This window comes from Salmonella sp. NW722, assembly GCF_051702785.1.
In the GTDB taxonomy this organism is placed as follows: Bacteria; Pseudomonadota; Gammaproteobacteria; order Enterobacterales; family Enterobacteriaceae; genus Salmonella; species Salmonella enterica.
On sequence record NZ_JAMMIN010000006.1, the window covers coordinates 57,672 to 114,800 of the forward strand.

Consider the following 57,129-nt stretch of genomic DNA (forward strand, 5'->3'; position numbering starts at 1 on the left):
CCTACCGGGTTCCGTGGGCCTATGACGACGAGTCCTGTGACGTGGTGCGCTTCTTCACCGAACAGAAGTGCCGGATGATGCCGTATCTGTATCGGGAAGCGGCGCGCGCCAACGAAGCCGGTACGCCAATGATGCGGGCGATGATGCTGGAGTTCCCGGACGATCCGGCGTGTGATTATCTTGATCGCCAGTACATGCTGGGAGATGCGGTCATGGTAGCGCCGGTATTTAGTGAAGCGGGCGACGTGGAGTTCTACCTGCCAGAAGGCCGCTGGACGCACCTGTGGCGCAACGATGAAGTGCAGGGCAGCCGCTGGCATAAACAGCAGCATGACTTCCTGAGTCTGCCAGTGTACGTGCGTGACAATACACTACTGGCGCTGGGCAACAATAGCCAGAAGCCCGATTACGCCTGGCATGAGGGTACGGCCTTCCAGTTATTCCATCTGGATGACGGCTGCGAAGCGGTCTGCGAAGTCCCTGCTACGGATGGTTCGACAATCTTTACGCTGCAGGCGAAACGCACAGGCAATACCATTACGGTGAGCGGCGAAGGCGAGGCGCGCAACTGGACGCTGTGTCTGCGTAATATTACGCAGATTAGCGGTACCAAATGCGGCTCATATGCGGGAAGTGAACTGGGCGTAGTGGTCACCCCGCAGGGAAATGAAGTGGTGATTACGCTTTAAATCTGAATCGCCGGATGGCGCCGTGAGCTGCGCTTATCCGGCCTACAAATGAGCAAGAACCGTAAGCCCGGTAAGCGTCAGCGCCACCGGGCAAGCCCTCAATTACAGCGCTGGCTCCGTTGACGTAACTTCCCCGCCGGACACCACGCCCGCTTGCATCGTTTGCGTTATCTGCTGCTTTTGTGCGTTGACCGCGTGTAATTGCCCGTTTACCGTCGGTTTCAACGGCGCATCGGCCTGAATATTGCCGCTGGCCGTGAGCTGAATATTGCCATCGCCAGCAATCGGTAATGCCGGCCAGCCCCACTGTTGTAGCACATCCATTGGTACGCCGCGTCCGTTCAGGCTGATTTGCGCCTGACGCTGCGGCAGTTGCGATACGCTGGCAGTGGCTTCCAGTATCCCTTTTCCAGTAAACGCGCTCAGATCGCTGATGTTGACCGTGCTGGCATTAGCCGTCAACGACAGCGACGGGCGGCGCACATCCACACGGTTAAAGGTTGCCGCTGCGGCGTTGAGGGTCGCATTGCCGCTCCAGACGCCCCATTGATGATGTTGTACCAGCTCTAGGTTTGCGCCGTAGCCGTCCAGGGCGGTGATTTGCCACGGGAAGGCCGGGTCGATATCGATCACCAGATTGCGGCTGGCGCTGAATTTTTTCAGCGTCAGGCTGTTCAGCCAGTCGGGCAACGGCTTCATCCATAACTGCTTCCAGTTTTCCGGCAGCGTATACTCCAGCCCGGCGATAGCGGTATCGTCCAGAATCAGCGCTTTGCCTTCGCGTAACCAGGCACCGGAAGTTCTGACCATACCGCCTTCCCAGCGGGTGGTGAACTGGCGTAGCGCAACGCCCTGTGGTGAAAATTCGGCGTTCAGGATTGGATCGAGCAAGTGCAGCGAGCCGTAAATAAACTCGCTGGCGTTCATCGATAATTTACCTTCCTGACTTTGCCAGTCTTCTTTGCGCAGAGTCAGATTGCGCAAACTCAGGTCAAGATCGGTGACTGCCCAGTCTGGTCCTTGCAGGCTGGAGTCCGTCACTTCAAGACGACCAATCTGCAAAGATGGAACCGTAGTAAGCGGCGCGAAAAACTCGCTCAGGGATTTATCGCTTTGTAACCGAATATCATTCAGCCGCAGATTTTCAACGATCCAACTACCGTCAGCGTTACGCCGGGCGACGCCGGTTAACGCTCCGCGCGCCATATCGGCGCCGACGGTGTTTAACATCACCTGATTATGGTCGATACTGCCTTCAATAAGCACATTCGTGGCGGGAACGTCGTTTAACGTCAGCGAACCGGCGCTCAGTTGGATCTGGGCTTTATTGCCCAATACCCGACCGGCTTCGGGGCGCCAGGGCATAACGCCGCCGTTAACGCGCTGGGCGCTCAACCGCCATTCGCTACCGGGACTATTGAGCGCCATATTGCGAAGTTGCAGGCGGTCGGCCTCAAACGGGAAAGGGGCGGTTTGCACTGAAATATTCAGCGTGCCGTCCTGTAACAGAATCGTGTCGACATGCAGCGGCGCGGTTAACTGGCGAATGCTCAGACCGATATCTACGGTTTTCGCGACCAGGGTAGCAGGCTGACCATCACGACCAAAGGTCACATTCTCCAGTAAAAGATGGGATGGGGCGGAAAAACGATGATCCATCACGTCGAATGTAAGGTGATAACCGCTGTTCTCTGATATCCAGTTGCTGACATGATCTGCGCCCCAGCGCGTTTGCAGCAGAAAATAAAAGCCGAAAATCACCACTAAACAGGCGATCAGCACGTAGAGAAGCAACCTCCCAATCAATTTCATGGTCTTCCATCCCGTGAAATGCACATAGGGGATTTATGCACGATTTGCGTGCAATCCTCAAGACAGGAATGGTGAAAGAGCGTTACAGCAGCGGCGAATCGTGTCGCCGCCGCAGGGTTTTTACGGTTTTTCCGGCGGGAGAATCAGGTTCAGCACGATAGCCGTGATGCCGCCAGCGGCAATTCCGGATGAGAGCAGATTTTTCACCCATTCCGGCGCGAACTGCAGGATCTGCGGCTGTTGCGAAACGCCAAGACCCACGGCCAGCGACAGGGCGATAATCAGAATCGCGCGGCGGTTCAGCGGCTCACGCGAGACAATACGTACCCCGGAGGCGGCAATGGTACCGAACATCACTAACGTGGCGCCGCCGAGCACCGGTTCCGGGATATGCTGCACAAAACCGCTTACCGCCGGGAACAGGCCGAGCACAATCAGCATCAGCGCGACGACAAATCCCACATAGCGGCTGGCGACGCCGGTCAACTGAATTACGCCGTTGTTCTGACCGAAACAGGAATTCGGGAACGTATTAAATACCGCTGAAACAAATGAGTTCAGGCCGTTAGCCAGTACGCCGCCCTTTAGCCGTTTCATGTACAAGGGGCCGGATACCGGCTGCTCGGAGACATCAGAGGTGGCGGTGATGTCGCCGATGGTCTCCAGCGACGTAATCATAAAGACCAGCATCAACGGCAGTAACAGGTTCCAGTCAATGCCCAGACCATAATACAGCGGGGTCGGCACCATCAGGATGTCCTGTGAGACCGGCGCGTTATTCTCAGGCAACATGCCCATAAACCAGGCCAAAAGATAGCCTGCCGCCATGGCAATAACCAAAGAAGCCACGCGCAGGTAGGGATTACGCTGCCGATTCAGCAGGATAATAATGGCCAGGACGACGCCGGCCAGCAGCAGGTTTTTCGGTGCGCCAAAGGTGTTGTCGCTCATGGCGGCATAGCCGCCGCCGATGGAAGTTAGCCCCACCTGAATCAGCGACAGGCCAATAATCATCACCACGACGCCGGAGACTAACGGCGTGATAATCCGGCGCGCCAGATGTAGAATGCGAGAAAGCACCATCTCGGTGCAGCTTGCCAGCATCAGCGTGCCGAACAGCGCCGCCATCATCGTCGGGACATCCGCGCCGCCGGTTTTCAGCGCGGTACCGCCCATAATCAGCGGGGCGACAAAGTTAAAACTGGTTCCCTGGATGGATAACAGCCCCGATCCTACCGGCCCCCATGCTTTGATTTGAATAATAGAGGCTACGCCGGAGGCGAACAGCGACATGCTGATAATGTGCTGCGTATCCTGCGCCGGTAAACCCAACGCCTGGCAGATTAACAGCGCTGGCGTGATTACCGCGACAAACATGGCCAGCAGATGCTGACAAGCGGCAAAAAGGGTTTGAGGGAGCGGCGGGCGATCTTCAAGACGGTAAATTAATTCGCTGTTTTGCGTCTGCGCAACCGGTTGCGCATCTGCCGGCTCGATGGCGTTAACGGACATCAGGGACATTCTCGTGGTGGAAAAGCGGTGATTTTATCTGACCAGATGGTAAAAGCAAACGATTGCGAGCGAATATTCTTAATATTTAAAAAAGATAAATGCACCTTTTTATATAACTTTTTGCCTTTTTCTGCTTAAAATCCATGCCGAAGACTCGCAAAGAGCTAAAAAACTGACTCAGGAAATGATTTGTGCGCACATGTCACAGCGCACTACAGGAGCTTTAAATGTTTGAACTCGATACCTTATCGACCCTTGTCGCCGCCACGCTGGTGCTGCTACTGGGTCGCAAGCTGGTCCAGTCTGTCTCCTTACTGAAGAAATATACGATTCCGGAGCCGGTGGCGGGGGGGTTACTGGTCGCGGTTGCGCTGCTGGTGCTGAAAAAAAGCGTCGGTTGGGAGGTCAACTTTGATATGACCCTGCGCGATCCGTTGATGCTGGCGTTTTTCGCGACGATCGGCCTTAACGCTAACCTTGCCAGCCTGCGCAAGGGGGGGCGTGTTGTTGGCGTCTTCCTGGTAGTCGTGGTCGGATTACTGCTGATGCAGAATGCCATCGGTATCGGCATGGCGAGTCTGTTGGGGCTGGACCCGTTAATGGGGCTGATTGCAGGGTCAATTACGCTGTCCGGCGGACACGGTACCGGCGCGGCGTGGAGTAAACTGTTTGTCGAACGTTATGGTTTTGCCAATGCCACCGAAGTTGCGATGGCATGTGCAACCTTTGGCCTGGTGCTGGGCGGGTTGATTGGCGGCCCGGTAGCGCGTTATCTGGTGAAACACTCCACCACGCCGGATGGAATGCCTGACGATCAGGCCGTGCCGACAGCCTTTGAAAAGCCGGATGTGGGCCGTATGATCACCTCTCTGGTGCTAATCGAAACTATCGCCCTGATTGCTATCTGTCTGACCGTGGGCAAAATCGTAGCGCAGCTACTGGCGGGAACGGTGCTTGAACTGCCGGTCTTCGTTTGTGTGCTATTTGTTGGGGTGATCCTCAGCAATGGCCTGGCGCTGGTGGGTTTTTATCGCGTATTTGAGCGTGCTGTTTCGGTGCTGGGGAACGTGAGTTTGTCACTGTTCCTGGCAATGGCGCTGATGAGCCTGAAGCTGTGGGAACTGGCGTCGCTGGCGCTGCCGATGCTGGCGATTCTGGTGGTACAGACCATCTTCATGGCGCTGTACGCGATCTTCGTCACCTGGCGCATGATGGGGAAAAACTACGATGCGGCGGTGCTGGCGGCGGGTCACTGCGGTTTTGGCCTTGGCGCAACGCCGACCGCCATTGCTAATATGCAGGCGATTACCGACCGTTTTGGCCCCTCGCATATGGCGTTCCTGGTGGTGCCGATGGTCGGCGCGTTCTTTATCGATATCGTCAATGCGTTGGTGATCAAGCTGTACCTGATGCTGCCAATGTTTGCCGGATAAAGATGAAAAAACGTTGCCGTCAACCTGAAACCCTGCGTGAACGCTGTCGTCATATTTTTGGCGATGAGCCGCCGGTTCTTAACGTATGGGAAGCGGAGTTTGACTATGCCGATGCTGAGTTGCAGGCGCTGGCGGCGACGGACTGGCGGCAGATTACCGATTGGCATCTGAGCGTTTATTATGTGCTGAATCTGGTTTACCACGAGCCGATGCAGCCGGAATTGTTTCGTTATCTGTTTCCGCTGTGCCTTGCCTGTTGGCGCGAAACGCTATTAACCCATGGCTATGGCGATCACTTCGAGGAGTCTTTCCTGCGCGCGTTACGGCGGCCTTATCTCTGGCGGGAAATGATGGATGCCGCTCAGCGCCAGCAGGTACGGCATTTTTTGCTGGAGACCATGCTGACGCGAATCAATCACGAGCGCGGTTTCAATTCTCCGCTGACCTGGCTGGATACCTTCAATGTTCTCGGCGGCATTGCGCCGTTTATCTGTTCGCTCTGGAATCAGTGGTGGTTACTGGATACGCCGGGTAAAGCGGTATGCGCGTTGCAGTACGCCGCGCATTTAATTTATCCGGTAGAGGTTAACCCGCTTTGGCCAGAAGGCTCGTGGCAGTGGCAACCGCCATTAGGTGCGACGGAAGAACCGTGGTTGGAAAATAATCTGGCGTTTTTAACCCGGCAGTTAACGCCGGAGATGATCCTCGACGGGGTGCAGAAGGCGGCGGAAATGCTGCGGGACGAGCCGGAGAGTGCGATGGCAACGCGTATCTCGCGCGATGCTCTGGCAGCCCAGGACGTTATCGCTATCCAGATTGAGGATCTTCTGTCGGCTCTGTCGCGCGGCGAATAGGATTAGGCGTTGGAATAACGTTCGGTTTCCGGCATCCAGCGCTCAATCAGCGCTTGTGCCTGCTGCGGATAACGTTCGTGAATATGACGGGCAATACGCTGAACTTCGGGGATCATGGCTTGATCGCGCAGCAAATCAGCTACTTTAAATTCGGCGTTACCCGTCTGGCGCGTGCCCAGTAATTCCCCCGGGCCGCGAATCTCTAAATCTTTTTGTGCAATCACAAAGCCGTCGTTGCTGTCGCGCAATACCTGTAAACGCTTCTGCGCCGTTTTCGACAACGGCGATTTATAGAGCAGCACGCAGTGCGACGCGACCGCGCCACGGCCAACGCGCCCTCTGAGCTGGTGTAACTGCGCCAGGCCCAGTCGCTCCGGGTTTTCAATAATCATCAGGCTGGCGTTAGGAACATCGACCCCCACCTCAATCACCGTAGTGGCGACCAGCAGATGCAGTTCACCCTGCTTAAAGGCCTGCATCACCGCCTGTTTTTCGGCGGGCTTCATGCGGCCGTGTACCAGGCCAATATTCAACTCCGGCAGCGCCAGCTTGAGCTCCTCCCAGGTGGCTTCCGCCGCCTGCGCTTCCAGCAGGTCAGACTCTTCAATCAGCGTACAGACCCAGTAGGCCTGACGGCCTTCGGTTGTGCAGGCGTTGCGCACACGATCAATGATTTCATGGCGACGGGTATCCGGAATCGCAACGGTAGTGACAGGGGTACGGCCCGGCGGTAGCTCGTCAATCACCGAGGTATCGAGATCGGCGTAGGCAGTCATCGCCAGGGTGCGCGGAATGGGCGTTGCGGTCATAATCAACTGATGTGGGTGAAAGCCCTGCTGCTGGCCTTTTTCCCACAGCGCCAGACGCTGGTGGACGCCAAAGCGGTGCTGTTCGTCGATGATCACCAGCGCCAGCCCGTTAAACTGCACCTGTTCCTGAAAGATAGCGTGGGTGCCGACAATCATCTGCACCTGACCGCTGGCAATAGCCTCTTGCTGCGCCTGACGCGCTTTACCTTTTTGCTTGCCCGCCAGCCAACCCACTTCAACGCCCAACGGTTCGAACCAGTTGCGGAAATTATTTGCGTGCTGTTCAGCCAGCAATTCGGTCGGCGCCATCAGCGCCACCTGCTTACCATGAGCGATGGCGCGTAGCGCCGCCAGGGCGGCAACCAGCGTTTTCCCTGAACCGACGTCGCCCTGAACCAGACGCATCATCGGCACATCCAGCGCCATATCACGTTCGATCTCTGCCACCACCCGCGCCTGCGCGCTGGTGGGTTTAAACGGCAACGACGCCAGCAGCTTGTCTTTCAATATGTTGTTGGTACTTAGCGGCTGAGCGTGATAGCGCTGCGCGCCTGCGCGAAGCGCCAGCATACTGAGATTATGCGCCAGTAGCTCTTCAAGAATAAGCCGCCGCTGCGCCGGGTGTTTGCCGGTTTCTAAATCGGCGAGCTGGAGTGTCGGCGGCGGGCGATGCAAGGTACGTAGCGCCTCCGGCAGGCTCATCATACCCTGCGCCAGTTCCGGCGGTAGTAGTTCGGCAATGGCGCAGGTGTCGAGCAACTCCAGCGCCTGATCGGTAAGCTTGCGCAGTGTCGCTTGCTTCACGCCCTCGGTGGTCGGATAGATGGGGGTGAGCGTTTCCTGAAGTTCCGGCGTGCTGAGATCGCCCTGCAGGCGATATTCCGGATGGATCATCTCTGCGCCATACTTGCCGCGCTTCGCTTCCCCGTAGGCCAGCACACGTCGTCCCGTCGCCAGGCTGTTTTTCATCGCCGCGTTAAAATTGAAAAAGCGCATGGTAAGAATGCCGGAACCGTCGCTAATCTGGCAGGTCATCATCCGACGACCGCCGAAAGTGATATTGCAGTTCAGCACTTCACCTTCAACGGTGGCGTAGATGCCAGGCAGCAGTTCGCCAATAGGGTAGAGATGGGTACGGTCTTCGTAACGCAGAGGGAGGTGGAGCAGGAGGTCCTGCACGGTGTGCAGGCCAATTTTCGCCAGTTTACTGCTTTGCGCTGCGCCGACGCCTGTCAGGGAATTGAGCGGAACAGCGTCTAACAAGCGGCCTGACATGGTGATTACCCTGCCGCCTGCATCGTCGCCCACCAGTCAGCATCGGCGTCTATTTCGCCCTGCTGATTGACGCGAGGATAAGGCAGACCTTTACGTTTAGCGACTTTCGCCAGCACCGGATAACCACCCTCAAACAGCAGGCGCTGCTGTTCATCTTCCGGCAACATGCTATTTTCACGCAGATACATGCCCGCGTTCTGACGCTGGCGCTGGGCTTCATAAAGAATGAGCGCGGAGGCGACGGAAACGTTCAGCGACTGTACCATGCCGATCATCGGAATGATGATGTCCCGATTCGCCAGGGCTAATGCTTCCTGAGTAATACCGGTTTTCTCCTGACCCATCAGAATACAGGTCGGGCGCGTGTAATCAATCTCGCGAAAGTCTACGGCTTTATCAGAAAGATGGGTTGCCAGAATCTGCATTCCCCGTCCTTTCAAATGGGCTACCGCATCGCCAATGGTACGGTGAGTTTTCACCTGTACCCAACTGTTGCTGCCCGCCGCCGCGGAAGCCATGGTGCGCATCCGGCTACCTGGCCAGATAGCATGGACTTCATGGACGCCAACGGCATCTGCGGTACGAATGATTGCAGAAACGTTATGAGGTTTGTGGACTTGCTCCATGCAGACCGTGAGATCAGGCTGACGCCTGGCGAGCATTTCGCATATACGCGCATAACGTTTTGGATTCATAGCGCTAGTTTCGGTTACGGGTGACTTTAATAACGTCTGGCATCACGCGGATTTTGCGCATGATATTCGCCAGATGTACGCGATCGCGTGCGGTAAGGCGAATAAAGGTACTATAGACGCGACCATCTTTCTCTTCAGTATTCAGGCTTTGAATATTGGAGGTGGTGGTATTAATCGCCGCCGTCAGGTTAGCCAGCGCGCCCTGATGGTTAAACATTTCCACCTTGATTTCGGTAATGAATTCCTGCTCCGTCTCTTTGTCCCATTCGACCGCCATAAATTTCTCTGGCTCTTTCTGGTATCCACGGATATTACGGCAGGATTCATGGTGGATCACCAGTCCTTTACCTGGGCTGACGTGAGCGATGATCGGGTCGCCTGGGATCGGACGACAACACTTCGCAAAGGTGATAAGCACGCCATCCGCGCCTTTAATCGGCAGGTGGCCGTGATTCGATTGCGCAACGGTCGGCACCACGGCTTCGCCTTGCTGCAGATTTTTCGCGACCACTACGCTCATCGCGTTGCCGAGACCGATTTCCGCCAGCAGATCGTCAAGCGTTGCCAGCTTCATACGATCCAATTCGCGCTGAATATTTTCCTGCGGAATTTCCGCCAGCTTACGACTACCGCCTAAGGCATGGTTAAGCAGACGACGGCCCAGGCTTACGGAGTCATCACGTTTGAGGTTTTTCAGCAACTGACGAATTTTAGCGCGCGCTTTAGAGCTGACGACAAAGTTCAGCCAGGCGGCGTTGGGACGCGCGCCCGGCGCGGTAATAATTTCGACGGTCTGACCGCTGCTAAGCGGCTGCGACAGCGGATAAGGCTGGCGGTCAACACGCGCGCCGACGCAGGCGTGGCCGATGTCGGTATGCACTGCATAGGCAAAATCCACCGGCGTAGCGCCAGCGGGCAGTTCGACAATGCGTCCTTCCGGGGTGAAAACGTAAATCTCATCCGGGAAGAGATCGGATTTTACGCTTTCGATAAATTCAAACGAACTACCGGCGCTCTGTTGTAGCTCCAGCAGGCTCTGCATCCAGCGCTGGGCGCGGATCTGCGCCGTGGTGCTGGTCTCACCGTGTTCTTTATACGCCCAGTGCGCCGCGACCCCCATTTCCGCCATCTGATCCATATCTTCGGTACGGATCTGGACTTCAACAGGAACGCCGTGCGGGCCGATCATCGAGGTGTGCAAAGACTGATAGCCGTTCGCTTTGGGAATGGCAATATAGTCTTTCACCCGTCCCGGACGCGGCTTATAGAGACTGTGCATCTGGCCGAGTACGCGATAGCAGGTATCGGAGTCATGAACGATCACGCGAAACGCGTAAATGTCCATGATCGAGTGAAAACGCTGCTCTTTGAGCACCATTTTGCAGTAGATCGAGTAAAGATGTTTTTCACGACCGCTAACGCGACACGGAATGCCCGCCTCTTGCAAACGTCCTTCGATTTCAGAGAGGATTTTTTGGATCATCTCTTTACGGTTGCCGCGCGCCGCTTTTACCACTTCTTTAATGACGCGGTAACGATTGGGATACAGCGCTTCAAAACCCAGCTCTTCCAGCTCGGTTTTAATGTGATGAATACCTAAACGGTGCGCCAGAGGACTGTAGATTTCCAGCGTTTCACGGGCAATACGACGACGTTTATCCGGGCGTAACGAGCCCAGCGTGCGCATGTTATGGGTACGGTCAGCAAGCTTAATGAGAATGACGCGGATATCCTGCACCATCGCCATAATCATTTTGCGAAAGTTTTCGGCCTGCGCCTCTTTCTTATCGCGGAACTTGAGCTTATCAAGTTTCGACACCCCCTCTACCAGCTCGGCAACGCTTTTACCGAAAAGCTGTTCCATGTCCTGATAGGTGGCGGGGGTATCTTCAATCACGTCATGCAGCAGAGCGGCCATCAGCGTTTCGTAGTCGAGTTTCATCTCGGCCAGAATACAGGCCACCGCTACCGGGTGCGTGATATAGGGTTCACCGCTTGAACGTGTCTGGCCCTCGTGAGCGTCACGTGCAACGAGATACGCCTGCCGAAGACGCTTAATCTGGTCTTCCGGCAGGTAGGTTTGAATCAGTTGATTCAGGCTTTCAAACAGATACAAGGGCGACCCGCTTTGTGATTAACGACGACCTTCAGCAATAGCGGTAACGGCTTGTAATTCAGCGGCTTCCTGCTCTTGCTGTTCCTGGCGCTCGCGGACGTCAAGGATCTGGTTGTTAATCAGACCTTCTTCGATTTCGCGCAGCGCGATAACGGTAGTTTTATCGTTTTCTTCCGGTACCAGCGGATCCTTTCCGCCTACCTGCATCTGACGAGCGCGACGCGCGGCGACCAGTACCAGGTCAAAACGGTTACCAATTTTCTCTACAGCGTCCTGAACAGTTACGCGTGCCATACTTAAAATGCTCCACAGGTGAAGAAATGACTGGGCATGATACTGAAAGTGGGTTCAGTCTGCCAACAATTTGCTGATTAAAGCGTCATGACGCTGCTTTTGGCGGCTCATACGCAGACGTTCAGCGCGAATGATGGTTTTCAAGTCGCTTAACGCGGTATCAAAGTCGTCATTCACAATAAGATAATCATATTCGGCGTAATGGCTCATTTCTGCAACCGCTTGCGCCATTCGTTTGGCAATGACTTCTTCGCTATCTTGCCCGCGGCCGCGTAAACGGCGATCCAATTCGATCTTTGACGGCGGCAAAATAAAAATGCTGCGTGCTTGCGGCATCTTTTCGCGAATTTGCTGGGCGCCCTGCCAGTCGATATCGAGAAAAACATCAACGCCGGTTGCCAGCACTTGCTCAATGGTTTCGCGCGAAGTGCCGTAGTAATTGCCAAACACTTCCGCGTGCTCCAGAAACGCCTCCCTGCCAATCATGGTTTTAAACTCATCATGATTTACAAAGAAATAGTGCTCACCGTGCACTTCACCCGGACGCGGCGCGCGCGTGGTATGTGAAACGGAAACCTGAGTGTCATACAACGGTTGGGTTTTTAATAAAGCCTGAATCAGGCTGGATTTACCCGCGCCACTGGGGGCAGAAACAATATAAAGCGTACCTTGAGCCATGAGTATCTTACGTCTGTGATTATCGAAATAGAGCCTTGATACGGGCTTATTATACACATCGCCGTTATGCGACGTAGTCTTTGTCACACTTTTTGCGCCAGATTATTGCATTTTGCGTCCCTTTTTCCGCTTTTATCGCGTCGTTGCAGCAACCCACCAAAAAATCTGGAAAGCGGCTCGGATGATGCATTTTTACCTGTCGGTTTTTATTCACTAAAGCGCTATACCTGCCGGGCAATGTGCGCAGGAGGTCGTGATGAGATTATGGAAAAGTATGGCGTGGGGAATTTTATTGTGGCATTCGCAGAGTGGGGCGCTTTGCCCGGCCTGGCCGCCAGCAAGGGCCGCTGAAGAAATCGCCCGTTTACAGCAACAGCTCGCTGACTGGAATGACATCTACTGGAAACAAGGTGTTAGCGCGGTTGACGATAGTGTGTACGACCAACTCAGCGCAAGGCTGGTTCAGTGGCAACGCTGTGTTGGTCAGGATGTTTCATCTACTCCGGTTTCACCGCCGTTAAACGGTACAACAATGCATCCTGTTGCGCATACGGGCGTACGCAAACTCGCGGACCGGCAGGCGGTAGAACAGTGGATGCGCGGGCGCAGCGAGCTTTGGGTACAGCCAAAAGTGGATGGCGTAGCGGTAACACTGGTTTATCAAAACGGTAAACTGGCCAGGGCTATCAGCCGGGGTAACGGACTACAAGGCGAGGACTGGACGCCAAAAATTCGCCTGATCCCCTCTATACCGCAGTCAACACAAGGCGCGCTTGCTAACGCGGTGTTGCAGGGCGAAATCTTTCTACAGCGCGAGGGACATATCCAGCAACGGATGGGCGGGATGAATGCGCGCTCGAAAGTCGCAGGAATGTTAATGCGCCAGGATAACGCCTCCGCGCTAAATTCGTTGGGTATTTTTATTTGGGCGTGGCCGGACGGTCCGGCAAATATGCCCGAAAGATTAAGCCAACTTGCTAAGGCTGGATTCAGTCTGACGAAGAAATATTCCCTGGTGGTAAAAGATGCCAGCGAGGTCGAGCGGGCGCGCCAATCATGGCTGACGTCAGCGTTGCCCTTTGTGACGGATGGCGTAGTGATACGCATGGCTAAAGAGCCCGCGTCACAATACTGGCGACCCGGGCAGGGCGACTGGCTGGCAGCATGGAAATATCCGCCAGTAGCGCAGGTCGCGCAAGTGAGCGCTATTCAGTTCTCGGTGGGGAAAAGCGGCAAAATTACCGTAGTAGCGTCGCTTGTCCCCGTTATATTGGATGATAAGCGGGTTCAGCGGGTCAATATCGGTTCTGTGAAACGTTGGGAAGCGTGGGATATCGCGCCGGGCGATCAGATCCTGGTGAGTCTGGCGGGGCAAGGCATTCCCCGGCTTGATGAGGTCGTCTGGCGGAGTCGTGAACGGAGTAAGCCTGTGCCGCCTGATAGCCATTTCAACTCGCTGACCTGCTTTTACGCGTCGGCAACGTGTCAGGAACAGTTTATCTCCAGACTGGTATGGCTGGGGTCACGGTCGGCGTTGGGTCTGGACGGAATGGGTGAAGCCAGCTGGCGGGCCTTGCATCAGACGCATCGCTTTGAGCATATCTTCTCCTGGCTTACCCTGACGTCAGCGCAAATAGCCAACACGCCAGGCTTTGCTAAAGGAAAAAGCGAGCAGATATGGCGGCAATTTAACCTGGCTCGCCGGCAGCCGTTTACCCGCTGGATCATGGCGATGGATATCCCCTTAACGCAGGCTGCATTACAGGCCAGCGGCGATCGTTCATGGGAGCAGTTATTAATGCGAACAGAGCAACACTGGCGGCAGTTGCCAGCGACGGGCGAGCGTCGTGCCGGGAGAGTCATCGACTGGCGGAATAATCCGCAGATCAAAACGCTGAGCAGATGGCTGGCTGCTCAGCATATTCCCGGATTTGGGTCTTAGTGCCCTTCATGGCGGTAATAAAATACCGGCAGGCCAAGTTTAAGACGTAGCGCTAATAACCTTGCTGTAAAGCCAAACAGTAGTGTAGAGATAACGACGACATCCGGATTCATGACGTAATGTTGCAGCGCAATATAGAGCACCGCCGAGGCGAACGAAATGCCGGCATATAGCTCTTTTTGAAACACCAGTGGAATGCGTTTGCAGAACATATCGCGGAGCACGCCGCCAAAGACGCCGGTAGTGACGGCGGCTACCACGGCGATAATTGGCCCTTCGCCCATATCAAGGGCTATCTGAGCGCCAATAATAGAGAAAACCACCAACCCCAGCGCGTCAAGTACCAGGAAAAGCTTGCGTAAATAGGGCATGACGGGGGCAACAATGGTGGTCAATACAGCGGCAGTCGCCACAATAATGACATATTCGGGATGCTTCACCCAACCCAGCGGATAGTGACCGAGCAGAATGTCGCGAACCGATCCTCCACCAATGGCGGTGGCGGTAGCAATAATAATTACGCCGAATGTATCCATGCGACGACGACCCGCAGCGAGTGCGCCCGTCATGGCCTCGGCAGTGATGCCAATTAAATAAAGAACGTGCAACAGCATGATTTCCCCCTAATTTACTGGGGGCGAAGATTAACGATTTGTGCGCTGTATCACGATTGAGATTTTCTAAGGCATTACACGATTAATAAATTTTAGTAATGATTTTAAATTTATGATTAATAATTATTTATTATAAATATCAATAAATTGAACATCATTTTTGTGGTTTATTGTATGCGAGGTTTTTCTGTTTTGACTTAGATAATTTAAAAGAACGGCACCCTGGACGCGCCGCCGGTGAATCATTTCATTATGGCTGCTGTGCGGTAAGTTGTGTGATGAAGCGCTGGCGCGAGCGTTCCACATACTGTTGCAAGCCATTGGAATCAAAGAAAGCCTGTGTATCGCCGTTGCGAAGTTGCTGTCGTTTCTCCAGTAGCCCGAAGCGGTCACCTTTGTTGGCAATAAAGATATCAACATGCTGGGCGGCCAGTGTCTTAAAGCTGCTCTGAATATCAGTAACCAGGTCAGGGTAATTTTTGTTGTTAATCAGCAGATAGTCAGGTGTGGCGAGACTATCTGCGTAAATTAGCGTCTTGCCGTTGCGAAGCGTTACGCGCCAGGAAGTTGAGCCGGGCAGATGTCCAGGCGTGAATAGTGCTGTCACGGTTATCCCTCCGAGGCTGATGCTTTCCTGGTTGTGGATAATTTTATCAGTGGTGACGGGCGGGAAGGGGAGCGCATCGCCAAGCGCAAAATCCTCTCGTCCACCCCTCGCCATCTGATCGGCGTTGGGTTGGCTGGCGACCAATTGTGCGCCGCTCCACGCTTTCAAACGTGCCATGCCCCCCGCTTGATCCAGCCGCGCATGGCTGTTCAACAGATAGCGCACGTCTGTGAGGCGGAATCCTGCCGCTTCAATATTCGCTTTAATTTGCGGTGCGCTTTCATCCAACCCCGCATCAATAAGAATATGCCCTGCCGGGGTGGTCAGCAGAATAGAAGAGAGATTTTCCGTGCCGACATACCACACGCCTTCAGTGATTTGAAACGGCTTCATAGGCTTAGCCCACGCTTTAAACAGTGATAACGGAGGCGCGGGTGATAACGGTTGTGAAGGATCTAATGCCGCCATGGCAGGAAGTGCTGATGTTGAAAATATACATACAAAGAATAATGCATAGCGATTCATAATGTTCTCCTGATTGAAGCGCCCGCAGTATACCTGGCAGTAATTTAGCCAGGTTCAATAAGAGAGACGTTTAATGAACTTGCTGCAAATGGATATGAACCTGTTAAAAGTACTGTATGTGCTGCTGGAGACGAGCTCTACGGGGAAAACGGCGCAAAAGCTGGCTTTGTCGCCTTCTGCGGTAAGTCATGCGTTAATGAGATTGCGCGATGCGCTAAACGATCCGTTGTTTCGACGGGAAGGGAACCGCCAGATTCCTACGCCTTATGCGCAGGCGCTGCGTGACAAATTGGCGCCTGTGTTTGTTTCGCTTAATGAGGAGCTGTTTGGCGATAAAGAGAACGGCTCCCGTTGTTTTCGGGTGGTACTTCCTCCCGCATTGAACGCGCTGCTTACGCCCGTTCTCGCAGAGAAAGGTCATCTTCATCAGGCGGTGATCGAGTGCCTTCCTTTTGCCCGCCGACCCTGGCGTGATGAACTGTTGGATAGCTCGGTTGATTTGGTGCTGGCAATTGGCGACCATCAAAAGCAGGTAAGCGCTCTGCATTACGAGCGGGTGGGGACGACGCGTTTGATCGCGGTTTATGGCGCGCCATTGCGTTCACGTCTGGAGAATGCCACAGCGTTGAATTTTGCTGATCTACAGCATTATCAACACATTTACTGTTTGCCGTGGACAAAAGAGAACAACGAACTGGACAGGCAGCAGGCTCGTGCCGGGTTTGAACGTCCGCTGGCGTTTGTTTGTCATGATTACAGTCAACTGGCGCCTGCTGTCCAGTCGGCGCCGCTAATGGCGATTGTACCGCGCCCCTGGTATGAAAATTTATCCGATAAGCGCGGTCTTTTTGTCCTGCCGCTTGCCGGGGAGCAGGCGGAAGGCGCTATTTTTATGCAGTATCGGGCTTCAACGGTAGAGTGGAAGCGGCGCCTTATCGACGCTATTCGCCGGAAATTAAAAATGTACTACCGATAAACGCGAGAGCCCGCATAAGGCGGGCTCTGTGACATATTGAGCGCCAGAATTATTCAATATTCTGGATTTGCTCGCGCATTTGCTCGATCAACACTTTTAATTCAATAGCGGAGTTAGTTACATCAGCGTTGATGGATTTGGAGGCCAGGGTGTTCGACTCACGGTTAAATTCTTGCATCATGAAGTCCAGACGGCGACCTACCGCCTCTTTTTTCTTCAGAATGTTGTAAGTCTCTTTGACGTGCGCTTCCAGACGATCCAGCTCTTCCGCCACATCAATGCGCTGCGCCATCATCACCAGCTCTTGCTCCAGACGGTTGTTTTCCAACTGGACCTGAGCATCTTCCAGCTTCGCGACCAGGCGTTCACGCTGCCATTGCAGGATTTCCGGCATATGCGCGCGGACTTTCGCTACTTCGGCGCTGACGCCTTCCAGCCGTTGTTCAATCAGCGCTTTCAGCGCCTGGCCTTCCGTTTCGCGCGCGACGATAAAGTCATCCAGCGTACCGTCCAGCGCGGCTAAAATTTCTGCGGCAATCGCGTCCAGATCCTGCTCTTGCGCCGCCATGACACCTGGCCAGCGCAAAATATCAACCGGATTGATTTCCCCTTCGTCGCTCTGCATTTTGACCCAGTTTGCGGCGCTAACTAATTGTTTCGCGAGCTTTTCATTCAGAATAAGCTCGCCTTGCGCGCTGGCATCGGGTTCAAAACGCAGCATACATTCGACTTTGCCACGCGTCAGGCGTGTACGAATGCGTTCGCGCACGACGGGTTCAAGACTACGGAACTGTTCCGGCAGACGAAAGTAAGTTTCCAGATAACGCTGGTTTACCGAGCGCATTTCCCAGGTCGCGCTACCCCATTCACCCTTGATTTCACGCCGGGCGTAGGCGGTCATACTGCGGATCATAGATGTTCCCGTTTTTAAAGGAGAGATGAGGGGATTATAGCTATCCAGGCCTTGTCAGGATAGGAATAACCATCGGAAGTCCGTATAATGCGCAGCCACATTCGTTTTAAGCCGGAGATCTCAATATGCGTCCAGCAGGCCGTAGCGCTAATCAGGTGCGTCCCGTAACCCTGACCCGTAACTATACAAAACACGCTGAAGGCTCGGTACTGGTCGAATTTGGAGATACCAAAGTGTTGTGCACCGCCTCCATTGAAGAAGGCGTCCCACGTTTTCTGAAAGGACAAGGCCAGGGGTGGATCACCGCAGAGTATGGCATGTTGCCTCGCGCTACCCATACCCGTAACGCGCGTGAAGCAGCAAAGGGTAAGCAGGGCGGTCGTACTATGGAAATTCAGCGTTTGATCGCGCGTGCGCTGCGTGCGGCGGTCGATCTGAAAACGCTCGGCGAATTTACCATTACGCTGGACTGCGATGTAATCCAGGCCGATGGCGGTACGCGTACAGCGTCTATTACCGGTGCCTGCGTGGCGTTGGCGGATGCGCTGAATAAATTGGTTGCCAACGGTAAGCTGAAAACCAATCCGATGAAAGGCATGGTGGCGGCGGTTTCCGTAGGCATCGTTAACGGCGAAGCGATCTGCGATCTGGAATATGTTGAAGATTCCGCCGCAGAAACCGACATGAACGTCGTGATGACTGAAGACGGCCGCATTATTGAAGTACAGGGTACCGCGGAAGGCGAGCCGTTCAGCCATGAAGAACTTCTCACTTTGTTGGCGCTGGCCCGAGGGGGAATTGAATCCATTGTGGCGACGCAGAAGGCGGCGTTAGAAAATTGATTTTAAGGCGACTGAAAAGTCGCCTTTTTTTTGTCCGTAAATTTCGTAAATGATGAAAGTAAGAAAAGGAGCGAATCCATGAAACCGTATCAGCGCCAGTTTATTGAGTTTGCGCTTAACAAGCAGGTACTAAAGTTTGGCGAGTTTACGCTGAAATCCGGGCGCAAAAGCCCCTATTTCTTCAACGCCGGGCTGTTTAATACCGGGCGCGACCTGGCGTTGTTAGGCCGTTTTTATGCCGAAGCGCTGGTGGATTCCGGTATTGAATTTGATCTGCTGTTTGGCCCCGCGTACAAAGGTATTCCGATCGCGACGACGACGGCGGTTGCGCTGGCGGAACATCACGATAAAGACCTGCCGTACTGCTTTAACCGCAAAGAGGCAAAAGATCATGGCGAAGGCGGGAGTCTGGTGGGCAGCGCGCTACAGGGCCGCGTGATGCTGGTGGATGACGTGATTACCGCAGGTACGGCGATTCGTGAGTCGATGGAGATTATTCAGGCGCACGGGGCTACACTGGCTGGCGTACTGATTTCGCTGGATCGTCAGGAACGTGGCCGCGGCGAGATTTCCGCGATTCAGGAAGTGGAGCGCGACTATGGCTGTAAGGTTATCTCCATCATTACGCTGAAAGACCTGATTGCCTATCTGGAAGAAAAACCTGATATGGCTGAGCATCTGGCGGCTGTGCGAGCATACCGGGAAGAATTTGGCGTGTAAGCGAATTGCCCGGTGGCGCTTTACCGGGCTTATGTTTCTGTCGCCTGGATAAGGCGTGAGCCTCTATCCAGCCAGCGTTACTGTAGCTGAGCGGCAATGAGCGGCCAGCGGGCGTCGAAATCGTCCGTTGGGCGGTATTTAAATTCGCTACGCACGAACCGTGAAAGCATACCTTCACAGAAGGCTAACAGTTGGCTTGCCAGCAGATTTTCATCCGTCGTGTAGCCTTCGCCTTCACGCATTCTTTTTTCTCGTAGCACCTGACGGAGCTGCGCTTCGATGCGTTCAAAAAGCTGATTAATGCGCCCCTGCAGGCGATCCTGTTCAAACATCAGCGCGTGCCCGGTAAGAATGCGCGTCAGGCCAGGGTTGCGTTCGCCAAAACCCAGAATCAGCAACACAATCAGGCGCAAACGCGTGCTAGTGTTTTTTTCATCTTTTAAAATCAGATTGATACGGGTAATCAGACTATCTTCGATAAACTCAATCAGGCTATCGAACATGCGGGTCTTGCTGGGAAAATGGCGGTATAGCGCCGCTTCGGAAACGCCGACCGAGGCCGCCAGTTTTGCCGTCGTGATGCGTTGGCTTCCATCGCTGGATTCAAGCATCAGCGCCAGTGACTGAAGTATTTCTTCGCGACGATTCCTTTTCGCAGTTTGTTTTTCTGCCATGTTACAAAATACCCCTGAAAATAAGCACTTGCCAGGCGAGCACCCACGCTATAACCGCAAACTCAGCGCTTGCGGCAGTATTATGACGTTATGGGGATGCGTAAAATTTACTTACGGCCAGAATGACCGAAGCCGCCCTCGCCACGTTCGGTGGCGTCAAATGCTTCCACCAGATTAAATTCGGCCTGAACGACCGGAACAAACACCATTTGCGCGATACGTTCGCCCGGTTCAATGGTAAAACTGTCCTGACCACGGTTCCAGATCGAAACCATCAGTTGCCCCTGATAATCGGAATCAATCAGCCCGACCAGGTTGCCCAGCACGATACCATGTTTATGGCCCAGGCCCGAACGCGGCAACATGACTGCCGCCAGTGATGGATCGGCGATATGAATGGCCAGTCCGGTAGGTACCAACGTCGTTGCGCCAGGCGCCAGTTCTACGGCGTCGTCGAGACAGGCGCGCAGGTCAAGCCCGGCAGAACCAGAAGTAGCATAAGTCGGTAGCGGAAACTGCTGACCAACACGCGGGTCCAGAATCTTAACGTCGATTTTTTTCATCATAACGGGTCACGATCTCGTCGAGTAATAATTGGCCCAGGAGTTCTTTCCGCTCAAGCGGTAAGACTTTATCTCCATCCTGCCAGAAAAGGTGTAAAGCGTTTTTATCGCTATTAAATCCCTGATTTGAAAGAGAAACATCATTTGCACAAATCAGGTCAAGGTTTTTACGGATACGTTTTTGCCGGGCGTATTCTTCCACATTATTCGTTTCCGCGGCAAACCCAACAACATAGGGGCGATTGTCACTGAGTGCGGCCACCCCGGCGACAATGTCCGGGTTTTTGACCATTTTTATTAGTAATTCATCACCTTGCGCCGCCTGTTTTTTGATTTTTTCACTGGCGATAGTCTCTGCGCGATAGTCAGCCACGGCGGCGCAGCTAATGAAAATGTGCTGCTGTTGAACGGCGGCCTGAACAGCGGCTTCCATGTCCAGCGCGGTTATGACATCAACCCGTTTTACAAAAGGCGGCGTCGGTAACGAAACGGGACCGGAGACCAGCGTGACATTTGCGCCGCGACGCGCGGCGGCCGCCGCAATAGCGAAGCCCATTTTACCGGAGCTGTGGTTGGAAATATAACGCACCGGGTCGAGCGGTTCGCGCGTCGGGCCTGCCGTAATCATGATATTAAGATGTCGCAGATCGTTGACGGCGGCGAAATGCGCGGCGGCCTTATCAACGATAACTAATGGGTCCAGCATTCGGCCTGGGCCTACGTCGCCGCACGCCTGACTGCCGCTATCCGGCCCCCAAATGAACAGGCCGCGAGAGGCGAGCACCTCCAGATTATGTTGCGTGGCGGCAGCGCGGTACATCTGTTGGTTCATGGCCGGAAGAACGGCCACCGGGGCTGGCGTCGCCAGGCAGATGGTGGAGACTAAATCATTAGCCATACCCGATGCTACACGGGCGATCAGGTCGGCGGTCGCGGGGGCAAGAATCACCAGGTCGGCCCATTTCCCCAACTCGATATGCCCCATCGCGGCTTCGGCGGCAGGGTCAAGCAGACTGTCGGATACGGGATAGCCCGACACTGCCTGTAAGCTCAGGGGGGTAATAAAGGCTTTTGCCGCCTCGGTCATTGCTACGCGCACGTCAGCGCCGCGCTCACGTAAACGGCGCACCAGCTCCGGCGTTTTATACGCAGCAATACCGCCGCTAACGCCGAGAACAATTTTTTTACCGGCCAGGCTCATCATGTCTTTCCTGTTGGGTGACTTTGAAAGGCGGCTATTTTATCACAATCTCTACGGCGTCGTGTCTTTGCCTGCGCTCCACTTTGCGAGGCGCTACGCAAGAACAAAATCGGGGCGTCGATCTCTCCCAAAGGCTATGCCACTATGCCGCTTCCTTAAAAAAGGAGGTGCGCGTATGGATACGTTGGACGAATTATTACCGCGTGAAAAAATGCTCAGATCCGGCATTGCTTCCCTCAGCGACGTGGAACTGCTGGCGCTTTTTTTACGTACCGGCACGCCGGGAAAAGATGTTATGACGTTGGCAAAAGAGATATTGCAGCACTTTGGGTCGCTGTATGGCCTGTTGTCGGCGGACTTTGCGCAGTTTCGCGGCGTAAACGGCATCGGCCTGGCGAAATTCGCGCAGTTGAAAGGCATTGCTGAGCTGGCAAGGCGCTATTACAGCGTGCGCATGAATGAGGAAAGTGCGTTGCTGAGTCCGGAAATGACGCGGGAATTTCTGCAAAGCCAACTGACGGGCGAAGAGCGTGAGATCTTTCTGGTGATCTTCCTCGATGCCCAGCACCGGGTGCTTCAGCACAGCCGCCTGTTTTCCGGCACGCTTAACCACGTAGAGGTGCATCCGCGTGAGATTGTTCGGGAAGCGATTAAACTCAATGCTTCAGCGGTCATTCTGGCGCATAATCACCCTTCAGGCTGCGCAGAGCCAAGTAAAGCAGATAAACTTATCACTGAGCGCGTGATAAAGTGTTGCCAGTTTATGGATATCCGGGTGCTCGATCACCTGATAATTGGGCGCGGAGAGTACGTTTCTTTTGCCGAACGCGGCTGGATTTAAGATTCTTTGCGCGATCCATCGGGATCTTTGTCTGTTCGGGACTTGAGCATATCGCCGGGTCAGCGTATACTACGCCACCTTTGAGAATCTCGGGTTTGGCATTTGGGCCTGGCAATCGAGAGTTCAATAGAACTGCGCGATGACCAGGCTGTAAAGCCTGACGAGGCGCCGATACCCCATACGAAGCTCGAGCTAATTTGATTTTTGGAGAATAGACATGTCCCGAGTCTGCCAAGTTACTGGCAAGCGTCCGGTGACCGGTAACAACCGTTCCCACGCACTGAACGCGACTAAACGCCGTTTCCTGCCTAACCTGCACTCTCACCGTTTCTGGGTTGAGAGCGAGAAGCGTTTTGTCACCCTGCGTGTATCTGCTAAAGGTATGCGTATCATCGATAAAAAAGGCATCGAAACAGTTCTGTCTGAACTGCGTGCCCGTGGCGAAAAGTACTAAGTACTAAGAGGAAATAAGTCATGGCTAAAGGTATTCGTGAGAAAATCAAGCTGGTTTCTTCTGCTGGTACTGGTCACTTCTATACCACTACGAAGAACAAACGTACTAAACCGGAAAAACTGGAACTGAAAAAATTCGATCCAGTTGTCCGTCAGCACGTGATCTACAAAGAAGCGAAAATCAAATAATTCTCGCTTTGATGTAACAAAAACCTCGCTTCGGCGGGGTTTTTTGTTTTCTGGCCGTCCCCATATTAATGAGACCTGCCACACAGCCGGAGACGTTATGCCTGAATTACCCGAAGTTGAAACCAGCCGCCGGGGTATTGAACCCCATTTAGTTGGCGCTACTATCCTGCACGCCCATATCCGTAACGGTCGTCTGCGCTGGCCGGTTTCAGACGAAATTTATCGTCTGAGCGATACACCCGTCCTTAGCGTTCAGCGTCGTGCTAAATATTTACTGCTGGAGCTGCCTGACGGCTGGATAATTATTCACCTGGGGATGTCGGGAAGCTTGCGGATACTGTCGGAAGCGCTGCCGGCGGAAAAGCACGACCATGTCGATTTGGTGATGAGCAATGGCAAAATTCTACGTTATACCGATCCTCGCCGCTTTGGCGCCTGGTTATGGACCAAAGAGCTGGAAGGGCATAACGTACTGGCGCATCTGGGACCGGAGCCGCTAAGCGATGAGTTTAATGGCGAATATTTGCGGCAGAAATGCGCGAAGAAGAAGACGGCGATTAAACCCTGGCTGATGGATAACAAGCTGGTGGTCGGCGTGGGGAATATCTACGCCAGCGAGTCGCTGTTTGCCGCTGGTATTCACCCTGACCGCCTGGCGTCGTCACTCTCGACAGAGGAGTGCGACCTGCTGGCACGGGTGATTAAAGCCGTTTTGCTGCGCTCTATTGAACAAGGCGGAACAACGCTGAAGGATTTTCTGCAAAGCGATGGGAAACCGGGCTATTTTGCGCAGGAGTTGCAGGTGTACGGGCGCAAAGGCGAGCCGTGTCGGGTATGCGGTACGCCGATAGTCGCAACGAAACACGCACAGCGTGCGACGTTCTATTGCCGTCACTGTCAGAAGTAAAACGCCAGGCCCGGCAAGGAAGGAAACTTATTTCAACTTATCCATTAGCGCCTGATGCACATTGTCCGGCAGAAAGTGGGTCACGTCGCCCTGATGGCGCGCCACTTCTTTGACCAGCGACGATGAAATAAACGACCACTCTTTGGACGGCATCAGGAAAACGCTTTCCAGTTGCGGCATCAGATGGCGATTCATATGCGCCAACTGCATTTCATATTCAAAATCCGCCACCGCGCGCAGACCACGAATCAGGATATTCGCCTGTCTGTCGCGGGCGAAATTGGCCATCAGGTCGCTAAAGCCCACCACCTCTACGTTACCCAGGTGTGCGGTCGCTTTTTGCGCCAGCGCCACACGTTCGTCCAGGGTGAACATGGGTTTCTTACCGGGGCTGGCGGCGATGGCCAGAATGACATGGTCGAACATCTGCGTTGCGCGCGTCACAATATCGAGATGACCGTTAGTAATCGGATCAAACGTGCCTGGATAAATCGCCCGTTTTTGCATGACAGTCCTCAATGCGTTTTCGGTGGCAGATAAGGTTCCAGCAGTTGCAGCAGACGCTGGAGCGCGCCCTGATTTTGATACAGCACTTCAACTGCGTGACGTCCGTAGAAATTACGATAATCAGCGTCGGTCAGTAAAGAGGAAACTTCTTTTGCCAGCGTAGCCGCATCGGTAATCGTGATAAGTCCGCTCGCCTGATCCAGACGGGCGCAAATATCTTTAAAGTTAAAGGTATGCGGACCCATCAGTACCGGAATCGCATGAGCGGCGGCCTCCAGCGGGTTATGACCGCCGCGTTCAACCAGCGAACCACCAACAAAGGCGAGATCGGCAATGCCATAGAGCAACATTAATTCGCCCATAGTATCGCCTACCACGACCTGGGTGCTGGCGGACGGCACTTCGCCCGAAGAGCGAGTGATGTAGCTTAACCCTGCCTGACGCACAAGATTGATAGCATCCGGGAAACGCTCCGGATGGCGGGGCACCAGAATCAGTAATAAATTCGGGAATTGATGTAATAACGCCTGGTGAGCGGCGATAACGATACTCTCTTCGCCATCGTGGGTGCTGGTGGCAATCCAGACCGGACGGTGCGGCGCCCACTGGCGGCGTAGCGTAACGGCTTTAGCCGCCAGCTGCGGCGTAACTGAAATATCAAATTTCAGACTGCCGGTGACCGTGACCTGATTGTTCTTCGCGCCCAATGCCACAAAGCGTTCGCCATCTTCTTCGTTTTGCGCGGCAATCAGGGTGATACGGCGCAGGAGCGTACGGACAAACTTGCCAAGCTTCGCATAACCCGCGGCGGAGCGGGCGGAAAGCCGCGCATTAGCGATAACCAGCGGAATATGACGTTTGTGCAGCGCAGCAATCAGATTTGGCCAGAGCTCAGTCTCCATGATCAATACCAGCTTAGGATCAATCTCATTGAGGAAACGATTGAGCGCATCGGGCAAATCATAAGGCAAGTAAACGTGCTGAACATCGTTGCCAAAGGCGGACTGGACGCGCTCCGAGCCGGTCGGCGTCATGGTCGTTACGGTAATAGGCAGATCGGGATAGCGATGACGTAGAGCGCGGACCAATGGGATGGCCGCCAGAGTTTCGCCCACCGAGACGGAATGCAGCATGATTCCGCCCGGTTTCAACGGACGGCGGTAGAATCCGTAGCGTTCACCCCAGCGCTTACGATAGGCCGGCGCTTTACGTCCACGCACCCAAAGCCGTATCCAGATCAGAGGCTGAATAAGGTAGAGAAGAGCGGTGTAAAGCAATTCGAGCATAGTAAATAGCTGACTTATGGATGTGCTGGGGATTCTATGTATTTAGCCTGGGCTTTACCATTACTTTTCCCATTTTTGCGCCAAATTGGCTCAGAAGCGAGGATTCCAGGCGCTGAACCTCATTATTTTTGCATTTTTACGCAATCCATTGAAATTTGCCGCCCTTGTCGCCCCAGACAATGGGAATGACCATTCACAAGAGAGGGATAAATTATTATCTCTTTGAATTTATAATTAAAAAAATGATTGTGTATAAAAATTATTCGTATCGGATTGCTGCGAAAGAAGTGTTACACTAGCGCATCTAAAATGAGTGCGGTATTAGCCATCGGGTTGCTGTGAAGCCTGGGGCGGTAGCGTGCTTTTTTCTGCTTATTTATCCGGACAATTTCAACCAAAGAGTCGCTTGTGGAAAAGCCATTTCGAAGAATTCTGATTATAAAAATGCGTTTTCATGGAGACATGTTACTTACCACCCCTGTCATCAGTACGCTGAAGCAGAATTATCCCGATGCAAAAATCGATGTGCTTCTTTACCAGAACACCATACCGATATTGTCGGAAAATCCGGAGATTAATGCACTCTACGGCATCAGTAACAAAGGCGCAGGAACAAAAGAGAAGATCAAAAACGCGCTATCGTTAATCAAAAAATTGCGTGCTAACTCGTATGATCTGGTCGTCAATCTCACCGACCAGTGGAGCGTGGCGCTTATTGTGCGTTTTTTAAACGCAAAAATAAAAATCTCGCAGGATTTCGGTAATCGTCAGTCTGCTTTATGGAAAAAAAGCTTTACGCATTTAGTACCTTATGCGGGAGAACATGCTGTTGAGCGCACATTATCCGCGCTAAAGCCGTTAGCGCTAAAACAGTATGTCACGGAAACCACCATGAGCTATCGCCCGGAACATTGGGAAAACATGCGACAACAGCTCAAACAACTTGGTGTGACCCGACAATATGTTGTTATTCAGCCTACGGCACGGCAGCTATTTAAGTGCTGGGATAATGATAAATTCTCTCAGGTTATTGATGCCGTGCAGCGCCGCGGTTATCAAGTTGTACTGACGTCAGGCCCGGCCGCAGACGAGATGGCCTGCGTGGATGCTATTGCACGCGGCTGTGAGACAAAACCGGTTACTGGTCTGGCGGGTAAAACTCGCTTTCCTGAATTGGGCGCGTTGATTGACCATGCGGATCTCTTTATCGGCGTTGATTCGGCCCCTGGTCATATTGCCGCAGCAGTCAAAACGCCGGTCATTTGCCTTTTCGGCGCGACGGATCATGTGTTCTGGCGTCCCTGGACCGACGACATCATTCAGTTTTGGGCAGGAAATTATCAGCCGATGCCTGAACGGCATGAGCTTGATCGTAATAAAAAATACCTTTCCGTGATTCCGGCTGAAGATGTTATCGCCGCGACGGAAAAAATGCTGCCGCATGAGGCACGCACCATAGATTTGGACAGCCTGCTATGAGAGTTGCCTTTTGCTTATATAAGTATTTTCCTTTTGGCGGTCTGCAGCGTGATTTTATGCGCATTGCCCAAACCGTGGCGGCGCGAGGTCATCAGGTTCGTGTTTATACTCAGTCATGGGAAGGGGAATGCCCGGATAACTTTGAATTAATCCGCGTGCCGGTTAAATCCCGGACGAACCACGGTCGTAACGCAGAATATTATGCCTGGGTGCAACACCATTTGCGCGACCACCCTGTCGATCGGGTGGTTGGATTCAATAAGATGCCTGGCCTTGATGTGTATTACGCCGCAGACGTGTGTTATGCCGAAAAAGTCGCACAGGAAAAAGGTTTTTTCTATCGCCTGACATCACGCTATCGGCATTATGCTGCTTTTGAACGCGCCACGTTTGAACACGGCAAGCCGACGCAACTATTAATGCTGACGAATAAGCAGATTGCTGACTTCCAAAAACATTATCAGACTGAAGCGGAGCGTTTCCATATCCTTCCTCCGGGGATTTACCCGGACAGAAAATATAGCCAACAGATCCCAAACAGTCGTCAAATTTATCGTCAGAAAAATGGTATCTCAGAACAGCAAAAATTACTGTTGCAAGTAGGGTCTGACTTCACCCGTAAAGGTGTGGATCGCTCTATTGAAGCGCTGGCATCGCTACCCGAATCTTTACGGCAAAATACGGTGCTCTATGTTGTCGGGCAGGATAAGCCGAAGAAGTTTGCAGCACTGGCTGAAAGAAGCGGCGTCGGCACGAATGTGCATTTTTTCTCCGGACGTAATGATATCGCGGAGTTAATGGCGGCAGCCGACCTTTTACTGCACCCAGCCTATCAGGAAGCTGCTGGTATTGTTTTGCTGGAAGCCATTACTGCTGGTTTGCCGGTGCTGACAACCGCGGTGTGCGGTTATGCACATTATATTGTGGATGCAAACTGTGGCGAAGCGATGACTGAACCATTCCGCCAGGATGCGTTAAATGAGGTTTTACTCAAAGCGCTGACACAGCCTTCCTTACGCAACGCCTGGGCTGAAAATGCGCGGTATTATGCTGATACCCAGGATTTATACAGCTTACCGGAGAAGGCCGCAGATATTATTACAGGTGATTTAGATGGTTGAGCTGAAAGCGCCGTTAACCACACTATGGCGCGGTAAAGATGCTTTTGAGGAAGTGAAAACGTTACAGGGCGAAGTGTTCAGAGAGCTGGAGACGCGTCGAACATTGCGGTTTGAGCTGGACGGTAAAAGCTACTTCCTGAAGTGGCATAAAGGCACTTCGCTGAAAGAAATTGTGAAGAACCTGATTTCGTTACGTATGCCTGTTCTGGGCGCTGACAGAGAATGGCACGCTATTCATCGTCTACATGAGCTGGGCGTTGATACGATGCACGGCGTTGGTTTTGGTGAAAAAGGCGTAAATCCGCTAACCAGAACATCATTTATTATCACCGAAGATTTAACGCCCACGATTAGCCTTGAAGACTACTGTGCTGACTGGGCTGTTAATCCACCGGACGCGCAGGTGAAGTGGATGATCATTAAGCGTGTTGCGACTATGGTACGTAAAATGCACGCCGGGGGAATTAACCATCGCGACTGTTATATTTGCCACTTTCTTCTGCATTTACCTTTCACTGGTCGCGAAGAGGATTTAAAAATCTCCGTAATCGACCTGCATCGCGCGCAGATACGCCAGCACGTTCCCCTTCGCTGGCGTGACAAAGATTTAATTGGGCTTTATTTTTCTTCAATGAATATTGGCCTGACTCAGCGAGATATATTCCGGTTTATGCGTGAGTATTTCTCTCTCCCCCTGCGAGAGATTTTGCAAAAAGAATCGGGGTTGATTCATCAGGCAGATGTTAAAGCCGCTCGAATTAAAGAAAGAACAATAAGAAAAAATCTGTAATTATAATAATTATGCACTCAGTGAGTAATTTATGAGTGAGACAAGGATAGACAGAATGTCTGACATTAAAAGTTATATTTCAAACCAAAAAAACATAATTCAACATGATGATTTTTTTGGAAGAAGACTGGACATTGCTCTTTGCTTTGATCATAGTTTTATAATGCCAGCAGGTGTGGCAATATATTCCATTATCGAAAATAATAAAGATATTGAATACGCCTTAAAGCCAAAAGAGAGATGTCAGGTAAAAATTACTCTATAGGGTTATATTACTATTTTTGCTATTTAATATCTAAAGTCTTTAGATTAAGGTTTTAACTCTGGAGTATATATGAAAATAGCTTTTATTGGCGAAGCAGTATCCGGTTTTGGAGGGATGGAAACCGTTATTAGCAACGTTATCCATACGTTTGAAAATAGCTCTCCGAAAATCAACTGTGGAATGTTTTTCTTTTGTCGTAATGACAAAATGGATAAAGCATGGCTAAAAGAGATTAAATATGCGCAATCATTCTCAAATATAAAATTAAGTTTTCTTCGTCGAGCTAAGCATGTTTATAATTTTAGTCAGTGGCTGAAAGAAACGTCACCGGATATTGTGATATGTATTGATGTCATCTCATGTCTTTATGCCAATAAAGCACGAAAGAAAAGTGGTAAACAGTTTATTATTTTCTCGTGGCCACATTTTTCGCTCGACCATAAAAAACATGCAGAATGTATAACGTACGCGGGTTATCATCTGGCCATCAGTAGTGGTATTAAAGAACAGATGATGGCACGGGGTATCTCAGCGCAAGATATTAGCGTCGTTTATAATCCTGTCTCTATTAAAACAATCATTGTGCCGCCGCCTGAGCGCGATAAACCTGCTGTATTTCTCTATGTAGGGCGTCTTAAATTTGAAGGGCAGAAAAGAGTTAAAGATTTATTTGATGGCTTAGCTCGTACGACAGGGGAATGGCAGCTACATATTATTGGTGATGGCTCAGATTTTGAAAAGTGCCAGTCCTATAGTCGGGAGCTTGGTATTGAGCAGCGTGTGATCTGGTATGGTTGGCAAAGCGCGCCGTGGCAAGTTGTACAGCAAAAAATAAAAAATGTCACCGCGTTACTACTTACCTCTGCATTTGAGGGATTCCCTATGACCCTGCTGGAAGCAATGTCATATGGAATTCCGTGTATTAGTTCTGATTGTATGTCTGGTCCGCGCGATATGATTAAACCCGGTTTGAATGGTGAGCTTTATACCCCGGGGGCTATAGATGATTTTGTAGGACACCTTAATCGTGTTATTTCTGGTGAAGTAAAATATCAGCATGATATTATTCCCGGCACGATTGAGAGATTTTACGATGTGCTATATTTTAAAAATTTTAATAATGCGATATTCTCGAAATTACAAAAGTGATCACTATGAGCAGAAAATATTTTGAAGAAGAAGTCATTCAACAGACTTTAGATTATAACTATGCACAACATAGTGATGCTGATAAATTTAATATAGCTTATGGGATTGATAAAAACTTTCTTTTTGGCTGTGGTGTCTCTATTGCATCGGTTCTCCTCGCTAACCCAGAGAAGACGTTAGCTTTCCATGTTTTTACCGATTTCTTTGACTCTGAAGACCAGCAGCGATTTGAGGCATTAGCAAAACAGTACGCTACGCAGATTGTTGTTTACCTAATCGACTGTGAGCGCTTAAAATCGCTACCCAGTACCAAAAACTGGACCTATGCAACATACTTTAGATTCATTATCGCCGATTATTTTTCAGATAAAACAGATAGAGTACTTTATCTGGATGCAGATATTGCATGTAAGGGGAGTATTCAGGAACTTATTGATCTTAATTTTGCTGAAAATGAGATTGCAGCTGTCGTTGCTGAAGGCGAGTTGGAATGGTGGACTAAGCGCTCGGTTAGCCTGGCAACGCCTGGGCTGGTTTCTGGCTATTTTAATGCCGGTTTTATTTTAATTAACATACCTCTTTGGACCGCAGAAAATATCTCTAAGAAAGCGATTGAAATGCTAAAAGATCCGGAGGTAGTACAGCGCATAACGCACCTTGATCAGGATGTATTAAATATATTGTTAGTGAATAAAGCGCGTTTTGTTGATAAAAAATTTAATACACAATTTAGTCTTAACTATGAATTAAAAGATTCAGTTATTAATCCAGTCGATGCTGAGACTGTATTTGTTCATTATATCGGACCAACGAAGCCCTGGCATAGTTGGGGGGCTTACCCCGTGTCACAATATTTTTTACAGGCTAAGAGCAACTCACCATGGTCTCATTGTGCACTTTTAAATCCAGTCACTAGCCATCAGTTACGTTATGCGGCAAAGCATATGTTTAATCAGAAGCATTATACTTCGGGTATAAATTATTATATAGCCTACTTTAAACGTAAACTTCTTGAATAAAACCCATAGGTGATGTAATGGATTCATTTCCTGAGATAGAAATAGCTGAATATAAAGTTTTTGATGAAAGTAATAATAATGATGATAACGTATTAAACATTTCTTATGGCGTTGATGAAAACTATCTTGATGGTGTGGGGGTATCAATCGCTTCAGTTGTATTAAACAATAATATCCCGCTCGCTTTTCACATTATTTGTGATTCATACTCCCCGTGTTTTGTAAAATATATAGAGCGTTTAGCCGTACAGCATCACATAAAAATTTCTCTTTATCTTATTAAAGTAGAAAGCCTTGAGGTATTGCCTCAAACTAAAGTATGGTCGAGAGCAATGTATTTTCGTTTATTTGCTTTCGATTATCTCAGCAAGAAGGTAAATACACTACTTTATTTGGATGCCGATGTTGTATGCAAAGGATCTTTGCAAGATCTTCTACAACTTGATTTGACAGAGAAGATTGCTGCGGTCGTAAAAGATGTTGATTCCATCCAGAATAAGGTAAATGAGAGATTAAGCGCTTTTAATTTACAAGGTGGTTATTTTAACTCCGGCGTGGTTTTTGTTAACCTGAAATTATGGAAAGAGAATGCCTTAACCAAAAAGGCATTTTTACTTTTGGCAGGTAAAGAGGCTGACTCTTTTAAATATCCCGATCAGGATGTTTTGAATATTCTCCTACAGGATAAAGTCATTTTTCTACCGCGACCATATAATACCATTTATACTATCAAAAGTGAGTTGAAAGATAAGTCACATAAAAAATATAGCAATATAATTAATGATAATACTGTTTTAATTCATTATACGGGCGCTACAAAACCATGGCATGCCTGGGCAAATTATCCTTCAGTTATCTATTATAAAAATGCACGACTGAACTCGCCCTGGAAAGATTCTCCTGCAAAAGATGCGCGTACCATAGTCGAATTTAAGAAGCGATATAAACATCTTCTCGTGCAGGGTCATTATTTTAAAGGCCTTATGGCTGGAAGCGCATATCTTTATCGTAAACTTTTCCACAAATAATTCCCCTCCCTAAATCTCCATTATGATTATTGAAAAAAAGATTAAAAACTATACCGTCTTTGTCAAAAAAGACGGTGAAAAATACATTGAGATATTCAAAGATTTTCTATCTTATAATCATCAGGTTATTAAAGTCTTCCGTAATATAGAAGATACAAAAGTTGTATTGATTAATACAGACTACGGAAAATATATTCTCAAGGTATTTAGTCCAAAAGTAAAAAATACTGAACGATTTTTCAAATCGTTAGTAAAAGGAGATTACTACGAAAAGCTTTTTCATCAGACAGATCGTGTTCGGCGAGAAGGGTTTGCGGCGCTTAATGATTTTTACCTGCTGGCGGAAATTAAAACATTACGCTATGTAAAAACATACGTGATGATAATTGAGTATATTGAAGGTATTGAACTTGTTGATATGCCAGAAATTTCTGACGAGGTGAGAGGGAAAATCAAACAGTCGATATATTCTCTGCATCAACATGGTATGGTTTCGGGCGATCCCCATAAAGGTAACTTTATCTTGCAAGGCAATCAGATCAGAATTATCGATTTGTCCGGAAAAAGACCTTCCAGACAACGAAAAGCAAAGGATCGTATTGATTTAGAAAGACATTATGGTATCAAAAATAATGTGAGAGATATCGGATTTTACTTATTGATTTATAAGAAAAAACTTCGAAATTTCTTGCGTCGTATTAAGGGTAAGGAAAAGCGCTGATCAATGTAGCACGTTTGGTTTAATTTAAGGGGCTGACTGACTTTTATTTGCTGCAGCGTTATGACATACTTGAGAGAATTTGAGATGTAATATTAGTTATTGAATATAACATTTATTTATAGGTTGCATGATAAACATACGAGTTTTTTATGGGCAGCGTTAACTTCATAACTCACGCCGATGTTCTGCAACTTATTGCGAAAAGAACGGCTGAAGATTGTATTATTTTTCTTTCTGGTCCTACGTCCAGAAAGACGCCGCTGTCCTTGTTACGAATGAAAGATGTCATTGCAGTCAATGGTTCTGTTCAATATTTGCTAAACAATAACGTCAAGCCATTTTTGTACCTTCTGACGGATGTTCGCTTCCTCCATCGTCGGCGCGAAGATTTTTATAACTTTAGCCGTAACAGTCAGTTCACTATCGTCAATCTTGATGTGTATGAACAGGCTTCAGTGGATGATCAAAAATATATTGAAGAAAACTGTTTAATTATTCGCTCCTTTTATCGCCGAGAAAAAGGGGGCTTTTTAAAGAAAATTAAATTTAATATCCTCAAGCGGGTTCATAAAGCATTACTTATTTCAGTTCCCCTTTCGAAAAGAGGGCGACTGGCTGGATTTTGCAAGGATATCAGCATCGGGTATTGCTCTTGCCATACTATTGCTTATACCGCTATTCAGGTTGCCTATTCCCTTAAGTATGGCCGTATTATATGTTCTGGGCTTGACTTAACAGGGAGTTGCCCACGTTTCTATGACGAATCTACCAGCCCTATGCCATCTGAACTTAGTAAAGACCTGTTTAAAATACTGCCATTTTTTACTTTTATGAGAAAAAATGTGAGTGATTTAAATATCTTTAATTTATCAGATGATACTGCAATTCATTACGAGATTATTCCATATATTACAGCCTCGGAACTTGAGGATGAAATATATTACGATAAAATTGTCTAGATACTAGATAAATCATTATTTTGCGTTGCTTCGGCACGCATTTCTTTTTCTATAACATTTCTTTTTCTATAAAGTTAACTATTCTGGATTATAGCTATTATGATTAAAAAAATCATATTTACTGTTACTCCTATATTTTCAATTCCTCCACGTGGCGCGGCTGCGGTAGAAACCTGGATTTACCAGGTTGCAAAACGACTATCAATACCGAATGCTATTGCTTGTATAAAGAATGCTGGCTATCCTGAATATAATAAAATAAACGATAACTGTGATATTCATTACATTGGGTTTAGTAAAGCTTATAAGCGTCTTTTTCAGAAATGGACTCGTCTCGACCCATTACCCTATTCCCAGCGCGTCCTTAATATTAGAGATAAAGTGACTACCCAGGAAGATAGCGTCATTGTTATTCATAATAGTATGAAACTGTATCGGCAGATCAGAGAGCGCAATCCAAATGCAAAACTGGTTATGCACATGCATAACGCATTTGAACCAGAACTTCCTGATAACGATGCAAAAATTATCGTGCCCAGTCAGTTTCTTAAAGCGTTTTATGAAGAAAGATTGCCTGCCGCTGCTGTTAGTATTGTGCCTAATGGTTTTTGTGCTGAGACTTATAAAAGAAACCCACAAGATAATCTTCGTCAGCAATTAAATATTGCGGAAGATGCCACCGTTCTCTTATATGCCGGGAGAATTTCGCCTGATAAAGGCATCCTGTTGCTTTTGCAGGCGTTCAAAAAATTACGTACCTTAAGAAGTAATATTAAACTTGCCGTTGTTGGCGACCCTTATGCAAGCCGCAAGGGTGAAAAAGCAGAGTATCAAAAGAAAGTACTGGACGCCGCAAAAGAGATTGGAACTGATTGTATTATGGCTGGGGGGCAATCTCCTGACCAGATGCATAACTTCTATCATATAGCCGATCTGGTTATTGTGCCATCTCAGGTTGAAGAAGCATTTTGCATGGTGGCTGTAGAAGCGATGGCAGCAGGAAAAGCGGTTCTTGCCAGCAAAAAAGGGGGGATTAGCGAATTTGTGTTAGATGGCATAACGGGCTATCACCTCGCAGAGCCTATGTCGAGCGAAAGTATAATTAATGATATTAACCGTGCGCTTGCTGATAAGGAACGCCACCAGATTGCCGAAAAAGCAAAATCCCTGGTGTTTTCAAAATACAGTTGGGAAAATGTAGCGCAGCGTTTCGAGGAACAAATGAAAAGCTGGTTTGATAAGTGATTGAGTCCGGATGATGAAAAACGCGCTGATACCGTAATAAGTATCAGCGCGTTTTTTTATCTATTTCTTAGCGCCAGCAGAAAACCGGTAATGATACCAATTTGAGCAATATCGACCTGTTCAAAATTGCCACGAACGATATAAAAACCGACGAAAGATAAAAATAGCAAGAGATGAGCATTGTAGGGGCTTATCTCTGCTTTCCTGAAGGTAGAGCTGGCTGTTTCCCTGATGATAGCGCCATATAAATAGGCCAGACTCGCCAGACCCAATATGCCTGCACTAAACCAGATGTACAGAATGGTATTATGCGGACCGATAGATTCTTTAAAGGTCCACGTTGGATAATCGACAACGCGTTTATTATAAACACCATCATACACATCATTACCATAGCCGTAGCCCTTGATCGGGTTTTCCTGAATCAGTATCCACGCGGTGCCCTGGGTTCCGTTAGTATAACGAGATGAGCTATCTGTCTGCTGTAATTTATAAAGTAAATGTTCTGAATCTGATTGGTTATTATGTTGAGTGATAACCAAAGCGCCGATGATGGCTAATAAAATGGCACCGACTCCTATTAACTTCCATTGGCGATTCAGTATTGCCCACAGCGCACCTACTATGAGCACCGCCAACCATGCCCCTCGTGATAGGGTTCCCAGGATAAAGAAAAGATAGATAGCGCTAAGCACCAAAAAAACCAACTTAAGTGCATTTTTTCTAAACAGCCAAATATTCAATAATGCTGGAAATAAGAAAACCATGGAATCGGACATATGTCGATGCGCATAGCTCATGAATGGCATAATCCCTTTATTATAGTCCTCGATATATAGAATACTCTCTGCAAGGCAGCGAAGTCCTAAACTTGTTAAAAAGGAGAAAAGTACTATTTTCGAAACCGTTTCTTTTGTTTCATCTTTTAATAGTACGGGAATTAATAAAGTATATAATAAGAAACCCTCCAGTACCGTATTTTCAAATTCCTTGAAACTTCCTTTCATATCTGGCGATATGAGTATGGAATAAACAAGGATTAATGATAATACTGCTACGCTATAAAATACGCTATTTTTGAAAAGAGGGGGGAAACTTTTCGGTGAGCGTGAGACCTGATAAATCGCGGTGATAATCATAAGTATGATTATCAAATGTTTATAACGCGTAATACCATCCAGAAAATACGTAGCAACAAAAAGAAAAACCAGCGCTTTATTCCAGATCGGTTTCCATTTCTCTTTATTTAACGTTAATGATGTGGTTAGCATCTTTTCTCCACAATAGGTTTGGGATGAGACAGAGTCTCTTTAATGAATCTTTCCAAATACGCTTGTGGCATCTAAATTCGCCAGGTTCTGTTCTGGTGAGCAGCATGCCATTTGGTTCTTCCCATAACCTCCAATTAACCCAGGGTCCGTTGGGCCATATAGCGTAATATTCGGTCTGTCGAGCGCGGCGGTGAGATGGCTCAGGCCGGTATCAACCGATACGACAAATTTTGCGCCAGCCAGCACTCTGGCGACCTCCTCCAGGCTCATGCGCGGTAACACATCCACATAGTCAAAGCCTTCGGCCAGTCGTTTAGCCCGGGCCTCCTCATGAGGCGCGCCCCAGGGAAGTTTTATCCGTAATCCGGTGTTGCCCACCATACCGATAAGCTCGCGCCAGTTTGCTTCCGGCCAGTGTTTATCATCGCGGGTCGTGGCATGTAAAAACACCGCATACGGATCGCTAACCGCCTGCTGGCAATGCAGAAAATGTTTTGCGATGGCATAATCGCCCTGCGACTGCGGTTTATCGTATCCCAGGCTTTTGGCGAACAGCTCGCGCGTCCGTTCAACCGCATGTTGTTGCTTTGCGATATGGTGTTTACGGTTATAGAACAGGCTGGCCAGCGGTTCGCGGGCGGTACTCCAGTCCATACCGTGCTTTATCCCATGCGCCAGACGCGTCACCAGCGCCGCGCTTTTCACCAGCCCCTGCGCATCAATCACAGCGTCGTATTGGTATGCGCATACCGCCCGATGAAAGGCTGTGCGTTCCGCTTTAATGGGCGCGGAAAACCAGGCTTTGCGCCAACGGCGAATAGCGACGGGAATCACGCGATCGACAGCACTGTGCCAGGACGGAATTTGCGCAAACCCTTCTTCGACAACCCAATCAAATTGAATCCCTGGAATAGCCTGTTGCGCGTCGGTAAGCGCAGGCAGGGTATGTAATACGTCGCCCATCGATGATGTTTTAACGATCAAAACCCGCATTAAACGCCCTCTTCCGACAACAGCGAATGAAGCTCTTCCAGAACCCGCTGCGGCGTGATATCGATCAGGCTCTGGTGATAGCCTTGCGCCGTATCGCCTTTACGCACTTTGTGATAACCCGTAATGAGACGAATCACCCGGGCCTTATGAGACAGCGGTGGCGTGAAATCCGGGCTACTTGGGCCATACAAGGCGACCAGCGGGCGGTCGAGCGCCGCCGCGACGTGCATCAGTCCGGAATCGTTGGTGACGATGGCTTTACAGGCGGCTATCAGAATGACGGCCTGTTCCAGCTGGGTTTCCCCCGCCAGGTTGCGACACCATGCCTGCTGCTCGCTATTCAGCGCCGCCAGGATCTCATTTCCGGCTTCATGGTCTTTTGCCGAGCCAAACAGTACGACCTGATACCCTTCGTTAATGAGCTGTTTTGCCAGTTCGGCGTAGTGATAGTGCGGCCAACGTTTTGCCGGGCCAAATTCCGCGCCGGGGCAAAAGCCGATCAGAGGACGTTCAGAAGATAGTGAAAAGTCGCTGCACATCAGCGACTTTTCACCCTCGCTAACCTGGAGCTGCGGCCAGAGCAGCGGCTGCGGCAGATCTTTCGCCGTGCGCATCACGCCCTTGTCATAGGCCAGCGCCACGTAGCGCTCCACCATCAGCGGCCAGGCGTCTTTATCAAGGACGCGCGCATCGTTCAGCAGGCCATAGCGCATTTCGCCGCGCCAGCCGGTACGGTGCGGGATATTGGCAAAGAAAGGAATCAGCGCCGATTTAAACGAATTTGGCAACACCCAGGCGCGATCGTAGCGCTTCTCTCGCAGGCTATGGCCCAATCTGCGGCGCTCGCCGATTTCCAGCGCGCCGTGGCCCAGCGGCATGGGTATCGCCTCGTTAACTTCCGGCATACGCGATAACAACGGACGGCACCAGGCGGGCGCCATCACGTCGATTATCGCCTGGGGATAGCGCGCTTTAAGCGTGCGATAGAGACTTTGCGACATCATCATGTCGCCCACCCAGGACGGGCCAATGACCAAAATTTTCATACTTACGCGTCGCGGTTCAGCCAGGCCATATACTCCGTGACGCCTTCGGCGACGGTCTTAAAGGGTTTGTCGTAGCCCGCGTTGCGTAGATTGGTTAAATCCGCCTGCGTAAACGCCTGATAGCGACCTTTCAGCTTATCCGGGAACGGAATGTATTCAATGCTGCCTTTTTTATGGTATGCCAGCGTCGCGTCGGCGACGGCCTGGAAAGATTCCGCACGGCCTGTGCCCAGGTTAAAGATGCCGGACTTGCCGCTTTCCAGGAACCACAGGTTAACGGCGGCCACATCGCCCACGTAAACGAAGTCGCGCTTGAAGTTTTCGCTGCCTTCAAACAGTTTCGGGCTTTCGCCGTTGTTTAACTGTGTATTCAGATGAAATGCCACGCTTGCCATGCTGCCTTTATGGCCTTCACGTGGTCCATAGACGTTGAAATAGCGGAAACCGACAATCTGCGAGTTCGCTTCTGGCAGGATCTGGCGCACATATTCATCAAACAGGAATTTAGAATAGCCATAAACGTTAAGCGGTTTTTCGTATTCGCGCGATTCGATGAAATCAGACGTGCGACCGCCATAGGTGGCGGCAGAAGAGGCGTAGAGGAACGGGATTTCGCGCTCAAGACAATAGTGCAGCAGCTCTTTGGAGTATTGATAGTTATTATCCATCATATACTTGCCGTCCCACTCGGTGGTGGAAGAGCAGGCGCCTTCATGGAAAATAGCTTCGATATCGCCGAGCTCTTCTCCGGACATAATCTGGATCAGGAAATCTTCCTTATCCATATAGTCAGCAATGTTCAGATCCACCAGGTTTACAAACTTGGTGCCGTCTTTCAGGTTATCCACCACCAGAATATCGGTGATACCTTTATCATTCAGGGCCTTAACGATATTGCTGCCGATAAAGCCCGCGCCGCCGGTAACGATGATCATAACTGTAACCTTTGAATTATGGTGTCAGAGACTGTCTCAGACATGAATGCTCTTATCATAACACTATTCATCCATTCACTGATAACCCGTGAGGATACGCGTGATTTATGCTGCATTTTAAAGAAGTGATGACGCGTCATCTCGTATCAACGTATCGCTTTGGGTAATATGTGCTGAAATTTGCCCAGTCTGGAGAATCGCAATGCGTGGGGATTTTTACAAACAGTTAACCAACGATCTGGAAACCGCCCGAGCGGAAGGATTGTTTAAAGAAGAGCGCATTATTACGTCTGCGCAGCAGGCGGATATCACCGTGGCGGATGGAAGCCACGTTATTAACTTTTGCGCCAATAACTATCTCGGGCTGGCGAATCACCCTGAGCTGATTAATGCCGCAAAAGCGGGCATGGACAGCCACGGTTTCGGTATGGCGTCCGTGCGTTTTATCTGCGGCACCCAGGACAGCCACAAAGCGCTGGAGCAAAAGCTGGCAAGCTTCCTCGGCATGGAAGATGCGATTCTGTACTCCTCCTGTTTCGATGCTAACGGCGGCTTGTTTGAGACGTTGCTGGGCGCGGAAGACGCTATTATTTCCGACGCGCTGAATCACGCGTCTATCATTGACGGCGTGCGTTTGTGTAAAGCGAAGCGCTATCGCTATGCCAACAACGATATGGCTGAGCTGGAAGCGCGGCTGAAAGAGGCGCGTGAGGCCGGCGCGCGTCATGTCCTGATCGCCACCGACGGCGTGTTCTCAATGGATGGCGTCATCGCCAATCTGAAAGGCGTCTGTGATCTGGCCGATAAATACGATGCGCTGGTGATGGTTGATGATTCTCACGCGGTAGGCTTTGTCGGCGAAAACGGTCGTGGTTCCCATGAATACTGCGACGTAATGGGCCGCGTAGATATTATTACCGGTACGCTGGGCAAAGCGTTAGGCGGCGCATCCGGCGGCTATACCGCGGCGCGTAAAGAGGTCGTTGAGTGGTTGCGTCAGCGTTCCCGCCCATATCTGTTCTCCAACTCCCTGGCGCCGGCGATCGTGGCGGCTTCTATTAAAGTGTTAGAGATGGTGGAAGCGGGCGCAGAACTGCGCGATCGCTTGTGGGCGAACGCCCGGCAGTTCCGTGAGCAGATGTCTGCCGCGGGATTTACGCTGGCAGGCGCGGATCACGCCATCATCCCGGTAATGCTGGGAGATGCGGTTGTCGCGCAGAAATTTGCCCGCGAACTGCAAAAAGAGGGCATTTACGTTACCGGTTTCTTCTATCCGGTCGTACCAAAAGGTCAGGCGCGTATTCGTACCCAGATGTCTGCGGCGCATACGCCTGAGCAAATTACGCGTGCGGTAGACGCGTTCACGCGTATTGGTAAACAACTGGGCGTGATTGCCTGAGGATGTAAGATGAAAGCGTTATCCAAACTGAAAGCGGAAGAGGGCATCTGGATGACCGACGTTCCGGAACCAGAAGTCGGCCATAACGATTTGCTGATTAAAATCCGTAAAACAGCCATCTGCGGTACTGACGTTCACATCTATAACTGGGATGACTGGTCGCAAAAAACCATCCCGGTTCCGATGGTCGTGGGGCATGAATATGTCGGCGAAGTGGTCGGCATCGGTCAGGAAGTGAAAGGCTTTAAAATCGGCGATCGCGTCTCCGGCGAAGGTCATATCACCTGCGGTCATTGCCGCAACTGCCGTGGCGGTCGTACTCACCTGTGTCGCAACACCACCGGCGTGGGCGTCAACCGTCCCGGCTGCTTCGCGGAATACCTGGTCATCCCGGCGTTCAATGCGTTTAAAATCCCGGATAACATTTCTGATGATTTAGCCTCTATTTTCGACCCGTTTGGTAATGCGGTGCATACGGCGTTGTCTTTCGATCTGGTCGGCGAAGATGTACTGGTATCGGGGGCGGGGCCAATCGGCGTAATGGCCGCCGCGGTGGCGAAACATGTCGGCGCGCGTCATGTGGTGATTACTGACGTTAATGAATACCGTCTGGAGCTGGCGCGTAAAATGGGCGTCACCCGCGCGGTCAACGTCGCGAAAGAGAGCCTGAACGACGTCATGGCGGAGCTGGGAATGACCGAAGGATTCGATGTGGGTCTGGAGATGTCCGGCGCGCCGCCGGCGTTTCGTACCATGCTGGACACCATGAATCACGGCGGTCGTATTGCGATGCTGGGGATTCCGCCATCAGATATGTCTATCGACTGGACAAAAGTTATCTTTAAAGGCTTGTTCATTAAAGGTATTTATGGTCGTGAGATGTTCGAAACGTGGTACAAAATGGCGGCGCTGATCCAGTCCGGTCTGGATCTGTCACCGATTATCACCCATCGTTTCTCTATTGATGATTTCCAGAAAGGTTTTGACGCCATGCGTTCAGGCCAGTCAGGAAAAGTTATTCTGAGCTGGGATTAATATGTATATACCCAAAATAATTCGAGTTGCTTAAAGGCGGCAAGGGAGTGAGTCCCCAGGAGCATAGATAACTATGTGACTGGGGTGAACGACAAATCTGCCGGGAGCAGATTTGAACGTCGCGTGCGACGGCCCGTCAGGGCGAGGCCCATGGATGGGCCGAGTAATCCGTAGCCAACACATAAGCAACTTGAAGTATGAAGGGTATAGAGACCCGATGATATTTATCGGGTCTGATATACGTGTCATCGTAAAAGGTTGGTGTCATTCACCAACCTTTTTTGTTAGGGAAAATCTGGAAAGCCGTAAAGAATTGTCATAGACATCAAGCATTCGTAATTGCGCTTTACTCTTATTTTACTCGCTAACGTCACGCTCTACTCTGATCTGAGTTTTGTGCTTGCTTTTTACTGTAAAAATTAATTATGGCGGCTTAATAGTTTCTTAATAGAGCCACAGTATAAAGGCAGGGTAAATTAAGGTTTTTCTGGTAATCGTTATGAAAAATAGTAAAACCAAAGTGAGTATCATTGTCCCGTTATATAATGCGGGAGCGGATTTTAATGCTTGCATGGCGTCATTAATCGCGCAAACGTGGTCGGCGCTGGAAATTATTATTGTGAATGATGGATCGACGGATCATTCCGTTGAGATAGCAAAACATTACGCGGAACATTACCCGCATGTTCGACTGCTTCATCAGGCCAATGCTGGCGCATCTGTCGCCCGTAATCTTGGCCTGCAAGCAGCGACCGGCGATTATGTCGCCTTTGTCGATGCCGATGACCTGGTCTACCCGAAGATGTATGAAACGCTGATGACCATGGCGCTTAACGATGATCTGGACGTTGCGCAGTGCAACGCGGACTGGTGCGTCCGAAAAACCGGGCACGCCTGGCAATCTATTCCGACCGATCGTCTGCGCTCCACCGGGGTATTAAGCGGACCGGATTGGTTGCGTATGGCGTTGGCCTCGCGGCGCTGGACGCATGTTGTCTGGATGGGCGTTTATCGACGTGCGTTAATTACCGATAACAATATTACTTTCGTTCCCGGACTACATCATCAGGACATATTATGGTCGACGGAAGTTATGTTTAATGCCACGCGCGTACGTTATACCGAACAATCATTATATAAATATTTCCTGCATGATAATTCGGTAAGCCGTTTGCAAAGACAAGGCAATAAAAATCTTAATTATCAGCGGCATTATATTAAAATTACGCGGTTATTAGAAAAGCTCAATCGTGATTATGCCCGGCGTATTCCGATTTACCCGGAGTTTCGCCAGCAAATTACCTGGGAAGCGTTACGCGTTTGTCATGCGGTACGTAAAGAGCCTGATATTTTGACCCGCCAGCGTATGATTGCCGAAATTTTTACTTCTGGCATGTATAGACGGATGATGGCTAACGTCCGCAGCGCGAAAGCGGCTTATCAGACGCTGCTCTGGTTTTTCCGGCTGTGGCAATGGCGCGACAAAACCTTGTCGCACCGTCGTATGGCCCGTAAGGCGCTCAATCTGTCTTAGCGCTCACGTTTTTAGGCGCGGCGATTTTCCCCCAGCCTTGCCACTGGTGCTGAAACCAGACAACCACGGAACTTTGCGTAATGCTCTCGCCGATGACGCTGAAAAAGCGCGTAGCGTAGACCGGTTGCAGCGGTTTTTTCGGCTTGCACATCTTCACGCCGCGAAAGGGATTGCGCGGCGCGTCAATTTTCTGCGGCGTCACACCAGGTCGGGACGTATCTACCTGCGGTTCGTTGAGCAGGCTGCCTGGACGTACCAGGGTGATATCCGCCGGCAGGCGATAAACCATCTGTTGCAGCACGCGAACCGTTGCGGGATGTGGATGACCAATCGCGATAGCGGAACCGTTGCGACGGGCCAGTTCGATAGCGCGATTAAACTGACGGCGGATATCCGCCTCGTTTTGCGTATCGTCGAGGAACACTTTGCGCTTGATCACTTTCACACCCGTACCGGATGCCGCGCGCATCGCCTGGCTATTGCCAATCGTCATGCTGTCGAGAAAATAGAGATTGTAATGTTCCAGCGCCTGCATAACTTTTTGCATACCGAACAGGCTGGAAGTCATTGCGCTGCCCATGTGGTTATTAAGCCCGACGGCATACGGCACGTTGTTTACCGCCTCGCGGATAATGCGCTCGATCTCATCGCTGCTCATATCTGGTCGCAGCGTATCCTTCTCCAGCGGCTGTTTGCTTAGCGGCGCCATCGGCAGATGGATTAACACCTCATGCCCGCTATTGTGGGCTTTAGTTGCCATTTCGCGCGCGTGCGGCGCGTTGGGCAGTACGGCGACGGAGATGTTTGGCGGCAGCGCCAGAACCTGGTTTTCCGTGTGCGGGCGATAGCCAAAATCATCAATCACGATGGCGAGCTTGCCAGCGAAAACGGGATGTGCAAACGCCAGCAAAGTGGCCAGCGTGAGAATGGAGCGACGAAACTGAGGCAAAACTTATCTTCCCAACCACGGCTGTGGATTGACGGCCTGACCCTGGCGACGAATTTCGAAATAAAGCGAAGGTCTGCCCTGACCGCCGCTACTGCCCACAAGGGCGATAGGTTGTCCGGCGCGCACCTGCGCGCCTACGCTGACCAGCGCGCTCTGGTTATAGCCGTAAAGGCTCATATCACCTTTACCATGCTCCACGACCACCACCAGGCCATAGCCTTGCAGCCAGTCCGCCAGAATCACCCTGCCGTCGGCGATGGCTTTGACCTCGGTGCCTTCCGACGCGCCGATCACCATCCCCTTCCAACGTAGCTCACCCTGCAGCCGTTCGCCATAGCGATGCAATATCGGGCCGCGTACCGGCCAGTATGCCTGACCGCGAGGCGCGCCCAGACCGCCGGTGCGGGACATTAGCGAGCGCTCGCTTTCCGTCGGCTTATAGGTGCTGCCTTTACGCGAGGCTTCCTGCTGCTTATCGCGTACCGCCTGCGCTTCGCGGGCTTCACGCTCCGCTCGCGCTTTGGCCGCCGCTTCCGCCCGCGCGATACTGTTGCGTAGGCGTGATTCGTTGGCGCGTAGTTCGCTTAACTGTTGCTGGCCTTGCTGAATAGACGACTCCAGTCCGGCAAGCGTTTTCTTACGTTCATTACGCGCCTGCTCCAGCTTCGCCTGCTGGGCGCGCTGCTCATACAGCAACGTTTGTTGTTGGCTTTGCTTCTCTTCCAGCTCGGCTTTTTGCGTGGCGACCTGTTCGCGAGTCTGTTTCAGCTCGGCGATAGTCTCCTGGCGCGCCTGGTTCAGATAGCCGAAGTAGGCCTGCAGGCGTTGCCCACGCTGGCTTTCTTCTCCGCTAAGAATAAGCTGAATGCCGGTGTGTTCGCCCTGGCGGAAAGCGGCGTCCAACTGCGCGGCAAGATTACGCTCCTGGCTGGCTTTTTGCTGCTCCAGTTTGGCAATTGAGGCGTTCATCTCATCAATTTGCGCGTTTAACTGATCCAGAGTGCTTTGCGTTTCGCGCAGCTTACGTGCTGCGGCCGAGATGGCCTCTTCCTGGGCTTTAAGTTGTGCCAGGAGGCTGGCGCGTTGTTGCTGCTGCTGGCGTACGTCGCGTTCTTTCGCGGCGATATCGGCCTGAATAGATTTGAGTTGATCGCGGTCATCCGCGTGGGCGGAAAAGGCGCACAACAATACGCCAGCGCTAAGTACGCTGGCGTAGAACAAAGGCCTGACTGAAAACGTTCTTGGTTTCACGGCCTGTTGAATGGTGTTAATCGCCTTTCCCCTCATGGGGAGGGATTATTCCACGATGAACAGCGGCTTACCAGTCATCTCTTGCGGGATTTCCATCCCCATCAGCGACAGCATGGTAGGCGCAATGTCTGAAAGTTTGCCGCCTTCGACCGCCTTCACGTTTTTCTCGCCGACATAAATCAGCGGCACCGGCAGGTTGGTGTGGGCGGTATGCGCCTGACCGGTCGCCGGATCGCGCATCTGCTCCGCGTTGCCGTGGTCCGCGGTAATCAACAGTTGTCCACCAACGGACTCAACCGCTTTTGTTACCTGTTCAATGCAGTTATCCAACGCTTCCACCGCTTTGATGGCGGCTTCCATCACGCCGGTATGACCGACCATATCGCCGTTTGGATAGTTACAAATGATGGTGTCGTACTTACCGCTTTCGATCGCCGCGACCAATTTTTCAGTCAATTCTGCAGAGCTCATTTCCGGTTGCAGGTCATAAGTGGCCACTTTCGGGGAGTTGATCAGAATGCGCTCTTCGCCAGCAAACGGTTCTTCTACGCCGCCGTTAAAGAAAAAGGTTACGTGCGCATATTTTTCCGTTTCGGAAATACGCAGCTGAGTTTTGTCGTTTTTCGCCATCCATTCGCCAAAGGTATTCGCCAGCGACGCTGGTGGGTAGGCAACGGCAGTTTTGATGTCGGCGGCGTATTCGGTCAGCATCACGAAGTTCAGATTAACCACTTTCTTACGCGCAAAGCCGTCGAAATCAGCGTTAACGAAAGCGCGGGTAATTTCGCGCGCGCGGTCAGCGCGGAAGTTCATGAAAATCAGCGTGTCGCCGTCTTCCATCGCCGCATCAGCCTGGCCCTCGGCGCGGATAACGGTCGCTTTGACAAACTCATCGTTTTCATCACGAGCGTAAGCGGCCTGCAGGCCAGCCACAGCGGTATCCGCCTGGAATTCGCCCTGGGCCAGGGTCATCAGATCATACGCTTTTTCCACGCGATCCCAACGGTTGTCGCGGTCCATAGCGTAGTAACGACCGACGATAGACGCCACGCGGCCTTTGCCCAGCGCGGCGAATTTGTCTTCGAATTTTTTCAGCGAGGCTTCAGCGCTGCGCGGCGGCGTGTCGCGACCGTCGAGGAAGGCGTGCAGATAGATTTTTTCTGCGCCGCGCTCTGCGGCCAGCTCCACCATCGCCATAATGTGATCTTCGTGGCTGTGGACGCCGCCCGCGGACAGCAGACCCATAATATGAACCGCTTTACCGGCGTTTTTCGCCTGGTCTACCGCATTGGTCAGGACTGGGTTAGCAAAGAAAGTACGTTCTTTAATTTCAACGTCCAGACGCGTCAGGTCCTGATAAACGATGCGGCCTGCGCCCAGGTTAACGTGGCCCACTTCGGAGTTGCCCATCTGGCGGTCAGGCAGACCCACTTCCAGACCGGATGCGTCGATCAGGGTATGCGGACGTTTTGCCCACAGAGCATCCATCACCGGGGTTTTGGCGTTTAAGATAGCGTTATCCTGCTGTTCTTCACGGTAGCCGTAGCCATCCAGAATCACCAGTACCATAGGTTTTTTAGAAACCGACATTGCGACAACCTCATACTCAATAGACAAAATAATTGCGTAATTTTACTACAGCTGAATCGATAAAATAGCCTCAGAAGATCAAAGAAAGGGATCGCGCTGGCGTGAGATGGCAAGTAATAGCGTGATTTTTTTTCGTAGCGCCCCGCAAAAATGCATTCCAGTGCACGCTCTGGCTGTATTTGCGCCACTGCACAGGTATACTCCTTTCCTGGTTTTTTAATCACTACGTCGGGAGTTGTTACCCCCCATGCAAGAAATTATGCAATTTGTTGGCCGTCATCCCATACTGAGTATCGCCTGGATTGCGTTACTGGTGGCGGTTTTATTTACCACGTTCAAAGGTCTGACTTCAAAAGTTAAGGTGATTACACGCGGCGAAGCCACGCGCCTTATCAACAAAGAGGACGCCGTTGTTGTGGATTTACGTCAACGTGACGATTTCCGTAAAGGCCATATCGCTGGCGCGACCAATTTGCTGCCGAGCGAAATCAAAGCCAACAATGTTGGCGAACTGGAAAAGCACAAAGACAAGCCGATTATCGTGGTCGACGGTTCTGGTATGCAGTGCCAGGAATCCGCTAACGCGCTGACAAAAGCCGGCTTTGAAAAGGTCTTTGTGTTGAAAGAAGGCGTAGCAGGCTGGAGCGGCGAGAATCTGCCTCTGGTGCGCGGTAAGTGATTACCCGTCGTTTTCATGACGCAAGGGGAATGACTTGCCCTTGCGTCGACATGAAATCCATCGGGTAAAAAACAGGAGCGAAGTCATGGCCAATATTGAAATCTACACCAAAGCAACCTGTCCGTTTTGCCATCGTGCAAAGGCGCTGTTAAACAGCAAGGGCGTGAGTTTCCAGGAAATTGCGATTGACGGCGACGCCGTGAAGCGTGAAGAGATGATCAAACGTAGTGGCCGAACGACGGTTCCGCAAATTTTTATTGATGCACAGCACATTGGCGGTTGTGACGACTTGTATGCGCTGGATGCGCGTGGTGGACTGGATCCGCTGTTGCGTTAAGGCGTACTCAAGTATTTAAGGACAACACTAAAGGGTTTTACACATGTCAGAACAAAATAACACTGAAATGGCTTTCCAGATCCAACGTATCTATACCAAGGATGTTTCTTTCGAAGCGCCAAACGCACCGCATGTTTTCCAGAAAGATTGGCAGCCAGAGGTTAAACTGGATCTTGATACGGCATCTTCCCAACTGGCGGATGACGTTTATGAAGTTGTGCTGCGTGTTACCGTAACGGCTTCCCTGGGGGAAGAAACCGCGTTCCTGTGCGAAGTTCAGCAGGCCGGTATTTTCTCCATCAGCGGTATTGAAGGTACTCAGATGGCGCATTGCCTGGGTGCATACTGCCCGAACATTCTGTTCCCGTATGCTCGCGAGTGCATCACCAGCCTGGTTTCACGCGGTACGTTCCCGCAACTGAACCTTGCGCCGGTCAACTTTGATGCGCTGTTCATGAACTATTTGCAGCAGCAGGCTGGTGAAGGTACTGAAGAACATCAGGATGCCTGATGAACCAAAGTAATGCGTCAATGACAGTCATCGGTGCCGGCTCGTACGGCACCGCTCTTGCCATCACTCTGGCGAGAAACGGCCACCAGGTTGTCCTGTGGGGCCACGACCCAAAACATATCGCGACCCTGGAGCACGATCGCTGCAACGTCGCGTTCCTTCCCGATGTGCCTTTTCCCGATACGTTACACCTGGAAAGCGACTTAGCAACCGCGCTGGCGGCCAGTCGTAACATTCTGGTGGTGGTGCCAAGCCATGTTTTCAGCGACGTGCTGCGGCAGATTAAACCGCTGATGCGTCCGGATGCGCGTCTGGTATGGGCGACCAAAGGGCTGGAAGCGGAAACGGGGCGCCTGTTGCAGGATGTCGCTCGCGAGGCGTTAGGCGATCAAATCCCGCTGGCGGTGATTTCCGGTCCGACGTTCGCTAAAGAGCTGGCGGCGGGTATGCCGACGGCAATCTCGCTGGCCTCAACCGATGAGACCTTTGCCGACGATCTCCAGCAACTGTTGCACTGCGGAAAAAGTTTTCGCGTCTATATCAATGCGGATTTTATCGGCGTGCAGCTTGGCGGCGCGGTGAAAAACGTGATTGCGATTGGCGCGGGGATGTCTGACGGCATCGGCTTCGGCGCGAACGCCCGCACGGCGCTAATCACGCGTGGACTGACCGAAATGTCGCGGCTTGGCGCAGCGCTTGGTGCCGATCCCGCCACCTTTATGGGGATGGCGGGTTTAGGCGATCTGGTGCTGACCTGTACCGACAACCAGTCGCGCAACCGTCGTTTTGGCATGATGCTTGGCCAGGGCATGGACGTTAAAGGCGCGCAGGATAAGATTGGCCAGGTGGTCGAAGGCTATCGCAATACGAAAGAAGTTCGTGAATTGGCGCACCGTTTTGGTGTTGAAATGCCAATAACCGAGGAAATTTATCAAGTATTGTATTGCGGAAAAAACGCGCGCGAGGCAGCATTAACGTTATTAGGTCGCGCCCGCAAGGAAGAGCTGAGTCGCCACTAGCCGTAAGGAACTGTTTGCATAAACGACCCAACCCGCACAGAACGGGTTGGTCGTTTTCTGCCCGTCTGGAGTAAGCCATGCCGTGTGAAGAACTGGAAATCGTCTGGAAGAATATTAAAGCTGAAGCCCGCGCTTTAGCTGACTGTGAGCCTATGTTGGCCAGTTTTTATCACGCCACGCTACTCAAGCATGAAAATCTGGGCAGTGCGCTGAGCTATATGCTGGCAAATAAACTGGCGTCGCCCATCATGCCCGCTATCGCTATCCGTGAAGTAGTTGAAGAAGCCTATGCTGCCGACCCGGAAATGATCGCGTCGGCAGCCTGCGATATTCAGGCCGTGCGCACTCGCGATCCGGCGGTGGATAAATACTCCACGCCGCTGTTATATCTGAAAGGCTTTCATGCGCTACAGGCCTACCGCATTGGTCACTGGTTGTGGAATAAAGGTCGCCGCGCGCTGGCTATCTTCCTGCAAAATCAGGTTTCGGTCTCGTTTCAGGTGGATATTCACCCGGCAGCGAAAATTGGCCGCGGGATTATGCTCGACCATGCCACCGGTATTGTGGTGGGGGAGACGGCGGTTATTGAGGATGATGTGTCGATCCTGCAATCCGTCACCCTGGGCGGTACCGGGAAAACGAGCGGCGATCGTCATCCTAAAATCCGCGAAGGCGTGATGATTGGCGCGGGCGCGAAAATTCTCGGCAATATCGAGGTGGGGCGCGGCGCGAAAATTGGCGCAGGTTCCGTCGTTTTACAGCCTGTCCCGCCGCACACTACCGCCGCAGGCGTTCCGGCGCGTATTGTCGGCAAGCCGGGCAGCGATAAGCCGTCGATGGATATGGACCAGCATTTCAACGGGCTACACCATACGTTTGAGTATGGCGACGGCATCTGAATTGCGCGGTACAACTAAAAAACGCTGTTCCGATGGAGTGCAATCCCGGAACAGCGGAGCGAAGAATTCGCGATGTGGACAATCAGGCTGCGGATGATGTCAGCGTGATGCGATCCAGCGGGCCGACGATAAACAGATATGAAATGAGACCAATAAGTCCCATCGAGCCAACGTATAAAATGGCAAAGTCGAACGACTGAGTATTGGCAAGAATCACGCCGATGACCAGTGGCGTAACGATGCTTGCCATATTGCCGCACATGTTAAATACGCCGCCGGCAATACCCAGAACTTCCTTCGGCGAGGTGTCGCTGAGTACGCACCAGCCCAGGTTACCAAACCCTTTGGCAAAAAAGGCCAGACTCATCGCCGCAATGACCACAAATTCTGAAGAGGTGTAGTTGGCGATCACTATTACGCAAGAGAGCAACATACCGCAGATAACAGGCAGTTTCCGCGCGACGGTAAGGCTATAGCCGCGTTTGAGTAGCCAGTCGGAGAACACGCCGCCGAGCAGGCCGCCAATAAAACCGGCAATGGCTGGAATACTGGCCACGAAACCGACTTTCAGAATCGACATGCCTTTCGCCTGGTACAGGTAGGTCGGGAACCAGGTCAGGAAGAACCAGGTGATAGAGGTGACGCAGAATTGCCCGATGTAAACACCGATCATCATCCGGTTAACACAGACGGTTTTAATCTGCGCGAACGTTATTTTCTGCGGCTCCTTTTTACAGCCCAGAGAGGGCTCGCCACCACCGCTACGAATATAGTCAATTTCCGCTTGATTAACTTTTGAGTGGTGCATCGGATCTTTGACTTTCATTAACCAGAATATACCGAGCATCACGCCAATAGCGCCAATATAATAGAAGACAAAATGCCAGCTTAAATTATGCAGAATGATCGTCATTAGCGGGGTGATAATGCCCAGCGAGATATATTGCGCAGCCTGATAAACTGAAGTAACGAAACCTCGTTCATTATTGGGAAACCATTGTACGCTTAAACGACTGTTCGCCGGAAAGGCAGGCGCTTCAATCGCGCCCATCAGCAGACGTAGAATAACCAGTACAATTAATGGGCTGCCATACAGATAGATCGTTCCCTGAAACATGGTTACTAACGACCAGCCAATCAATGCGCAACCGTAAACCAGTCGTGAACCGTAGCGGTCTAATAGCCAACCACCGGGTAGTTGCATAATGACATAGGCGATACCAAATGAGGAGAAGGCCAGGCCCATCGCTTCCGGATCAAAACCTAATTCTTTACTCATTATTGGGGCAACTACGGATAGAGTTGCGCGATCCGCATAATTAAATACGGTAGCAAGAAATAAAAATATAAGAATGGTATGACGCACTTTTGTGCGCTTTATTATTGTGTTCATTATCTACTCCTCAGATAAGGGCAGAATGCATCCTGTAAGGTAAGAGAGGCGGGACGGATTCCCGCCAGTCGGGTTAAGGGCGTTTGCCAAATTCACATGTTAATTGTGTCCAGCGGCGCGCTTGTTCACTGAGCGTGAAACCCAGACCATGACGATCGGAAATCCACATGCGGCCATCGCGCAGCTCAAGTTGCTCGTTGAATAATGGGTTCAGCCACTCGAAATGTTCCAGCCACGGCTCCAGGGGATACGCTGCGGAAAGGTGCAGGTGTACTTCCATCGCAAAGTGCGGCGCCAGCTTACGCCCGTGTTTCGCCGCCAGATCCATAATCTTCAGGAACGGAGAGATACCGCCGACACGCGGCGCATCTGGCTGAACGAAATCGCTGGCATTGCCCAGAATCAACTGCTCGTGTTCCCGGAAACTGGTCAGCATTTCCCCGGTGGCGATAGGCGTATCCAGCGCGGCAGCAAGCTGGGCGTGGCCTTCGATGTCGTAAGCATCTAATGGTTCTTCAATCCAGATAAGATTGAACTGTTCCATTTTACGCCCCATGCGGATAGCCGTTTCGCGATCCCACTGCTGGTTAGCGTCAACCATTAACGGGAACTCATCCCCAAGCGCTTCACGTACTGCGGTTAAGCGGCGAATATCCTCAGCGCAGTTGGGTTGTCCGACTTTCAACTTAATACCGCCAATGCCATTTTCGCGGGAAATCACCACATTTTTCAGCACTTGATCGAGCGGTGTATGCAAGAACCCCCCTGAGGTGTTGTAACACTGAACGGAGTCGCGGTGCGCGCCCAACAGTTTTGCCAGTGGCAGACCGGCACGTTTAGCCTTCATATCCCATAAGGCGATATCGATAGGGGAGATAGCCTGTACCGCCATCCCGCTACGCCCCACTGAGGCTCCGGCCCACAGCAGCTTAGTGTATATTTTGTCGATATCATTGGGATCTTCGCCCAGTAGATTGTCGGCTATCTCTTTGGCGTGAGCATAAATACCCTGGCCGCCAGCACGTTTGGAGTAGCTAAAACCAACGCCTTCAAAGCCATCGCGACTGCGGATTTCGGCAATGATGATTGCCACTTCGGTCAAAGGTTTCTGGCGACCGGTCAGTACCTTCGCGTCACTCACTGGCGTCGCCAGCGGTAGAAAAGCCAGTGATAGCTTCACCCATTCGATACGATCGCCGGTTTCTGCCGCGGTTCTGGTATTCGCCGCTTTTGCATACGTTACGGCGTCGGAATTCGCGCTTAAAGCCATTTTTTTCTCCTGATAATCACAAAATGATTGCGCTAACATTTTTATTATTAAGCGAACGCAGGATCCAGAAAGTTGATGTTGATTTGAACATTTGATCACATATGTCGTATAAAAAGCAGGATTTATTGCAAAATGGATCACGATCCAAAAATATCTGGGGAAATGCATAATACAAAATGATGGCGCTATCATTTTGTAATGACTGAACTTGATAAGCTACTGTATTTACGGCCTTTCCTGATGCGAAGCTGGCAATAGCCGCAGGCATGATGAATAATGCGCGGATAAATCAGCCAATCTTTGCAGGGGCATCAGACGTGAAGAGAACCAAATCACCTCGTGCGCCGACGCTGGAAGATGTAGCACGTAGCGCCGGGCTGTCTCCGATGACAGTCAGCCGGGCATTGAATTCGCCACAACTGGTTCGCCCCAAAACGGTTGAGAAAGTCATGCAGGCGGTTCGCGTCACAGGCTACATACCCAACGCGTTAGCCGGTGGTCTGGCGTCGCGACGGAGTAAATTAATCGCTGTCGTCGTGCCGCAAATTAACAACAACATGTTTGTCGATACCATCCAGTCACTGAGCGATGAACTGGCCCGACGCGGATATCACATATTGCTGTGCGTGGCGGGATATACCGAACAAACGGAAGCGGAGTTGGTGGCGACACTGCTTTCCCGCCGCCCCGATGGCGTGGTGCTTACCGGGATCCATCACACGATAGAACTGAAAAAGGTCATCCTGAACGCGGCTATTCCGGTGGTGGAAATTTGGGACTTAACGCCCACGCCGCTTGATATGCTGGTCGGTTTTTCCCATGAAAAAGTCGGGCAGGCGACGGGGGAGTATCTTCTGAGTAAGGGCTATCGTCGTCCCGGCTTGTTGTGGACCGCCGATCGCCGAGCCGCGCAACGTAAGCAGGGGTTATGTAGTGTTCTTCAACGCCACGCTATTCATGCCGTACCGCAGGTAGATGTCCCCCTTCCGGCATCGCTTTCGCTGGGGCGCAGCGGTTTAAGCCAGCTTTTTGACGAAGGGACGTTTGATGTCATTGTTTGCAGTTCTGATACCCTGGCACAGGGGGCGATGATGGAGGCGGAAAGCCGTGGTTTGCGCATTCCGCATGATTTAGCGGTTATTGGTTTTGGCGACCTTGATTTTGCCGCCAGCAATCGACCGTCAATTACTACCGTAAGCGTTGACAGACGCGCCATTGGCCAGCGCGCCGCTACGCTGTTGGCCGATCGTATTGAACAGAAACCGTGCGCAGAAGCTATTGTGGATATTGGCTTTCATTTGATTGAGCGAGAGTCCGCATAAACGGGAACATGCCATCGGGATCGGCCAGGCCGGATCAGGCGTTAGCCGCCATCCGGCATTGAATATATTACGACCGCAATACCGCGCCGGGATATCCTAACTGGCGCCACGCTTCATACACCACCACCGACACCGCATTCGACAGGTTCATGCTACGGCTATCCGGCATCATCGGAATGCGAATCTTCTGCTCTTTAGGCAACGCATCGAGAATGCTGGCGGGCAGGCCGCGCGTTTCCGGGCCAAACATCAAATAATCGCCATCCTGATAGCTTACGGCGCTATGGGCGGGCGTGCCCTTTGTCGTCAACGCAAACAGGCGCTGCGGGTTTTCGGCGGCGACAAAGGCGGCATAATCGTGATGGCGCTGAACCGCGGCGAATTCGTGATAGTCCAGCCCTGCGCGGCGTAAGCGCTTATCATCCCAGGTAAACCCCATCGGTTCGATGATGTGCAGACGAAAGCCGGTATTGGCGCAAAGACGAATGATGTTGCCGGTATTCGGCGGGATTTCTGGTTCGAAGAGTACGATGTTAAGCATGATGCCCCCTTAAATGCGGGGGGCAGAATAGCAGAAATTTACCGGGCTCTCACGCGCCAGGCGTTCAGGCGGCATCGCCTTTGCTCATTGGCGCCAGCGCGGCGGGCAAACTTTTCCCCAGTTCCTGCACCAGTGAATCGCCACTGATTTCGCTAATGGATTTCGCGCCGGTCAGGGTCATGGCGACTTTCATCTCTTTCTCGATCAGGTCCAGCAGATTGGCGACACCCGCTTTTCCTGCCGTCGCCAGCGCGTAGAGATAGGCCCGACCCAGCAGTACGGTATCGGCCCCCAACGCAATCATACGCACGACATCCAGCCCGTTACGAATCCCGCTATCCGCCAGAATGGCGATATCGCCTTTCACCGCATCGGCAATGGCGGGCAGGGCGCGGGCGGAAGAGAGCACGCCATCGAGCTGGCGGCCGCCGTGATTCGACACCACGATACCGTCAGCGCCGAAACGTACCGCATCGCGGGCATCTTCTGGATCGAGGATCCCTTTGATCACCATTGGGCCGTCCCAGAATTCGCGTATCCACTCCAGATCTTTCCAGGAGATGGACGGATCGAAGTTATTTGCCAGCCAGCCGATATAGTCCTCAAGGCCGGTCGGTTTACCCAGATAGGCGGAAATATTGCCTAAATCATGCGGGCGACCGTTCAGGCCGACATCCCACGCCCATTTAGGGTGCATCACCGCCTGCCAGTAACGGCGCATGGCCGCGTTTGGGCCGCTCATCCCGGAGTGGGCGTCACGGTAGCGCGCGCCCGGCGTCGGCATATCCACGGTAAAGACCAGCGTGGAGCAGCCCGCCGCTTTCGCACGTTCAAGCGCGTTGCGCATAAAGCCCCGGTCACGCAGTACATAAAGCTGGAACCACATCGGGCGCTTAATGGTTGGTGCAACTTCTTCAATCGGACAGACGGAGACGGTGGAAAGGGTGAACGGAATGCCCTTTGCGTCTGCGGCGGCGGCGGCCTGTACTTCGCCGCGACGGGCGTACATGCCGCACAGACCTACCGGCGCTAATGCCACCGGCATCGACAACGTTTCGTTAAACAGGGTCGTTTCCAGGCTTAAATCGGACATATTTTTCAGCACACGCTGGCGCAGAGCGACTTGCGACAGGTCTTCCACATTTCGGCGCAGGGTATATTCCGCATACGCGCCGCCGTCGATGTAGTGGAAGAGGAAAGGAGGCAACGTGCGCTGAGCTGCGGCGCGATAATCGCTGGCTGCTGAAATAATCATGATTTATTCTCCCTGGTGATCTCATTATGGTCGCCGGGCAGGCGGGTAATACGCGCCTGGCGGGCCTGGTCTTCATCAAATCGTTTAATCGTAGTGTGGACAAAACTGAGGTGCGCCATCATCGCTTTACGCGCACCCTCGGCGTTACCGTCCAGAATGGCGTCCATCACCGCCTGGTGTTGTTCCGTCAGCTTTGA

At 51.3% G+C, this 57,129-nt stretch carries 56 protein-coding genes and 1 pseudogene (2 of these 57 running past the window's edge); 30 read left to right on the top strand and 27 right to left on the bottom strand.

The window, feature by feature from the left end:
- Positions 1–689, top strand: the 3' portion of a protein-coding gene (gene yicI, locus NA330_RS15820; RefSeq protein ID WP_023242062.1) for an alpha-xylosidase. Its footprint begins 1,630 nt before the window's first position; only the last 689 of its 2,319 coding nucleotides appear in the window; the start codon falls outside the window, past its left edge; its stop codon occupies positions 687–689.
- A 102-nt stretch (positions 690–791) separates the two neighbouring features.
- Here the strand turns inward: yicI and NA330_RS15825 are convergent, their stop codons facing one another.
- Positions 792–2,501, bottom strand: a complete 1,710-nt coding sequence (locus NA330_RS15825; RefSeq protein WP_023242061.1) for an AsmA family protein — start codon at positions 2,499–2,501, stop codon at positions 792–794.
- Positions 2,502–2,621: 120 nt separating this feature from the next.
- A complete protein-coding gene (gene xanP, locus NA330_RS15830; RefSeq protein WP_000115428.1) occupies positions 2,622–4,013 on the bottom strand; it encodes a xanthine/proton symporter XanP in 1,392 nt (463 codons plus the stop codon).
- 227 nt (positions 4,014–4,240) lie between these two features.
- Between xanP and gltS the strand changes: the two genes are divergently transcribed.
- Entirely contained in the window at positions 4,241–5,446 is a 1,206-nt protein-coding gene (gene gltS, locus NA330_RS15835) for a sodium/glutamate symporter (protein ID WP_000462251.1), read from the top strand.
- 2 nt (positions 5,447–5,448) lie between these two features.
- Positions 5,449–6,300 (top strand): hypothetical protein, encoded by an 852-nt coding sequence (locus NA330_RS15840; protein WP_023242060.1) that lies wholly within the window; start codon positions 5,449–5,451, stop codon positions 6,298–6,300.
- Between the two features lie 2 nt (positions 6,301–6,302).
- Here NA330_RS15840 and recG read toward each other — a convergent pair whose 3' ends face one another.
- From recG to gmk, 5 genes are read right to left on the bottom strand one after another with little or no spacing between them, the layout of a single operon-like run.
- Complete coding sequence (gene recG / locus NA330_RS15845) at positions 6,303–8,384, bottom strand: ATP-dependent DNA helicase RecG (protein ID WP_023242059.1); 2,082 nt, start codon at positions 8,382–8,384, stop codon at positions 6,303–6,305.
- Positions 8,385–8,389: 5 nt separating this feature from the next.
- Complete coding sequence (gene trmH / locus NA330_RS15850; RefSeq protein WP_023242058.1) at positions 8,390–9,079, bottom strand: tRNA (guanosine(18)-2'-O)-methyltransferase TrmH; 690 nt, start codon at positions 9,077–9,079, stop codon at positions 8,390–8,392.
- A 4-nt stretch (positions 9,080–9,083) separates the two neighbouring features.
- A complete protein-coding gene (spoT, locus tag NA330_RS15855; protein ID WP_000280481.1) occupies positions 9,084–11,195 on the bottom strand; it encodes a bifunctional GTP diphosphokinase/guanosine-3',5'-bis pyrophosphate 3'-pyrophosphohydrolase in 2,112 nt (703 codons plus the stop codon).
- An 18-nt stretch (positions 11,196–11,213) separates the two neighbouring features.
- Positions 11,214–11,489, bottom strand: a complete 276-nt coding sequence (gene rpoZ, locus NA330_RS15860) for a DNA-directed RNA polymerase subunit omega (RefSeq protein ID WP_000135058.1) — start codon at positions 11,487–11,489, stop codon at positions 11,214–11,216.
- 54 nt (positions 11,490–11,543) lie between these two features.
- Positions 11,544–12,167, bottom strand: coding sequence for a guanylate kinase (gmk, locus tag NA330_RS15865; RefSeq protein WP_000046966.1), 624 nt, complete (start codon positions 12,165–12,167; stop codon positions 11,544–11,546).
- Positions 12,168–12,423: 256 nt separating this feature from the next.
- Here gmk and ligB point away from each other — a divergent pair, with 256 nt between their 5' ends.
- Positions 12,424–14,109, top strand: a complete 1,686-nt coding sequence (gene ligB / locus NA330_RS15870; protein WP_023242057.1) for an NAD-dependent DNA ligase LigB — start codon at positions 12,424–12,426, stop codon at positions 14,107–14,109.
- Here ligB and NA330_RS15875 read toward each other — a convergent pair.
- Complete coding sequence (locus NA330_RS15875) at positions 14,106–14,723, bottom strand: trimeric intracellular cation channel family protein (protein ID WP_000924334.1); 618 nt, start codon at positions 14,721–14,723, stop codon at positions 14,106–14,108. The genes ligB and NA330_RS15875 overlap by 4 nt on opposite strands.
- A gap of 250 nt (positions 14,724–14,973) precedes the next feature.
- Complete coding sequence (locus NA330_RS15880) at positions 14,974–15,855, bottom strand: HARLDQ motif MBL-fold protein (protein WP_001082971.1); 882 nt, start codon at positions 15,853–15,855, stop codon at positions 14,974–14,976.
- Positions 15,856–15,928: 73 nt separating this feature from the next.
- Here NA330_RS15880 and NA330_RS15885 point away from each other — a divergent pair, with 73 nt between their 5' ends.
- On the top strand, positions 15,929–16,831 hold the full coding sequence (locus NA330_RS15885; protein ID WP_023242056.1) for a LysR family transcriptional regulator: 903 nt from the start codon (positions 15,929–15,931) through the stop codon (positions 16,829–16,831).
- A 49-nt stretch (positions 16,832–16,880) separates the two neighbouring features.
- On the opposite strand, the gene NA330_RS15890 is transcribed toward NA330_RS15885, so the two are convergent.
- Positions 16,881–17,744, bottom strand: a complete 864-nt coding sequence (locus NA330_RS15890; protein WP_000621352.1) for a YicC/YloC family endoribonuclease — start codon at positions 17,742–17,744, stop codon at positions 16,881–16,883.
- 125 nt (positions 17,745–17,869) lie between these two features.
- Here NA330_RS15890 and rph point away from each other — a divergent pair, with 125 nt between their 5' ends.
- Together rph and pyrE are read left to right on the top strand one after the other, a co-directional pair.
- Positions 17,870–18,586: a ribonuclease PH gene (gene rph / locus NA330_RS15895; RefSeq protein ID WP_001247078.1), complete on the top strand. Its 717-nt coding sequence runs from the start codon at positions 17,870–17,872 to the stop codon at positions 18,584–18,586.
- Positions 18,587–18,664: 78 nt separating this feature from the next.
- Positions 18,665–19,306: an orotate phosphoribosyltransferase gene (gene pyrE / locus NA330_RS15900; RefSeq protein WP_000806167.1), complete on the top strand. Its 642-nt coding sequence runs from the start codon at positions 18,665–18,667 to the stop codon at positions 19,304–19,306.
- 77 nt (positions 19,307–19,383) lie between these two features.
- Here the strand turns inward: pyrE and slmA are convergent, their stop codons facing one another.
- The 3 genes from slmA to coaBC all read right to left on the bottom strand — a co-directional run bounded on the left by slmA (position 19,384) and on the right by coaBC (position 21,744).
- A complete protein-coding gene (gene slmA, locus NA330_RS15905) occupies positions 19,384–19,980 on the bottom strand; it encodes a nucleoid occlusion factor SlmA (RefSeq protein ID WP_000818607.1) in 597 nt (198 codons plus the stop codon).
- A 107-nt stretch (positions 19,981–20,087) separates the two neighbouring features.
- Positions 20,088–20,546, bottom strand: coding sequence for a dUTP diphosphatase (dut, locus tag NA330_RS15910; protein ID WP_000976078.1), 459 nt, complete (start codon positions 20,544–20,546; stop codon positions 20,088–20,090).
- Positions 20,524–21,744 (bottom strand): bifunctional phosphopantothenoylcysteine decarboxylase/phosphopantothenate--cysteine ligase CoaBC, encoded by a 1,221-nt coding sequence (gene coaBC, locus NA330_RS15915; protein ID WP_000050176.1) that lies wholly within the window; start codon positions 21,742–21,744, stop codon positions 20,524–20,526. Before coaBC ends, dut begins: the two co-directional genes overlap by 23 nt.
- Positions 21,745–21,919: 175 nt before the next feature.
- Here coaBC and radC point away from each other — a divergent pair, with 175 nt between their 5' ends.
- The 4 genes from radC to mutM all read left to right on the top strand — a co-directional run bounded on the left by radC (position 21,920) and on the right by mutM (position 24,134).
- Positions 21,920–22,585 (top strand): RadC family protein, encoded by a 666-nt coding sequence (gene radC / locus NA330_RS15920; RefSeq protein ID WP_000380129.1) that lies wholly within the window; start codon positions 21,920–21,922, stop codon positions 22,583–22,585.
- A 217-nt stretch (positions 22,586–22,802) separates the two neighbouring features.
- Complete coding sequence (rpmB, locus tag NA330_RS15925; RefSeq protein ID WP_001519051.1) at positions 22,803–23,039, top strand: 50S ribosomal protein L28; 237 nt, start codon at positions 22,803–22,805, stop codon at positions 23,037–23,039.
- Positions 23,040–23,059: 20 nt separating this feature from the next.
- Entirely contained in the window at positions 23,060–23,227 is a 168-nt protein-coding gene (rpmG, locus tag NA330_RS15930) for a 50S ribosomal protein L33 (protein ID WP_001051798.1), read from the top strand.
- 97 nt (positions 23,228–23,324) lie between these two features.
- Positions 23,325–24,134, top strand: coding sequence for a bifunctional DNA-formamidopyrimidine glycosylase/DNA-(apurinic or apyrimidinic site) lyase (gene mutM, locus NA330_RS15935; RefSeq protein WP_001114516.1), 810 nt, complete (start codon positions 23,325–23,327; stop codon positions 24,132–24,134).
- Positions 24,135–24,161: 27 nt separating this feature from the next.
- Here the strand turns inward: mutM and coaD are convergent, their stop codons facing one another.
- Together coaD and waaA are read right to left on the bottom strand one after the other, a co-directional pair.
- Positions 24,162–24,641 (bottom strand): pantetheine-phosphate adenylyltransferase, encoded by a 480-nt coding sequence (gene coaD / locus NA330_RS15940; RefSeq protein WP_001171884.1) that lies wholly within the window; start codon positions 24,639–24,641, stop codon positions 24,162–24,164.
- Positions 24,642–24,649: 8 nt separating this feature from the next.
- Positions 24,650–25,927 (bottom strand): lipid IV(A) 3-deoxy-D-manno-octulosonic acid transferase, encoded by a 1,278-nt coding sequence (waaA, locus tag NA330_RS15945; protein WP_000891580.1) that lies wholly within the window; start codon positions 25,925–25,927, stop codon positions 24,650–24,652.
- Positions 25,928–26,335: 408 nt separating this feature from the next.
- On the opposite strand from waaA, the gene rfaQ reads away from it, so the two are divergent.
- The 10 genes and pseudogenes from rfaQ (at position 26,336) to NA330_RS15995 (ending at position 35,703) form a co-directional block, all read left to right on the top strand.
- On the top strand, positions 26,336–27,406 hold the full coding sequence (gene rfaQ / locus NA330_RS15950; RefSeq protein ID WP_001526672.1) for a lipopolysaccharide core heptosyltransferase RfaQ: 1,071 nt from the start codon (positions 26,336–26,338) through the stop codon (positions 27,404–27,406).
- On the top strand, positions 27,403–28,527 hold the full coding sequence (locus NA330_RS15955; RefSeq protein WP_001261577.1) for a glycosyltransferase family 4 protein: 1,125 nt from the start codon (positions 27,403–27,405) through the stop codon (positions 28,525–28,527). The genes rfaQ and NA330_RS15955 overlap by 4 nt, the downstream gene beginning before the upstream one ends.
- The gene (gene rfaP, locus NA330_RS15960; protein WP_000229825.1) at positions 28,520–29,317 is read left to right on the top strand and encodes a lipopolysaccharide core heptose(I) kinase RfaP; all 798 of its coding nucleotides are present in this window, start codon (positions 28,520–28,522) and stop codon (positions 29,315–29,317) included. Before NA330_RS15955 ends, rfaP begins: the two co-directional genes overlap by 8 nt.
- Positions 29,318–29,372: 55 nt before the next feature.
- Positions 29,373–29,534: pseudogene (locus NA330_RS15965) on the top strand (glycosyltransferase family 8 protein); the annotation flags it as partial.
- A gap of 117 nt (positions 29,535–29,651) precedes the next feature.
- Positions 29,652–30,731, top strand: a complete 1,080-nt coding sequence (gene waaB, locus NA330_RS15970; protein WP_023242054.1) for a lipopolysaccharide 1,6-galactosyltransferase — start codon at positions 29,652–29,654, stop codon at positions 30,729–30,731.
- Between the two features lie 5 nt (positions 30,732–30,736).
- On the top strand, positions 30,737–31,750 hold the full coding sequence (gene waaO / locus NA330_RS15975; protein ID WP_000088489.1) for a lipopolysaccharide 3-alpha-galactosyltransferase: 1,014 nt from the start codon (positions 30,737–30,739) through the stop codon (positions 31,748–31,750).
- A 17-nt stretch (positions 31,751–31,767) separates the two neighbouring features.
- Positions 31,768–32,778 carry a lipopolysaccharide 1,2-glucosyltransferase RfaJ gene (rfaJ, locus tag NA330_RS15980; protein ID WP_023242053.1) on the top strand — a complete coding sequence of 337 codons (1,011 nt, stop codon included), beginning with the start codon at positions 31,768–31,770 and terminating at the stop codon, positions 32,776–32,778.
- Positions 32,779–32,800: 22 nt separating this feature from the next.
- Entirely contained in the window at positions 32,801–33,499 is a 699-nt protein-coding gene (gene rfaY, locus NA330_RS15985) for a lipopolysaccharide core heptose(II) kinase RfaY (RefSeq protein WP_023242052.1), read from the top strand.
- Between the two features lie 149 nt (positions 33,500–33,648).
- A complete protein-coding gene (waaZ, locus tag NA330_RS15990; protein WP_023225108.1) occupies positions 33,649–34,458 on the top strand; it encodes a 3-deoxy-D-manno-oct-2-ulosonate III transferase WaaZ in 810 nt (269 codons plus the stop codon).
- 99 nt (positions 34,459–34,557) lie between these two features.
- The gene (locus NA330_RS15995; RefSeq protein WP_023242051.1) at positions 34,558–35,703 is read left to right on the top strand and encodes a lipopolysaccharide N-acetylglucosaminyltransferase; all 1,146 of its coding nucleotides are present in this window, start codon (positions 34,558–34,560) and stop codon (positions 35,701–35,703) included.
- Between the two features lie 56 nt (positions 35,704–35,759).
- Here the strand turns inward: NA330_RS15995 and rfaL are convergent, their stop codons facing one another.
- The 4 genes from rfaL to rfaD are packed head-to-tail and all read right to left on the bottom strand — an operon-like array spanning position 35,760 to position 39,948.
- Positions 35,760–36,974, bottom strand: a complete 1,215-nt coding sequence (rfaL, locus tag NA330_RS16000) for an O-antigen ligase RfaL (protein ID WP_023242050.1) — start codon at positions 36,972–36,974, stop codon at positions 35,760–35,762.
- Between the two features lie 39 nt (positions 36,975–37,013).
- A complete protein-coding gene (gene rfaC / locus NA330_RS16005; protein WP_001264617.1) occupies positions 37,014–37,967 on the bottom strand; it encodes a lipopolysaccharide heptosyltransferase RfaC in 954 nt (317 codons plus the stop codon).
- Complete coding sequence (rfaF, locus tag NA330_RS16010) at positions 37,967–39,013, bottom strand: ADP-heptose--LPS heptosyltransferase RfaF (RefSeq protein ID WP_000699196.1); 1,047 nt, start codon at positions 39,011–39,013, stop codon at positions 37,967–37,969. Before rfaF ends, rfaC begins: the two co-directional genes overlap by 1 nt.
- Positions 39,014–39,015: 2 nt before the next feature.
- On the bottom strand, positions 39,016–39,948 hold the full coding sequence (rfaD, locus tag NA330_RS16015) for an ADP-glyceromanno-heptose 6-epimerase (RefSeq protein ID WP_000587771.1): 933 nt from the start codon (positions 39,946–39,948) through the stop codon (positions 39,016–39,018).
- A gap of 202 nt (positions 39,949–40,150) precedes the next feature.
- Between rfaD and kbl the strand changes: the two genes are divergently transcribed.
- The 3 genes from kbl (at position 40,151) to NA330_RS16030 (ending at position 43,916) form a co-directional block, all read left to right on the top strand.
- The gene (gene kbl, locus NA330_RS16020; protein ID WP_001213790.1) at positions 40,151–41,347 is read left to right on the top strand and encodes a glycine C-acetyltransferase; all 1,197 of its coding nucleotides are present in this window, start codon (positions 40,151–40,153) and stop codon (positions 41,345–41,347) included.
- Between the two features lie 9 nt (positions 41,348–41,356).
- Positions 41,357–42,382, top strand: coding sequence for an L-threonine 3-dehydrogenase (tdh, locus tag NA330_RS16025; protein WP_000645990.1), 1,026 nt, complete (start codon positions 41,357–41,359; stop codon positions 42,380–42,382).
- 499 nt (positions 42,383–42,881) lie between these two features.
- On the top strand, positions 42,882–43,916 hold the full coding sequence (locus NA330_RS16030; RefSeq protein WP_023242049.1) for a glycosyltransferase: 1,035 nt from the start codon (positions 42,882–42,884) through the stop codon (positions 43,914–43,916).
- Here NA330_RS16030 and NA330_RS16035 read toward each other — a convergent pair.
- The 3 genes from NA330_RS16035 to gpmM are packed head-to-tail and all read right to left on the bottom strand — an operon-like array spanning position 43,903 to position 47,706.
- Complete coding sequence (locus tag NA330_RS16035) at positions 43,903–44,865, bottom strand: divergent polysaccharide deacetylase family protein (RefSeq protein WP_001135519.1); 963 nt, start codon at positions 44,863–44,865, stop codon at positions 43,903–43,905. The two genes, NA330_RS16030 and NA330_RS16035, sit on opposite strands and share 14 nt — an antisense overlap.
- A gap of 3 nt (positions 44,866–44,868) precedes the next feature.
- Entirely contained in the window at positions 44,869–46,128 is a 1,260-nt protein-coding gene (gene envC / locus NA330_RS16040) for a murein hydrolase activator EnvC (protein WP_058814511.1), read from the bottom strand.
- Between the two features lie 33 nt (positions 46,129–46,161).
- Positions 46,162–47,706 (bottom strand): 2,3-bisphosphoglycerate-independent phosphoglycerate mutase, encoded by a 1,545-nt coding sequence (gpmM, locus tag NA330_RS16045; protein WP_000116576.1) that lies wholly within the window; start codon positions 47,704–47,706, stop codon positions 46,162–46,164.
- Positions 47,707–47,953: 247 nt separating this feature from the next.
- Between gpmM and NA330_RS16050 the strand changes: the two genes are divergently transcribed.
- From NA330_RS16050 to cysE, 5 genes are all read left to right on the top strand, one after another.
- Complete coding sequence (locus tag NA330_RS16050) at positions 47,954–48,385, top strand: rhodanese-like domain-containing protein (RefSeq protein ID WP_001156179.1); 432 nt, start codon at positions 47,954–47,956, stop codon at positions 48,383–48,385.
- Positions 48,386–48,470: 85 nt separating this feature from the next.
- On the top strand, positions 48,471–48,722 hold the full coding sequence (grxC, locus tag NA330_RS16055; RefSeq protein WP_001273795.1) for a glutaredoxin 3: 252 nt from the start codon (positions 48,471–48,473) through the stop codon (positions 48,720–48,722).
- Positions 48,723–48,765: 43 nt separating this feature from the next.
- Positions 48,766–49,233: a protein-export chaperone SecB gene (gene secB, locus NA330_RS16060; RefSeq protein WP_000003370.1), complete on the top strand. Its 468-nt coding sequence runs from the start codon at positions 48,766–48,768 to the stop codon at positions 49,231–49,233.
- On the top strand, positions 49,233–50,252 hold the full coding sequence (gene gpsA / locus NA330_RS16065; protein WP_023242048.1) for an NAD(P)H-dependent glycerol-3-phosphate dehydrogenase: 1,020 nt from the start codon (positions 49,233–49,235) through the stop codon (positions 50,250–50,252). Before secB ends, gpsA begins: the two co-directional genes overlap by 1 nt.
- Before the next feature lie 77 nt (positions 50,253–50,329).
- Entirely contained in the window at positions 50,330–51,151 is an 822-nt protein-coding gene (gene cysE, locus NA330_RS16070; RefSeq protein ID WP_001112114.1) for a serine O-acetyltransferase, read from the top strand.
- 82 nt (positions 51,152–51,233) lie between these two features.
- Here the strand turns inward: cysE and NA330_RS16075 are convergent, their stop codons facing one another.
- Both NA330_RS16075 and NA330_RS16080 read right to left on the bottom strand, forming a co-directional pair.
- On the bottom strand, positions 51,234–52,544 hold the full coding sequence (locus NA330_RS16075; protein ID WP_001092106.1) for an MFS transporter: 1,311 nt from the start codon (positions 52,542–52,544) through the stop codon (positions 51,234–51,236).
- Between the two features lie 73 nt (positions 52,545–52,617).
- Positions 52,618–53,814 (bottom strand): L-talarate/galactarate dehydratase, encoded by a 1,197-nt coding sequence (locus NA330_RS16080; protein WP_001218249.1) that lies wholly within the window; start codon positions 53,812–53,814, stop codon positions 52,618–52,620.
- A gap of 317 nt (positions 53,815–54,131) precedes the next feature.
- On the opposite strand from NA330_RS16080, the gene NA330_RS16085 reads away from it, so the two are divergent.
- Entirely contained in the window at positions 54,132–55,136 is a 1,005-nt protein-coding gene (locus NA330_RS16085; protein ID WP_001537635.1) for a LacI family DNA-binding transcriptional regulator, read from the top strand.
- Positions 55,137–55,203: 67 nt separating this feature from the next.
- On the opposite strand, the gene trmL is transcribed toward NA330_RS16085, so the two are convergent.
- From trmL to lldR, 3 genes are all read right to left on the bottom strand, one after another.
- Positions 55,204–55,677, bottom strand: a complete 474-nt coding sequence (gene trmL, locus NA330_RS16090) for a tRNA (uridine(34)/cytosine(34)/5-carboxymethylaminomethyluridine(34)-2'-O)-methyltransferase TrmL (protein ID WP_000932335.1) — start codon at positions 55,675–55,677, stop codon at positions 55,204–55,206.
- Between the two features lie 64 nt (positions 55,678–55,741).
- On the bottom strand, positions 55,742–56,932 hold the full coding sequence (lldD, locus tag NA330_RS16095) for a quinone-dependent L-lactate dehydrogenase (RefSeq protein ID WP_000586988.1): 1,191 nt from the start codon (positions 56,930–56,932) through the stop codon (positions 55,742–55,744).
- Positions 56,929–57,129: the final stretch of a transcriptional regulator LldR gene (lldR, locus tag NA330_RS16100; protein WP_023241776.1), read on the bottom strand. It continues 576 nt past the right edge of the window; only the last 201 of its 777 coding nucleotides appear in the window; the start codon falls outside the window, past its right edge; it ends in the stop codon at positions 56,929–56,931. Before lldR ends, lldD begins: the two co-directional genes overlap by 4 nt.

Bases quoted from the DNA above. Each gene is read 5' to 3' on its own strand.
- NA330_RS15825 (WP_023242061.1), bottom strand. From the start codon at position 2,501: ATGAAATTGATTGGGAGGTTGCTTCTCTACGTGCTGATCGCCTGTTTA.
- xanP (WP_000115428.1), bottom strand. From the start codon at position 4,013: ATGTCCGTTAACGCCATCGAGCCGGCAGATGCGCAACCGGTTGCGCAG.
- gltS (WP_000462251.1), top strand. From the start codon at position 4,241: ATGTTTGAACTCGATACCTTATCGACCCTTGTCGCCGCCACGCTGGTG.
- NA330_RS15840 (WP_023242060.1), top strand. From the start codon at position 5,449: ATGAAAAAACGTTGCCGTCAACCTGAAACCCTGCGTGAACGCTGTCGT.
- recG (WP_023242059.1), bottom strand. From the start codon at position 8,384: ATGTCAGGCCGCTTGTTAGACGCTGTTCCGCTCAATTCCCTGACAGGC.
- trmH (WP_023242058.1), bottom strand. From the start codon at position 9,079: ATGAATCCAAAACGTTATGCGCGTATATGCGAAATGCTCGCCAGGCGT.
- rpoZ (WP_000135058.1), bottom strand. From the start codon at position 11,489: ATGGCACGCGTAACTGTTCAGGACGCTGTAGAGAAAATTGGTAACCGT.
- gmk (WP_000046966.1), bottom strand. From the start codon at position 12,167: ATGGCTCAAGGTACGCTTTATATTGTTTCTGCCCCCAGTGGCGCGGGT.
- ligB (WP_023242057.1), top strand. From the start codon at position 12,424: ATGAGATTATGGAAAAGTATGGCGTGGGGAATTTTATTGTGGCATTCG.
- NA330_RS15875 (WP_000924334.1), bottom strand. From the start codon at position 14,723: ATGCTGTTGCACGTTCTTTATTTAATTGGCATCACTGCCGAGGCCATG.
- NA330_RS15880 (WP_001082971.1), bottom strand. From the start codon at position 15,855: ATGAATCGCTATGCATTATTCTTTGTATGTATATTTTCAACATCAGCA.
- NA330_RS15885 (WP_023242056.1), top strand. From the start codon at position 15,929: ATGAACTTGCTGCAAATGGATATGAACCTGTTAAAAGTACTGTATGTG.
- NA330_RS15890 (WP_000621352.1), bottom strand. From the start codon at position 17,744: ATGATCCGCAGTATGACCGCCTACGCCCGGCGTGAAATCAAGGGTGAA.
- rph (WP_001247078.1), top strand. From the start codon at position 17,870: ATGCGTCCAGCAGGCCGTAGCGCTAATCAGGTGCGTCCCGTAACCCTG.
- pyrE (WP_000806167.1), top strand. From the start codon at position 18,665: ATGAAACCGTATCAGCGCCAGTTTATTGAGTTTGCGCTTAACAAGCAG.
- slmA (WP_000818607.1), bottom strand. From the start codon at position 19,980: ATGGCAGAAAAACAAACTGCGAAAAGGAATCGTCGCGAAGAAATACTT.
- dut (WP_000976078.1), bottom strand. From the start codon at position 20,546: ATGATGAAAAAAATCGACGTTAAGATTCTGGACCCGCGTGTTGGTCAG.
- coaBC (WP_000050176.1), bottom strand. From the start codon at position 21,744: ATGAGCCTGGCCGGTAAAAAAATTGTTCTCGGCGTTAGCGGCGGTATT.
- radC (WP_000380129.1), top strand. From the start codon at position 21,920: ATGGATACGTTGGACGAATTATTACCGCGTGAAAAAATGCTCAGATCC.
- rpmB (WP_001519051.1), top strand. From the start codon at position 22,803: ATGTCCCGAGTCTGCCAAGTTACTGGCAAGCGTCCGGTGACCGGTAAC.
- rpmG (WP_001051798.1), top strand. From the start codon at position 23,060: ATGGCTAAAGGTATTCGTGAGAAAATCAAGCTGGTTTCTTCTGCTGGT.
- mutM (WP_001114516.1), top strand. From the start codon at position 23,325: ATGCCTGAATTACCCGAAGTTGAAACCAGCCGCCGGGGTATTGAACCC.
- coaD (WP_001171884.1), bottom strand. From the start codon at position 24,641: ATGCAAAAACGGGCGATTTATCCAGGCACGTTTGATCCGATTACTAAC.
- waaA (WP_000891580.1), bottom strand. From the start codon at position 25,927: ATGCTCGAATTGCTTTACACCGCTCTTCTCTACCTTATTCAGCCTCTG.
- NA330_RS15955 (WP_001261577.1), top strand. From the start codon at position 27,403: ATGAGAGTTGCCTTTTGCTTATATAAGTATTTTCCTTTTGGCGGTCTG.
- rfaP (WP_000229825.1), top strand. From the start codon at position 28,520: ATGGTTGAGCTGAAAGCGCCGTTAACCACACTATGGCGCGGTAAAGAT.
- waaB (WP_023242054.1), top strand. From the start codon at position 29,652: ATGAAAATAGCTTTTATTGGCGAAGCAGTATCCGGTTTTGGAGGGATG.
- waaO (WP_000088489.1), top strand. From the start codon at position 30,737: ATGAGCAGAAAATATTTTGAAGAAGAAGTCATTCAACAGACTTTAGAT.
- rfaJ (WP_023242053.1), top strand. From the start codon at position 31,768: ATGGATTCATTTCCTGAGATAGAAATAGCTGAATATAAAGTTTTTGAT.
- rfaY (WP_023242052.1), top strand. From the start codon at position 32,801: ATGATTATTGAAAAAAAGATTAAAAACTATACCGTCTTTGTCAAAAAA.
- waaZ (WP_023225108.1), top strand. From the start codon at position 33,649: ATGGGCAGCGTTAACTTCATAACTCACGCCGATGTTCTGCAACTTATT.
- NA330_RS15995 (WP_023242051.1), top strand. From the start codon at position 34,558: ATGATTAAAAAAATCATATTTACTGTTACTCCTATATTTTCAATTCCT.
- rfaL (WP_023242050.1), bottom strand. From the start codon at position 36,974: ATGCTAACCACATCATTAACGTTAAATAAAGAGAAATGGAAACCGATC.
- rfaC (WP_001264617.1), bottom strand. From the start codon at position 37,967: ATGCGGGTTTTGATCGTTAAAACATCATCGATGGGCGACGTATTACAT.
- rfaF (WP_000699196.1), bottom strand. From the start codon at position 39,013: ATGAAAATTTTGGTCATTGGCCCGTCCTGGGTGGGCGACATGATGATG.
- rfaD (WP_000587771.1), bottom strand. From the start codon at position 39,948: ATGATCATCGTTACCGGCGGCGCGGGCTTTATCGGCAGCAATATCGTT.
- kbl (WP_001213790.1), top strand. From the start codon at position 40,151: ATGCGTGGGGATTTTTACAAACAGTTAACCAACGATCTGGAAACCGCC.
- tdh (WP_000645990.1), top strand. From the start codon at position 41,357: ATGAAAGCGTTATCCAAACTGAAAGCGGAAGAGGGCATCTGGATGACC.
- NA330_RS16030 (WP_023242049.1), top strand. From the start codon at position 42,882: ATGAAAAATAGTAAAACCAAAGTGAGTATCATTGTCCCGTTATATAAT.
- gpmM (WP_000116576.1), bottom strand. From the start codon at position 47,706: ATGTCGGTTTCTAAAAAACCTATGGTACTGGTGATTCTGGATGGCTAC.
- NA330_RS16050 (WP_001156179.1), top strand. From the start codon at position 47,954: ATGCAAGAAATTATGCAATTTGTTGGCCGTCATCCCATACTGAGTATC.
- grxC (WP_001273795.1), top strand. From the start codon at position 48,471: ATGGCCAATATTGAAATCTACACCAAAGCAACCTGTCCGTTTTGCCAT.
- secB (WP_000003370.1), top strand. From the start codon at position 48,766: ATGTCAGAACAAAATAACACTGAAATGGCTTTCCAGATCCAACGTATC.
- gpsA (WP_023242048.1), top strand. From the start codon at position 49,233: ATGAACCAAAGTAATGCGTCAATGACAGTCATCGGTGCCGGCTCGTAC.
- cysE (WP_001112114.1), top strand. From the start codon at position 50,330: ATGCCGTGTGAAGAACTGGAAATCGTCTGGAAGAATATTAAAGCTGAA.
- NA330_RS16075 (WP_001092106.1), bottom strand. From the start codon at position 52,544: ATGAACACAATAATAAAGCGCACAAAAGTGCGTCATACCATTCTTATA.
- NA330_RS16080 (WP_001218249.1), bottom strand. From the start codon at position 53,814: ATGGCTTTAAGCGCGAATTCCGACGCCGTAACGTATGCAAAAGCGGCG.
- trmL (WP_000932335.1), bottom strand. From the start codon at position 55,677: ATGCTTAACATCGTACTCTTCGAACCAGAAATCCCGCCGAATACCGGC.
- lldD (WP_000586988.1), bottom strand. From the start codon at position 56,932: ATGATTATTTCAGCAGCCAGCGATTATCGCGCCGCAGCTCAGCGCACG.